The 57,671-nt window shown below is 68.5% G+C and carries 40 protein-coding genes and 2 pseudogenes (2 of these 42 running past the window's edge); 24 read left to right on the top strand and 18 right to left on the bottom strand.

Annotated features, from left to right (window positions below; translation table 11 throughout):
* Positions 1 to 405, bottom strand: partial view of a hypothetical protein gene (locus tag ACFVBH_RS03945; protein ID WP_354989172.1) — the 5' portion only. 222 nt of this gene lie to the left of the window's left edge; the window shows 405 of its 627 coding nt (coding positions 1–405); its start codon is at positions 403 to 405; its stop codon lies off the left edge, out of view.
* 89 nt (positions 406 to 494) lie between these two features.
* Between ACFVBH_RS03945 and lexA the strand changes: the two genes are divergently transcribed.
* Complete coding sequence (lexA, locus tag ACFVBH_RS03940) at positions 495 to 1,157, top strand: transcriptional repressor LexA (RefSeq protein WP_378999581.1); 663 nt, start codon at positions 495 to 497, stop codon at positions 1,155 to 1,157.
* 157 nt (positions 1,158 to 1,314) lie between these two features.
* The gene (locus tag ACFVBH_RS03935; RefSeq protein ID WP_354989170.1) at positions 1,315 to 1,770 is read left to right on the top strand and encodes a DUF4189 domain-containing protein; all 456 of its coding nucleotides are present in this window, start codon (positions 1,315 to 1,317) and stop codon (positions 1,768 to 1,770) included.
* A 105-nt stretch (positions 1,771 to 1,875) separates the two neighbouring features.
* Here ACFVBH_RS03935 and ACFVBH_RS03930 read toward each other — a convergent pair whose 3' ends face one another.
* From ACFVBH_RS03930 to ACFVBH_RS03920, 3 genes are all read right to left on the bottom strand, one after another.
* Positions 1,876 to 2,352 carry a hypothetical protein gene (locus ACFVBH_RS03930; protein WP_354989169.1) on the bottom strand — a complete coding sequence of 159 codons (477 nt, stop codon included), beginning with the start codon at positions 2,350 to 2,352 and terminating at the stop codon, positions 1,876 to 1,878.
* Positions 2,353 to 2,415: 63 nt separating this feature from the next.
* Positions 2,416 to 2,991, bottom strand: coding sequence for a GNAT family N-acetyltransferase (locus ACFVBH_RS03925; protein WP_354989168.1), 576 nt, complete (start codon positions 2,989 to 2,991; stop codon positions 2,416 to 2,418).
* A gap of 47 nt (positions 2,992 to 3,038) precedes the next feature.
* Positions 3,039 to 3,950, bottom strand: a complete 912-nt coding sequence (locus ACFVBH_RS03920) for a Ku protein (RefSeq protein WP_378999578.1) — start codon at positions 3,948 to 3,950, stop codon at positions 3,039 to 3,041.
* 299 nt (positions 3,951 to 4,249) lie between these two features.
* Here ACFVBH_RS03920 and ACFVBH_RS03915 point away from each other — a divergent pair, with 299 nt between their 5' ends.
* The 3 genes from ACFVBH_RS03915 (at position 4,250) to thpD (ending at position 7,142) form a co-directional block, all read left to right on the top strand.
* Positions 4,250 to 5,221, top strand: coding sequence for an NAD(P)H-dependent flavin oxidoreductase (locus ACFVBH_RS03915; protein WP_378999576.1), 972 nt, complete (start codon positions 4,250 to 4,252; stop codon positions 5,219 to 5,221).
* Between the two features lie 205 nt (positions 5,222 to 5,426).
* Positions 5,427 to 6,173 (top strand): TetR/AcrR family transcriptional regulator, encoded by a 747-nt coding sequence (locus ACFVBH_RS03910; protein WP_378999574.1) that lies wholly within the window; start codon positions 5,427 to 5,429, stop codon positions 6,171 to 6,173.
* A gap of 84 nt (positions 6,174 to 6,257) precedes the next feature.
* Entirely contained in the window at positions 6,258 to 7,142 is an 885-nt protein-coding gene (thpD, locus tag ACFVBH_RS03905; protein WP_378999572.1) for an ectoine hydroxylase, read from the top strand.
* A 53-nt stretch (positions 7,143 to 7,195) separates the two neighbouring features.
* Here thpD and ACFVBH_RS03900 read toward each other — a convergent pair whose 3' ends face one another.
* Positions 7,196 to 8,134 (bottom strand): hypothetical protein, encoded by a 939-nt coding sequence (locus ACFVBH_RS03900; protein ID WP_378999570.1) that lies wholly within the window; start codon positions 8,132 to 8,134, stop codon positions 7,196 to 7,198.
* A gap of 235 nt (positions 8,135 to 8,369) precedes the next feature.
* Between ACFVBH_RS03900 and ACFVBH_RS03895 the strand changes: the two genes are divergently transcribed.
* Positions 8,370 to 9,422, top strand: coding sequence for an AraC family transcriptional regulator (locus tag ACFVBH_RS03895; RefSeq protein WP_378999568.1), 1,053 nt, complete (start codon positions 8,370 to 8,372; stop codon positions 9,420 to 9,422).
* Positions 9,423 to 9,542: 120 nt separating this feature from the next.
* On the opposite strand, the gene ACFVBH_RS03890 is transcribed toward ACFVBH_RS03895, so the two are convergent.
* Positions 9,543 to 10,118 (bottom strand): TerD family protein, encoded by a 576-nt coding sequence (locus ACFVBH_RS03890; protein ID WP_354990820.1) that lies wholly within the window; start codon positions 10,116 to 10,118, stop codon positions 9,543 to 9,545.
* A 197-nt stretch (positions 10,119 to 10,315) separates the two neighbouring features.
* Between ACFVBH_RS03890 and ACFVBH_RS03885 the strand changes: the two genes are divergently transcribed.
* Both ACFVBH_RS03885 and ACFVBH_RS03880 read left to right on the top strand, forming a co-directional pair.
* Positions 10,316 to 11,638 (top strand): cryptochrome/photolyase family protein, encoded by a 1,323-nt coding sequence (locus ACFVBH_RS03885; RefSeq protein ID WP_378999565.1) that lies wholly within the window; start codon positions 10,316 to 10,318, stop codon positions 11,636 to 11,638.
* 293 nt (positions 11,639 to 11,931) lie between these two features.
* Positions 11,932 to 12,546 carry a lipocalin family protein gene (locus ACFVBH_RS03880; RefSeq protein ID WP_354989681.1) on the top strand — a complete coding sequence of 205 codons (615 nt, stop codon included), beginning with the start codon at positions 11,932 to 11,934 and terminating at the stop codon, positions 12,544 to 12,546.
* Between the two features lie 17 nt (positions 12,547 to 12,563).
* Here the strand turns inward: ACFVBH_RS03880 and ACFVBH_RS03875 are convergent, their stop codons facing one another.
* A complete protein-coding gene (locus ACFVBH_RS03875; RefSeq protein WP_354989680.1) occupies positions 12,564 to 13,406 on the bottom strand; it encodes a MerR family transcriptional regulator in 843 nt (280 codons plus the stop codon).
* Positions 13,407 to 13,769: 363 nt separating this feature from the next.
* Here ACFVBH_RS03875 and ACFVBH_RS03870 point away from each other — a divergent pair, with 363 nt between their 5' ends.
* The 3 genes from ACFVBH_RS03870 to ACFVBH_RS03860 all read left to right on the top strand — a co-directional run bounded on the left by ACFVBH_RS03870 (position 13,770) and on the right by ACFVBH_RS03860 (position 16,140).
* A complete protein-coding gene (locus tag ACFVBH_RS03870) occupies positions 13,770 to 14,210 on the top strand; it encodes an SRPBCC domain-containing protein (RefSeq protein WP_354989679.1) in 441 nt (146 codons plus the stop codon).
* A gap of 45 nt (positions 14,211 to 14,255) precedes the next feature.
* Positions 14,256 to 15,140: an LLM class flavin-dependent oxidoreductase gene (locus tag ACFVBH_RS03865; protein WP_354989678.1), complete on the top strand. Its 885-nt coding sequence runs from the start codon at positions 14,256 to 14,258 to the stop codon at positions 15,138 to 15,140.
* Positions 15,141 to 15,243: 103 nt separating this feature from the next.
* Positions 15,244 to 16,140: an alpha/beta fold hydrolase gene (locus ACFVBH_RS03860; RefSeq protein ID WP_378999562.1), complete on the top strand. Its 897-nt coding sequence runs from the start codon at positions 15,244 to 15,246 to the stop codon at positions 16,138 to 16,140.
* Positions 16,141 to 16,411: 271 nt separating this feature from the next.
* Here the strand turns inward: ACFVBH_RS03860 and ACFVBH_RS03855 are convergent, their stop codons facing one another.
* From ACFVBH_RS03855 to ACFVBH_RS03845, 3 genes are all read right to left on the bottom strand, one after another.
* Positions 16,412 to 17,341, bottom strand: coding sequence for a hypothetical protein (locus ACFVBH_RS03855; RefSeq protein ID WP_378999560.1), 930 nt, complete (start codon positions 17,339 to 17,341; stop codon positions 16,412 to 16,414).
* Between the two features lie 10 nt (positions 17,342 to 17,351).
* Complete coding sequence (locus tag ACFVBH_RS03850; RefSeq protein ID WP_378999558.1) at positions 17,352 to 19,178, bottom strand: hypothetical protein; 1,827 nt, start codon at positions 19,176 to 19,178, stop codon at positions 17,352 to 17,354.
* A 157-nt stretch (positions 19,179 to 19,335) separates the two neighbouring features.
* A complete protein-coding gene (locus tag ACFVBH_RS03845; RefSeq protein ID WP_378999556.1) occupies positions 19,336 to 20,439 on the bottom strand; it encodes a lycopene cyclase family protein in 1,104 nt (367 codons plus the stop codon).
* Between the two features lie 92 nt (positions 20,440 to 20,531).
* Here ACFVBH_RS03845 and ACFVBH_RS03840 point away from each other — a divergent pair, with 92 nt between their 5' ends.
* Entirely contained in the window at positions 20,532 to 21,542 is a 1,011-nt protein-coding gene (locus ACFVBH_RS03840) for a hypothetical protein (RefSeq protein WP_378999553.1), read from the top strand.
* Between the two features lie 249 nt (positions 21,543 to 21,791).
* Here the strand turns inward: ACFVBH_RS03840 and ACFVBH_RS03835 are convergent, their stop codons facing one another.
* Positions 21,792 to 22,556: an SDR family oxidoreductase gene (locus ACFVBH_RS03835; protein WP_378999551.1), complete on the bottom strand. Its 765-nt coding sequence runs from the start codon at positions 22,554 to 22,556 to the stop codon at positions 21,792 to 21,794.
* A 256-nt stretch (positions 22,557 to 22,812) separates the two neighbouring features.
* Here ACFVBH_RS03835 and ACFVBH_RS03830 point away from each other — a divergent pair, with 256 nt between their 5' ends.
* On the top strand, positions 22,813 to 23,913 hold the full coding sequence (locus ACFVBH_RS03830; RefSeq protein WP_354989671.1) for a helix-turn-helix domain-containing protein: 1,101 nt from the start codon (positions 22,813 to 22,815) through the stop codon (positions 23,911 to 23,913).
* A 24-nt stretch (positions 23,914 to 23,937) separates the two neighbouring features.
* On the opposite strand, the gene clpX is transcribed toward ACFVBH_RS03830, so the two are convergent.
* The 3 genes from clpX to ACFVBH_RS03815 form a co-directional block, all read right to left on the bottom strand.
* A complete protein-coding gene (clpX, locus tag ACFVBH_RS03825; protein WP_378999548.1) occupies positions 23,938 to 25,221 on the bottom strand; it encodes an ATP-dependent Clp protease ATP-binding subunit ClpX in 1,284 nt (427 codons plus the stop codon).
* Between the two features lie 48 nt (positions 25,222 to 25,269).
* The gene (locus tag ACFVBH_RS03820) at positions 25,270 to 26,388 is read right to left on the bottom strand and encodes a TetR/AcrR family transcriptional regulator (RefSeq protein WP_378999546.1); all 1,119 of its coding nucleotides are present in this window, start codon (positions 26,386 to 26,388) and stop codon (positions 25,270 to 25,272) included.
* 584 nt (positions 26,389 to 26,972) lie between these two features.
* Positions 26,973 to 27,245 (bottom strand): MarR family transcriptional regulator, encoded by a 273-nt coding sequence (locus ACFVBH_RS03815; protein ID WP_378999543.1) that lies wholly within the window; start codon positions 27,243 to 27,245, stop codon positions 26,973 to 26,975.
* Between the two features lie 216 nt (positions 27,246 to 27,461).
* Here ACFVBH_RS03815 and ACFVBH_RS03810 point away from each other — a divergent pair, with 216 nt between their 5' ends.
* The 7 genes from ACFVBH_RS03810 to ACFVBH_RS03780 all read left to right on the top strand — a co-directional run bounded on the left by ACFVBH_RS03810 (position 27,462) and on the right by ACFVBH_RS03780 (position 34,673).
* Positions 27,462 to 27,791 (top strand): hypothetical protein, encoded by a 330-nt coding sequence (locus ACFVBH_RS03810; protein ID WP_354989666.1) that lies wholly within the window; start codon positions 27,462 to 27,464, stop codon positions 27,789 to 27,791.
* Complete coding sequence (locus ACFVBH_RS03805; protein ID WP_378999540.1) at positions 27,772 to 28,317, top strand: DUF6879 family protein; 546 nt, start codon at positions 27,772 to 27,774, stop codon at positions 28,315 to 28,317. Before ACFVBH_RS03810 ends, ACFVBH_RS03805 begins: the two co-directional genes overlap by 20 nt.
* On the top strand, positions 28,314 to 29,219 hold the full coding sequence (locus ACFVBH_RS03800; protein ID WP_378999538.1) for a helix-turn-helix domain-containing protein: 906 nt from the start codon (positions 28,314 to 28,316) through the stop codon (positions 29,217 to 29,219). Before ACFVBH_RS03805 ends, ACFVBH_RS03800 begins: the two co-directional genes overlap by 4 nt.
* 435 nt (positions 29,220 to 29,654) lie before the next feature.
* A complete protein-coding gene (locus tag ACFVBH_RS03795) occupies positions 29,655 to 30,308 on the top strand; it encodes a class I SAM-dependent methyltransferase (RefSeq protein ID WP_378999535.1) in 654 nt (217 codons plus the stop codon).
* 249 nt (positions 30,309 to 30,557) lie between these two features.
* Positions 30,558 to 33,062 carry a hypothetical protein gene (locus ACFVBH_RS03790; RefSeq protein ID WP_378999533.1) on the top strand — a complete coding sequence of 835 codons (2,505 nt, stop codon included), beginning with the start codon at positions 30,558 to 30,560 and terminating at the stop codon, positions 33,060 to 33,062.
* Entirely contained in the window at positions 33,055 to 34,113 is a 1,059-nt protein-coding gene (locus ACFVBH_RS03785; RefSeq protein WP_378999531.1) for a tetratricopeptide repeat protein, read from the top strand. Before ACFVBH_RS03790 ends, ACFVBH_RS03785 begins: the two co-directional genes overlap by 8 nt.
* Positions 34,114 to 34,262: 149 nt before the next feature.
* Positions 34,263 to 34,673 carry a DUF4189 domain-containing protein gene (locus tag ACFVBH_RS03780; protein ID WP_378999529.1) on the top strand — a complete coding sequence of 137 codons (411 nt, stop codon included), beginning with the start codon at positions 34,263 to 34,265 and terminating at the stop codon, positions 34,671 to 34,673.
* A 393-nt stretch (positions 34,674 to 35,066) separates the two neighbouring features.
* Here the strand turns inward: ACFVBH_RS03780 and ACFVBH_RS03775 are convergent, their stop codons facing one another.
* Positions 35,067 to 35,666, bottom strand: coding sequence for a TetR/AcrR family transcriptional regulator (locus ACFVBH_RS03775; protein ID WP_378999527.1), 600 nt, complete (start codon positions 35,664 to 35,666; stop codon positions 35,067 to 35,069).
* Between the two features lie 95 nt (positions 35,667 to 35,761).
* Between ACFVBH_RS03775 and ACFVBH_RS03770 the strand changes: the two genes are divergently transcribed.
* Positions 35,762 to 36,937: an SRPBCC family protein gene (locus ACFVBH_RS03770; protein WP_378999525.1), complete on the top strand. Its 1,176-nt coding sequence runs from the start codon at positions 35,762 to 35,764 to the stop codon at positions 36,935 to 36,937.
* A 241-nt stretch (positions 36,938 to 37,178) separates the two neighbouring features.
* Here ACFVBH_RS03770 and ACFVBH_RS03765 read toward each other — a convergent pair whose 3' ends face one another.
* The 3 genes from ACFVBH_RS03765 to ACFVBH_RS03755 are packed head-to-tail and all read right to left on the bottom strand — an operon-like array spanning position 37,179 to position 40,305.
* Positions 37,179 to 38,144, bottom strand: a complete 966-nt coding sequence (locus tag ACFVBH_RS03765; protein ID WP_378999523.1) for a TauD/TfdA dioxygenase family protein — start codon at positions 38,142 to 38,144, stop codon at positions 37,179 to 37,181.
* Positions 38,145 to 38,178: 34 nt separating this feature from the next.
* Positions 38,179 to 39,369, bottom strand: a complete 1,191-nt coding sequence (locus tag ACFVBH_RS03760) for an acyl-CoA dehydrogenase family protein (protein WP_378999521.1) — start codon at positions 39,367 to 39,369, stop codon at positions 38,179 to 38,181.
* Positions 39,370 to 39,423: 54 nt separating this feature from the next.
* Complete coding sequence (locus ACFVBH_RS03755) at positions 39,424 to 40,305, bottom strand: LysR family transcriptional regulator (protein WP_354989654.1); 882 nt, start codon at positions 40,303 to 40,305, stop codon at positions 39,424 to 39,426.
* Positions 40,306 to 40,661: 356 nt separating this feature from the next.
* Between ACFVBH_RS03755 and ACFVBH_RS03750 the strand changes: the two genes are divergently transcribed.
* From ACFVBH_RS03750 to ACFVBH_RS03740, 3 genes and pseudogenes are all read left to right on the top strand, one after another.
* Positions 40,662 to 48,383 (top strand): SDR family NAD(P)-dependent oxidoreductase, encoded by a 7,722-nt coding sequence (locus tag ACFVBH_RS03750; RefSeq protein ID WP_378999518.1) that lies wholly within the window; start codon positions 40,662 to 40,664, stop codon positions 48,381 to 48,383.
* A gap of 11 nt (positions 48,384 to 48,394) precedes the next feature.
* Positions 48,395 to 57,137 (top strand): annotated as a pseudogene (locus tag ACFVBH_RS03745) (SDR family NAD(P)-dependent oxidoreductase); the annotation flags it as partial.
* 209 nt (positions 57,138 to 57,346) lie between these two features.
* Positions 57,347 to 57,671, top strand: a pseudogene (locus ACFVBH_RS03740) (type I polyketide synthase) (its annotated part continues 1,183 nt past the right edge of the window); the annotation flags it as partial.

Below are 57,671 nucleotides of genomic sequence, written 5' to 3'. Positions count from 1 at the left end.
CACGTGCAATTGCGGTATCCAGGAACGCAATTGCCGCGGGGTGAGGGTGCGGAAGTAGCGCGCGCCGCCGAGATTGACCCGCAGCTTGCGCGGTTCGGCCCGCTCCAGGGTGCCGTCCGTCGGATCGTAGAGCGCGAAATCGGTGTCGGCGATGAGTTCTTCGATCCACAGCAGCGCCCGCCAGGCGGCGTGCTCGGGCACCGAGATGCGGATGCAGTCGCCCGCGGGTTCGAGGATGATGCGGCCGTTCCACACCGGAATCTCGGTGTTCCAGCGCCACAGGTCGGCCAGGATCAGACCTAGGCTGACCGCGGCGGGGGTTCCGAGTCGGGATTCCAGGTAGCCGGCGACCTCGTGCGGCGCGGCGACGGAATCGGCCGGTAGGACGATGAATTCGCAACTCACGCGGACCAAACTAGTCCACTCGCCCGACACACGGGGGACCGAACCCGTCGGGATCGGGTAACCGGGCGCCCGCGCCGTAGGATGCGCGGGTGACCGGATACGACGACTTCGATGGATTCGAGCATCTCGACACCTCCACCCTGCACCCGCGCCAGCAGCAGATTCTGGCCGCGATCCGGGATTGGGTGCAGCGGCACGGGTATTCGCCGAGCACCCGTGAGCTCGGCGAGGCGGTGGGATTGCGGTCGGGGTCATCGGTGTCCAGGCATCTGAAGGCGCTGGAGGATCGCGGATTCCTGACCCGCAGCGAATCCGTCACCCGGCCCATGGATGTGCGGTTGTTCCTGAAGTCGTCGCACACCCGGGCCGACTCGGAGAATACGGTGTCGGTTCCGGTCGTCGGCGATATCGCGGCGGGCGCCCCGATCCTCGCCGAACAGCACACCGACGACATTCTCTCGCTGCCCCGGGAATTGGTGGGTCGCGGCACCGTATTCGGTCTGCGGGTGCGTGGTGACTCGATGATCGAGGCCGCAATCTGCGACGGCGACATCGTCGTCATTCGGCAGGAGAGCGAAGCGCATTCCGGTGAGATCGTCGCGGCCATGATCGACGGCGAGGCCACGGTGAAGGTGTATCGCCGCAGCAACGGACACGTCTACCTGGAACCGCGCAACCCCGCCTACAGCGTCATCGACGGTGACAAGGCCACGATACTCGGCAAAGTCGTCTCGGTTATGCGTCGCGTCTGAGACGATCTCCCCGGGTCGATGTGCAGTTCGCCGGGCGGGCAATGCCCATACCGGCAAACTTCCTAATGTTGGAGACTGTCCAGTTCCAATTGGACATTGGTTCGGCGCTCGACAAGAATTCGACCCGTTCTGACAAATTCATGACGGGGAGTATCGAATGTCGTTGCTGCGCAAGGCCGGAATGGGCCTCGCGATCATGTCGATGGCGGCGATGGGTGCCATGGCCGCAGGGCCCGCCTCGGCGGCGGGAGAAGAGCCGGTGTTCACCGCGGCTGCCGGTGATCTCTTCGGGGCGCTCGCGCTCTCGCGGAGCACCGGAAACGTGGCGTACGCGGTCAACTACGGCAGCTACGGTGCCGCGGAGAGCGCCGCTATCGCCAAGTGCGGGCAGAACGACTGCGAGTCGGTCGTTCGTTTCGCCAATGCCTGCGGTGCGGTGTCGCAGGGCGCGGACACCCGCTTCGGCTGGGCGTGGGCGCCGACCAAGGCCGAGGCGGAGAAGGGTGCGACCGACGTGCTGGGCAACAGCGCGCCGCAGTTCCCGGATCTGGGCTCGTCCTCGCCGCGGGCGGCCAAGGTGATCCTGTCCGCGTGCACCGATAACGCGCGCTGATCACGGTCCGAACCTGATGTGCGCCGTACCGGATTCGTCCGGTACGGCGCACATTTGTCTCATCGGGGCACAAGCCTCGCGAAAACCCCTGTGCGCATCATCGTTTCAGTGCGTCGCCAGCCGCTCGGTGGACTGCTCCGCCAGCGCCCGCGCGACATTCTCCACCCCCGCCCGCACGACCGAGCCGTACCCGTCGTCGTCGAGCACGTCCAGGCGGTCGCGGGCGGCCAGCAGGTGCCGCTGAGCGGTCTCGAACGCGCCCAGCCGCCGGTAGTTGTCGGCGAGATTCAGGTGCAACGACGGATAGAACCCGCTGACCTGCAGCGTCGAATGATGTTCGCGCGCCCGGGCGTCGGTGAGCGCGTCCGCGGCGTCCAGCGCGCGCACGTCCCAGGTGAGCGCGTCGGCCGGATGGTCGTGCAGATCGGCCAGGAAATGCCCGATGGTCACCCGATGCAGCGCGTCGCCGTTCGCCCCGACCGAATCCCAGAGCGCGGCAAGCTGTTCCCGCGCCCGCGCGGCGTCGCCCTCCCGGCCCAGGGTGACGGCGGCGTTGATGGCGTCCATGGTGCTGTCGGTCATGGCGGACACCGTAGCGACGGGGTCCGACAGGTTCGGTGTCGCCGGTGCCCGCGCCCGGGTCTTTCAGCGCGGAATCCGCGCCCGCCCGCCCTCGCCGGCGATGCGGCCCTTGCGGATGAGTTCGCGCTTGGTGCCGGGGGTCAAAGTGATCTGCTCACTGTCGCCCTCGACGGGGGAGTCCTCGAAACCCGGTGCGGGATTGGGCTTCACGAACAGCGTCACGGTGGTGCCCTCGGTGAAACCGTTGCGCTTCATGAGCGAGGCCGAGGCGGTGTTGTGGTTCTCGACGTCGGTGACGATGCGCCGCGCGCCGCTGTTGAACAGGGTTTCGCAACAGGCGTTCATCAACCGGCCGGCGATCCCGCGGCCCTGCATGTCGGGCGCGACGGCGATCCATTCCAGATACGCCCAGTCGTCGCGGAGTTCGAACTCCATGGAGCCGAGCACGAATCCCACCACGCGATCGGAGTCCACCGCGACCCAGCAGGAGCGGCTGGGGCTGTCCAGGTGTTCCGCCACCGAGGTGAGCGACCAGGACGTGTAGGGCTTGGTATTGGTGTCGAACACCTCGTAGCCCAGATCCAGGACCTGGCGGAGATGGCCGAGCCCCATGGGCACGATGGCTATGGCGGGTTCCATAGCCGACAGTTTGCCAGTAATCGGGCCCCGGGGATCGCCCGCCGTGCTCACGCGCCTTTGCGAGCCTGTTTGGCGGGCGCTTTCTTCGCGGTCTTCTTGGCGGCGGCTTTCTTGGCGGGCGTCGCGGCCTTCGCGGTGGATTTCGCGGCCTTGGCGGGTGCGGATTTCGCGCCGCCGCGGCCGGAGGCTTCCAGGCTGCGCTGCAATGCGGCCACCAGATCCACGACCTCGGCATCCATTTCGGGTGCGGCGGACTCGGGCGCGCGGGTGACCTTGGTGCTGCCGCTGGCGATCGCCTCGTCCAGGAGCTTCTTCAATTCGATCTGATATTCGTCGACGTACAGGGTCGGATCGAAATCGTCGGACAGCGTATCGACCAGGGTTTCGGCCATTTTCAGTTCCTGCGGCTTGGGCGCGGGCACCCCGTCCAGCTTCTCGAACGCCACCGAGCGCACCTCGTCCGGCCACAGCAGCGTCTGCAGCGTCAGCACCCCGTCCCGCACCCGCAGCGCCCCCAGCCGGGTCTTCTGCCGCAAGGTGAAGTGCACCAGCGCGATCCGGTCGGTTCGCTCGAGCGTCTTCGCCAGCAGCACATAGGCTTTGGGCGTGGTCGAATCGGGTTCGAGGTAGTAGCTCTTGTCGAACAGAATGGGGTCGATCTGTTCGGTCGGTACGAACTGCAATACCGGGATCTCGTGTTTCTCGGCGGCCGGCAGTTTCGCGAAATCCTCGTCGGTCAGGATCACCCGGTCCCCGTCCGGAGATTCGTACGCCTTGTCGATATCGGCGTACTGCACAGGCTGCCCGTCGACGGTGCACAACCGCTCGTAGCGAATACGCCCCCCGTCGGCGGCGTGGACCTGATGAAATTTGATGTCGTGGTCCTCGGTGGCGGTATAAACCTTCACCGGGACGTTGACCAACCCGAACGCGATGGAGCCCTTCCAAATGGACCGCATTGCCCGATCGTAGCCCGGAAGGGCTCGCTCGGCAGTTAACACGCTTCCGACCTGTAGTTTCGTGTAGTTGCCATTGTCGGCAGTTGATGCTGATTGTTGTCTGGTGGCTCGTAGGCGGTCTGAAATACGCCCGAGGCCCTCGCGAACGTGCCGGGCTGGCAACTCCGGTCGGGAACAGGTCCCCGTTCCAATTACGATCGGGTTCGTATCCGCCCCGCCGCGCGCGGGTTGTCGCGACCGGGCATATGTGAACCGTGGCCCGCTCGCGAATGTCGACCTGATGTGAAGGAAATGCACCGATGAGCCTGCCGCCCATCCTGTTCGATCGACTGCGTCTGCCCGCGGTCGCCTCGCCCATGTTCATCGTCTCGGGGGCCGAGCTCGTCATCGCGCAGTGCAAGGCGGGAGTGATCGGGTCGTTTCCCTCGCTCAACGCTCGTCCGCACGCCCAGTTCCGGGAGTGGCTCGTGCGTATCACCGAGGACCTGGCCAAGTACGACGCGGACAACCCGGAGCAGCCGGCCGCGCCGTTCGCGGTGAACCTGATCGTGCACAAGAGCAACGACCGGCTCGAGGAAGACCTCGCCACCGTCGTCGAATTTCAGGTGCCGATCGTCATCACCTCGCTCGGCGCTCGTCCCGATGTGAACGAGGCCGTGCACTCCTACGGCGGGATCGTGCTGCACGACGTGATCAATGATGTGTTCGCGCACAAGGCGGTCGAGCGCGGGGCCGACGGGCTGATCGCGGTCGCGGCCGGCGCGGGCGGGCACGCGGGCGCGCAGTCGCCGTTCGCCCTCGTACAGGAGATCCGGGCCTGGTTCGACGGTCCGCTGCTGCTGTCGGGCGCCATCGGGCACGGCCGCTCGATCCTGGCCGCGCAGGCCGCCGGCGCCGACCTGGCCTACATCGGATCGGCGTTCATCGCCACCGACGAGGCCAACGCGGTGCCCGGCTACAAGCAGATGATCGTGGACTCCGGTGCCGCCGACATCGTCTACTCCAGTCATTTCACCGGCGTGCCCGGAAACTACCTGCGCCCCAGCATCTCCGCCGCGGGCCTCGACCCCGACAGCCTCGGGGATCGCGACCCGTCGGTGATGAATTTCGGCACCGAGGAGCCCGCGGGTCCCGAAGCCAAGCCGTGGCGCGACATCTGGGGTTCGGGCCAGGGCATCGGCACGACCGATGCCGTGCTGCCCGTCGCCGACCTCGTCGAACGGCTCGGCGCCGAGTACGCCGAGGCGAAGGCGCGTCTGCTTCAACTCTGAGGGTCCGTGTCGAAGGTCGCGCTGTCGCACGCAGCGCGGCCACATCCCGGGATCTCCGTCTCGGCGAGGGCTCGCGCCCACCTCGAGCTTTGCGATAACTACGCCACACCGTATTGACGCTATGCCAATAGTGCTGACAATCTGCTTCGTGGGTCGAGCTCGTTCGGCCCCCGGCGGAATGCGGTGAGGTCGAATGGTGTGGACGATGCCTGAGCAGGGCCGCGGAGTCGCCGGTGTGCGGGAATTGCCACGACGGGGCCCGAGCCGGCGCGCGGCCGCCGAGGCGCAACAGCGGCGTGTGCTGACCGCCGCGGGCGAAGTCTTCGCCCGGCGTGGTTTCCACGCGACGCAGATGGAGGAGATCGCGGTTCGCGCCGGAATCAGCAAACCGATTGTGTACAAACACTTCACGAGCAAGTTGGAGCTGTACTCGGAAGTGGTCCAGGCGCACGCGGACAGATTGGTTTCCGAAGTCCGGCGGGCCATGAACATCAGGGCCGACAACCTCGCCCGAGCCCGCGCGGCGGTGGGTGTCTACTTCGATTTCGTCGAATACGACCCCGACAGCTTCCGCATGCTCTTCGACACCACGCTGCCGAGCGAACCATCCGTTCGCCGTTGTACCGATCGCGCGGTGGACGATTGCGTGCACGCGGTCGCCGGGATTCTGGCCCGCGACCTGGACACCGACCTCGACCAAGCCCGTCTCGTCGCGGCGGGCCTGATGGGCATCTGCCGGTTCACCGCCCAGCAATGGTCCGATGGTGGCCGTCAGATTCCGAAAGAGCACGCGATGGCACTGGCGGTGACGTTGTGTGTGCGGGGCTTGTCGGCCGGCGCACGAGGCTCGTATCCAACCTCGTGCCGCGATCTCGACCGCGAACCGACATCCGACCGACACGGAAACTCAAACCGCGCACACGGGTTCCTCAATGTTGATTTGCCAGCCTGAACGGGTCACCGCCCAGTGCGGTGGCGACAGCGGTGCATACCGCCGCCGCCCCTACTAATCGATGACCCCAGGAGTTTTCACCGAATGTCGTTGACCGACAACCGAACCCTCGACCGCTACCCGACCCGGACGCTCGCTCCCGCACCCCATCGCCGACGGGTGGACCCCACGGTGTGGGGCACGATCGAATCCGACGGCCTGGACACCTTCGACACCGACGGCTTCGCGATCATGGACCGCCTGCTGCATCGCGCCGAGGTGACCGATTTCGCCACCGAGGTGACGCGGCTGACCGGCGACCCGGAACTCATGCTCGACGAGCGCCTGGTGATCGAGAAGGGCTCCCGGCGGGTGCGCTCGATCTTCGCGGTGCACGAGCTCAGCTCCATGGTCGCGGATCTGGTGCGCGAGAGCCGGATCGCCGGGCTCGCCCGCCAGATCCTGGGTTCAGAGGTCTACCTGCATCAGAGCCGGATCAACTACATGCCCGGGCTGTCGGGTGCGGGCTTCTCCTGGCATTCGGATTTCGAGACCTGGCACGCCGAGGACGGCATGCCCGCGCCGCGCGCGGTGAGCGTGTCCATCGCGCTGACCGAGAACTTCCCGTTCAACGGCAGCCTGATGCTCATGCCGGGCTCGCATCGCACGTTCGTGCCCTGTCAGGGTGAGACCCCGGCCAACCACTACCGGGAGTCGCTGCGGAGCCAGGAGGTCGGCGTGCCGCGCGGCGCAGACATCGTCGAACTCGCGGCGCAGTGCGGAATCACCCAGTTCACGGGCAAACCGGGTTCGGCCCTGGTGTTCGACTCGAACATCATGCACGGCTCGTCGAACAACATCACCCCGTTCCCGCGCTCGAACATCTTCCTCGTCTTCAACAGCGTGGAGAACGCCCTCGTCGAGCCGTTCGCCGCCGATGAGCCGCGTCCGGACTACATCGCGAATCGGGATTTCACACCGCTGGTCTGAGGTACGACGGTCGCCGGACCCGAATCCTGCCGGGTCCGGCGACCGACCGGAGGTCACCGCGGTGCCGGGACCGGCAGGTTGAACAGGGTGATGGCCTGCTGCACGGTGTTCTGAACGAAGTCGTCGACCGCGGCTGCCGGATCGGGAATCGGAAGCGCGGGCAGCGGAACCGCGGCGGGGGGAGCGGGATCGAAGGCGGGCGCGGGCGGCAGGTCGGGCGCCACCGCATCGACGGGAGAGGGTTCGAGAGCGGGCGCGTCGACCGGAGCCTGCGCGGCCGCGGGATCGGGGATCGGCGCGACCGCGGGAGCCGGGTCCGATACAGCCTCCTCGGCCGGGGCCGGTTCGGGCAGCCCCTGCTGGGCGTCGTTTTCGCGGGCGTACTCCTGAGAGGCGCTGTCGGCGGCGCCTTCGGCCGCCCCACCGGCCGCGCCGAGGGCTCCGCCGATCGCTCCGCCCGCGGCGATACCGACCGGCGCGGTCACCGCCGCGCCCAGGGCCGCACCGGCGGTCGCGCCCGCGGCGGTCCCGACGGCAGCTCCGGCGACACCGCCCACGACCGTGCCGACGGGAGTGCCGATCAGGCATCCGGCGAGCGGGATGATGGCGCCCCCGATGACGCAGCCCACCGTGCCGCCGACGGCGCCGCCCACCACGGTGCCCACGGTTGCCCCCACGGGGGTCAGGATTCCGGTTCCGGCGATCGCGCCGGGTACGGCCGCCGCCACGCCGCCGATGGCCGCGCCGTTCTGCATGCCGTAGGTCAGGCCGTTGCTCGCGCCCTGCGCTGCACCGGCATTCGCGGCGTCACCGATGCGCTGGGGGTCGATCGCGCCGGGCTGGGCGGGCTGCTGATCGGCGGGGACCGTCGCGGCGGGGACCCCGGCCGAAGCGGGATCGGCGGCGGTCGCGGAAGGGGCGGTGGCGGCCAGTACCACCGGAACAACAGCCGCGGCCAGGGTGACCGCGTAGGTGGACTTCCGAATATTCATTGTCTCCCAGTGCTTCCTGTGCGGGTCGGCTCGAATGCGGGCGACAAGACTCGACTGTTCTCGATTGCCGCATGCGCCGACAGTGAATTATCAAGCGCGTCAAATTAATTGGCTCCGATTGGATCGGCGCAGATCTTTCGAATTCGAATGAATTGTGCCGATGCCTATTCACTATGCGCCCGGTGCGGACACCAAAACTTGTCTTCGCGCGACTATTGTTTGACAATTGACGACTATGACCGACTTGATTCGGGGCACTTCGCTGTCGGGTTTTCCCGAGGTCGTTCGCGATCTGGGCGGCGATGCCGGCGAACTATTGCGAGGTCAGGGTGTCGATCCCGCGGTCGTCGGCGACCATGACGCGTTTCTCCCGTTCAGCGCCCTGGCTCGCCTGCTGGGCGCCGCGGCGGCCGACTTCGATTGCCCGGATATCGGCCTGCGCTTGGCCGAGCGGCAAAGCGTCGCGATTCTCGGCCCGGTGGCGGTCATCATTCGCCATGCCGCGCATGTCGTGGACGCCCTCGAAGGCGCGTCACGATATCTGCACACCTACAGTCCCGCTATTCGTGTCGCGGTGCGGCAGGGTTCGGAAACGGCCGCCTTGGACATCGATTTCGAGGTGCGCGGACTGCCGCACCGCGCGCTGGTGGCCGAATTGAGCCTGGGTGTCGCGATGGATGTCTTTCACCTGCTGCTCGGCGCGGACTTTCTCCCGCTGCGGGTGACGATGCGCCACCATCGCGGAGCGCCCGCCGAGAGCTATCGGGCGGTATTCGGGCCACAGGTCACGTTCGACTCCGGCCGCGACGCCATCGAATTCCCGGCGTTGTTGCTGGACAGGGAGATTCGCGATCGTGACGACGCGGCCAGCGCGCTCGCGGAAACGCATCTCGCCCCCATCCGGCACGATCTGGCCTTGGCCGACCATGTCGACCACCTGGTCCGCCGGCTGCTGGAGGTGAATCGCGCCGGTCTCACCGAGGCCGCGCACGCGATGAACATGCATCCGCGGGTGCTACAGCGCCGCCTCGCGGAGCAGGGCCTGACCTTCGAACGAATACTCGACGACGTTCGCCGCGCACAGGCCTGGGACCTCGCCGCGACCGATCTGTCGGGCGGGCAGATCGCCACCCAGCTCGGCTATTCCGAGCAGAGCAGCTACACCCGCGCCAGCCGCCGCTGGTTCGGTCTCTCTCCCAAGCAGCTTGCCGCGCTACGGCATTCGACCGCTCCGGCGGACCCGCCGCCGCCACCGCCGCCGCGCGCGGATCGCCGTGCGCCGGCGTGAACACCGCCCGACAAGCGGGATGCCAGCGCCCGGACGGTTCGAGGACACGGAACGGGCCGCGCACCCTGCGGTGCGCGGCCCGTGCGGTCTACCCCCGTACGGCGCGAAGCCGTGAATCGATCAGAGGTTGACGCCGTAGTCGCGAGCGATGCCCGCGAGGCCCGAGGCGTAGCCCTGGCCGATGGCGCGGAACTTCCACTCGGCGCCGTTGCGGTACAGCTCACCGAAGACCATGGCCGTCTCGGTCGAGGCGTCCTCGGTCAGGTCGTAGCGGGCGAGCTCGGCGCCGGTGGCGCGGTCCACCACGCGGATGTAGGCGTTGCGGACCTGGCCGAAGGACTGCTGCCGGGCCTGCGCGTCGTGGATCGACACCGGGAAGAAGATGTTGGTGATCGTCGGCGGGGTCCCCGCCAGATCGACGTTGATCGTCTCGTCGTCGCCCTCACCCTCACCGGTGAGGTTGTCGCCGGTGTGCTCGATGCTGCCCTCGGGGGACTTGAGGTTGTTGTAGAACACGAAGTGGCTGTCCGACAACACCTTGTGGTTCGGGTCGGTGGCCAGCGCGCTGGCGTCGAGGTCGAAGTCGGCGCCGGTGGTCGAGCGCACGTCCCAGCCCAGACCCACCGATACCGCGGTCAAATTCGGAGCCTGCTTGGACAGTGAGACATTGCCACCCTTGGCCAGACTGACACCCATAGTGGTTCCTTTCCTGTCGCCGCGGACCATCGTTCGCGGCCGGTTCTCTCGTCGGTCGTTGCCGATACCGACGATAGCGAAGTCGGCGGTGTCGGCGCTGGTTGTGTTGGCGGAATGCTCCGGGTCCGGTCCGGGACATGCCCGCGGACGCGCCGGGTTGAATCGTTTTCGCATCATTTCGGCGATAGGCTGGGGTCATGTCCGTCTCCATCGCACTGTTCAGTCGCGATCTGCGCATTCGCGACAACCCCATGCTCACCGCCGCGGCGCGCGACGATGCGGTGGTGCCCCTGTTCGTGCTCGACGAGCCCATCGTCGCGCGGGTGCGCGAGGCTCCGAACCGGGTGCGCTTCCTGCTGGCCGCGCTGACCGAGCTCGACGCGGAACTGCGCGGCCGGGGCGGGCGGCTGGTGGTGCGCCGCGGCCGGGTGGCCGAGGTGGTCGCGCGGGTGGCGGCCGAGACCGGCGCCGAGACGGTGCATCTGGCCGAGGATGTCAGCCGCTACAGCCGCGAGCGCGAAGAGGCCATCCGCGACGAGCTGTCGAGCCTGGACTGTCAGGTGAAGACCCATCCCGCCTCCATCACCGCCGTCGATCCGGCGGAGATGAAACCCGATACCGGCCGCGGCCACTACGCGGTGTTCACCCCGTACTACCGGCGCTGGTCCCAGACGCCGATGCGGCGGCCGCTGCCCGTGCCCGAGCGGGTGACGGTGCCCGATATCGAGAGCGATCCGCTGCCCGATCTCGCCGATCTCTGCTCGGGTCCGGGTTCGCCGGACTTGCAGGTCGGCGGGGAGACCACGGGCCGGAAGTTGCTGTCGCACTGGGTTTCCGGGCCGGTCGACGACTATGAGGACACCAAGGATCAGCTGACGATAGACGGCACCTCGGGGCTTTCGCCCTACCTGCACTTCGGCTGTCTGTCGCCGACCGAGGTGGTCTACCGCACCGACGCCTCCTCCGCCGGCGGGCAGGCGTTCGTCCGGCAGGTGGCATGGCGGGACTTCCATCACCAGGTGCTCGCGGACCGCCCGGAAGTGGCCGTCGATGACTACCGCCCGGACGGGCGGACCTGGCTGAACGATCCCGACGGTTTCGACGTCTGGAAGTCCGGCCACACCGGCTACCCGATGGTCGACGCCGCCATGCGGCAACTGCTGGCCACGGGCCTGCAGCCCGGCCGCGCCCGCATGATCACGGCCAGCTTTCTGAGCAAGACGCTGAAGGTGGACTGGCGGCTGGGCGCGGAGCACTTCGAACGCTGGCTGGTCGACGCCGACATCGCCAACAACCGGCTGAACTGGCAGTGGGTCGCGGGCACCGGGACCGACACCCGGTCGAGCCGTGTCCTGAACCCTCTGCGCCAGGCCGACCGGTTCGACCCCGACGGGGTTTACGTCCGTCGCTGGCTGCCCGAGATCGCGCATCTGCCGGGTGCGGAGATCCAGCGGCCGTGGCGCGCCGGTGTTCCGGCCTCGGTGTATCCGGCGCCGATCGTCGAATTCCGGGGTATGTGAACACTTTCGGAACTGCCGGTGAGCCGGCGGTGGGCCGGGGCCGGTCGGGAGGTTGATCGGCCCCGGCTCTGCCCGCGGTCGGCGAACTCGACGACGACCGCGCTCCCGTCGCCGGCGCCCGAGTCCGTGCCGGGCTCGCGGTACGGCGCGGGTTTGTGTCCGGCGTCCCCGGGTAGTGCGGAGCAGACATCTTCCGGCGAACCGAGCGCATCGGTTTCGCATCGCAAGGGAACCCGTCAGCTGTGCGGGGCCTCGACCGGGGCCGTCCGCCGACGAGAACGATTGTGGGAGCAATGAACACGACACGCAGCCTCTCGGCCTCCAAAGCGGCCTACGCGGTCACCGCGGGCGTCTGCGCCGCGCTGCTGGCCACCTCCGCGCCGGCCTCGGCCGCACCGGCGGCCCCGGTGCCGAACCTCGAACTCGCGCGCTACCTCGGCACCTGGAACCAGCTCGCCGCGATACCGCAGTTCTTCAACCTGGTGTGCGCCCGCGACACCCGGGCGAACTACAGCCTCGACCCGGCCGGGGACGTCACCGTCCGCAATTCCTGCACGACCTGGACCGGCGACCCCAACGAGATCGTCGGCACGGCCAAGGTCACCGACCCGGCGACCAATGCCCAGCTGGCGGTGAACTTCCGCGGTGAGACCAAGACCGAGACCAACTACGTCGTCACCGCCCTGGACCCCGGCTACGGCTGGGCCCTGGTCGTGAATCCCACGCGCACGGCCGGTTTCGTGCTGTCTCGCACGCCGGTGCTGACCGACGGACAGTGGTCCGAGATCCGCACCGCCATCACCGCGGCGGGCGCCAACGACTGCCTGTTCCTCACCTCGCCGACCACCGGCGGCTACGACGCGATCGAGCCGCTGTGCACGAAGTCCATCACCGACACCGTGGCTTAGCCGAACCCGCCGACAGCTCAGCTCAGCCGTTCCACAGCTTCGGCCAAAGTGTCGATGCAAACGGCCGGTTCCGGCAGGGCGAGGGCATCCCAGCCGGGGCCGGCGACGTACACCGTCGCATCCGCCCGATGGCACGCGTGCACCGCCGACACCAGCGCCGTGGCCGGCTGGTGCGACCACAGCAGCACACGCGCCGGGGACGGCAGCCGATGCAGGGTGTCCCGCAGCGCGGCCGCCGGCACATCCGGCCCGAGCATGTACGCGCCGACGCCGCGCTCGGCCAGCGCGGCGCGCAGCACCTCGATCGGCAGCGAATGCGTTTCGCCGCCGGTGCAGGCCAGGACCAGGGGCGCGGGCGGACTGTCGGGCGGGGGAGCGGCGCGGTGCAGGGTCGCGATGACGCACCAGGAGAGCAGATGTTCGACGTCGACGCAGCCCTCGCCGTGGAGCTGGCGCGCCACGATGTCGCCGAAGGCGGGGCGGCACAGCCGATCCCAGGTGTCGATCACCCCGTAGTCGCGGATGTGGGTTTCCAGCATCGCGCACACGCTCCGGCTCTCCAGCGCGAACGCCGCGGTCAGCAGCGCGGCGCGGTCGCCCAGGGTCAGCGCCGGTCCCCGGGCCGCGCTCGCCGCGCCGGCCGGGGTCGCGCCCGCCCTGACCAGTTCGACCATGCGGGCCAGCACCGCGATATCGGCCTCGGTGTACAGGCGGTGCCGTCCGGGCCGGTCCTGCTCCGGCCCGATCCGGTAGCGACGATTCCAGCTGCGCAGCGTGGCGGTCGGGATCCCGAGCCGCTCGGCCACCGTGCGCACCGGGTACCCCGCGTGCTCGGAGCTGGGGTGCGGATCGTCTGGCATGTCCTGATTGTGCCTGGCGGGGCGCGCCGAGCCGATCCATATCCGGTGCGCTGGTCGGCGTGTCCCGTGCCCGCCCCGCCTCCTGCCCGGTCCCGCCGACTTCCGCGGACCGCCCCAACTCTCCGAGGCCGACAAGCGTGCCGCGCCCGGTGCCGTCGGTCACAATGGCTTGAACCTCCACCCCGGTGGAGTTCGTAGCGTAAGGGCACGGCCGCCGGCCGGGATCGCCGTCGCGAGGGTGGCGCGGTGAAGTCGGCAGGCGCGCTGGGGGATACGTGACCGGGCAGAGGAAGGGAGAGTCATGGCTGGCATACGAGAAGCGGTTTTCGCGGGCGGCGCCGACGACACCGAGGCGGTGCGCCGATGACGGGCGATTCCGGTTTGAATCCCGCCGCGGTCGAACTCGGCTGCTTCTTCCCGCAGCCCCGCGAAGTCGTCTGGAACGCACTGATCGATCCCGACCTGCTCGAACGCTGGATGGTGCGCCCGACCGGCTTCGAACCCACCGTCGGCACCCACTTCCTGTTCAACACGCCCGCCATCGCTCCGGGCGAGGTCGCCTGCGAGGTGCTGATCGCCCGGCCCCTCGAACAACTGGCCTACAGCTGGACCTACTCACTGTCCGATCCGCCCGCCACCTGGACCATCGACTGGACGTTGCGGGCGCAGGGCCGCGGCACCCGGCTGCTGCTGACCCAGACCGGCTTCGACATCGAGGACCGCCGCCAGCGCATGCAGCGCAACGCCATGGAACGCAGCTGGCGCAATACCCTCCCGCGTCTCGGTGACTGGATAAACAGCTAGCGGAATGCCCTGCGCCGCAGCGGGACCGATGCGACAGTAGGGCGCATGGATATCGGTATCGCATTGCCCACCATGTGCTCGGGCTATAACAGGAGCTCGACCGTCGATTGGTGCCTGCGCGCCGAACAGGGCCCGTTCTCGAGCATCTCCTGCGGGGAGCGCATGGCCTTCCACAATCCGGAAATGTGGACCACGCTGGCGGCGGCGGCCGCGCTGACCGAACGCATTCGCATCTTCGCCAATCTGACCGTGCTGCCCGCGCATCCGCCGGAGTTGGTCGCCAAGCAGGCAGCCACCCTGGACGTGCTCTCCGAGGGCCGCCTGACCGTCGCGGTGGGCGTGGGCGGGCGGCGCGACGACTATCGCAGTCTCGCTTCCGATTTCGGTCATCGGCACGATCGCCTCGACGAGGGCGTGGCCGCGCTGCGCGCGCTGTGGGCGGGCACCCCGCCCGTGCCCGGCGGCGATCCGCTCGGCCCGCCGTGCGTGCAGCCGGGCGGACCGCCGATCCTGGCCGGGGCCCTGGGCCCGAAGTCCCTGGCCCGGGCTGCCCGCTGGGCGGACGGGGTGGTGGCCTTCAGCGTCGGCGGGGTCCCCGCGGAGATCTCCTGGTCCGCCGAGTCGGCGCGGCGCGCCTGGTCCGAGGCCGGCACGGGCACCGCGCCGCGACTGGTCAGCGGCTGTTTCTACGCCCTGGGCGTCCCCGATCCGGCCACCGCGCTGCGCGACTTCACCGCGCAGTACCTGGACTTCATGGGTTCGGACAACGCCGCCGCCGCGGCCGCGTCCATGAAGACCTTCGACGCGCCCACCCTGCACCGGGCGCTGGACGCCGCCGAAGCGGCGGGCCTGGACGAGTTCATTCTCGTGCCCGCGGCCCCCGGTCTCGAGGTGCTCGAGGCGACGATCGAACTGATCGAATCGCGCTGACCGCGCGGCACGCTCGACACCGCACGCGGTGACCCGCCGCGCTCGAGAGCAACTTCCGAGCATCCCGCACCCGCGAGGCCGTGCGGCCCCCTACCCTGCTCGGGTGACTTCCCCTCGAGCACGGACGATTTCACTGCCCACCGGCCCGCTCGGCCTGGTCGACTACGGCGATCCGGCGGGTGCGCCGGTGGTCTACTGCCACGGCGCTCCCGGATCCCACGTGGAGGCGGTCGCCTTCGACGCTCCGGCCGCCGCGGCCGGCATCCGGCTGATCGCCATCGACCGCCCGGGTATGGGTCTTACCCCGATGGGCGCGCGCCAGCGTGTCGTCGCGGACTGGGCCGAAGCGGTCGCCGCCCTGGCCGACCACCTCGACCTGGACCGATTCGCCGTCGTCGGCGTCTCCGGCGGCGGCCCGCACGCGCTGGCCTGCGCTCACCGTCTCGGCGACCGGGTGTCGGCCGTGGCGGTGGTCAGCGGCCCCGCCCCGCTGGAAACCCTGAGCGCGGCAGCGGAATTGGACGAAGCGGGCCGCAGGCGCAGGCGCCTGCTCGCGCTGCTGCGCACATTCCCGCTGCTGTCCCGCCCGCTGGCCGCCCGCCTGTCGATGTTCGTCCACAAACCGGGCGGCATCGACGCCCTGGTCGGTCAAATGTGCCCGCGCGACCGCGAACTCATCGCAGCCGACCCCGAACTGGCCGACAAGCTCCAGGCCAATATCACCGAGGCGTTCCGCCAGGGCAGTCACGGTGTGGCCGCGGATCTGCAATCGCTCACCAGCCCCTGGGGTTTCCGCCTCGCCGACATCGCCGTGCCCGTGCACGTCTGGCACGGTGAATCCGACAACAACGTCCCGCTACTGGACGGCAGGCACCTGGCCGCCGCCCTGCCCAACAGCCGCCTCACGGTGCTGCCCGGGGTCGGCCACCTGCTGTTCGTGCACCACGCCGCCGAGATCCTGGACGGGCTGCGCCAGTCCGACCCCGCCGAGCGCCGCTGAGCGACCGGCCGGCGCGGGTCCCGCGCGGTGGCGAACGGGCGTCGCCGCGCGGTGCCCCTGGCGTGGATCATCACGTGTTGCCTCAGCGTGGGTCGTCGCGCGGTGCTCAGGTGTCGGTCGACGCGCGGTGCCCAAGCGTGGGTTGTCGGTTGGTGCCCCGCGTTGTCGCCGCGCAGGGGACGCCCTGTTCGCCGTGACGGCCTGTTCGTAGCCTTCGTCACCGTCGGGCACCCGGGCCGGACTGCACGCCCCGTATGGTCGCCGCGGTGCCCTAGCGTGCGTCTCCGCGCAGTGCGATGCCGATCCCGCCGAGCGGGCGGCGATCGATGTCGCACTGCAGGATTTCGTAGGGCGCGACCGTGCCCGGCTCGAGCTGCCCGTCGGCGTGCACGTCGAGCCGGAGTTCGCGCTGCTCACCCGGATCCAGTTCGACCGCGTAGTCGAGAGTGCCCGTGCCGTAGGCGGATTCGCCGGCCACCGGATCGGTGAGCCGCAGGTCCGCCGCTGCGCGGGTGGGGCGCCAGTTCGCGCCCGCGGTGAAGTGCGCCCACAGCTCCGAGTCGGCGGCCCGCACCAGCACCAGGTAGGCGGCGCGCTCCTCGGTCGGATTGGTGATCAGGAAGCTGATCGGGACCGGCGAACTCGCCTGCACGGCAGCGAGATTGTGCTGTGCCCAGTGCCGGTCGGTGATCGGCTGGGCCAGGTTTCCGGTGGGCAGGTCGAGCACGTGCCAGACCTTGGCGAGCAGGCAGATGTGCGGACCCGCGGCGACCGGGATGGGATCGGCGCTGGTCATGGTGAGCGTGGTGGCCCGCCCGCCGTGCGGCGCCACGGCCACGGTGGCGAACCCGATGAACTTGTCCTTGTCCGGAACGAGCGGCCCGCTGGTCGGATGCGACCACCACACCGCCACATTGGCCAGGGTCTCGGCATTGCCGCCCTGCCAGTTGCCGACCGTCACCCGCACCGAGAGGCGCTCACCCGGCACGTACGGGGTGAGGGCTTCGACGCCGGTGCACAGGTACCAGCACACTCCCGGCGGCACCGGCCGCGCGCCGGTGTCCAGCGCCGGGTATCCGCCGCCGATCACCGGCGGCGGATAGCTGTGCACGAAGAGGAACGGCCGGTCGTTCCCGGGCTGCTCACCGTGCTCGTCGTTGCCGGGCGGCCGTTCGTCTTCCGGCCGTTCGTGTTCGGGCATCTCCGCACCCCTACATTTCCTGATAGCCGAGCAGTTGAACGTCCACCGGGTTGTCGTTGATCGAGCCGCCCGTGGCCCAGCAGTCGTGCCGCACACCGCGATCGGCGTCCAGGTCGGGGTTGGCGGTGCCGCGCACGCCCGAGATCATGTCGATCCAGGTTTCGGTCGCCGCGGCCCCCAGTAGCACCCGCAGGCGAGCCGGTCCCGCGCCCGCCGGCAGCAGGTTCGGTTGCGCCACCGGGTATTCCAGCGGGGTCGGCGGGTACCGGTAGAACCGCCGCACCGGATCGGGTTCGGGCCGGTGCGGCCAGCCGGCCGCTTCGGGAACGGTCAGGAACTGCCGGTACAGCGGGAAGCCCAGCTTGCCGTCCGGGTACAGCAATCCGCTGCCGGTCAGATAGGCCTTGGCCTTGCCCAGCGCCTCCCACAGCCCCTTCTGGAATTCGAAGAGCTGCGCCGCCAGTTCGGTCAGCTGCCGCAGCACCACCGCGTTGCCGAGCTGTCCGGCGCTGAGCGGCTGCTGCTGGCTCGCCAGCTCGTCGCGCTCCTCCTGGCTCAATGCCGGTGGGCTGAAGGCGGTTTCGAAGTTCTTGGCCACGTACTTGTCCCAGTAGGTACAGCGTTTGCCGCTGCCCCATTGCTCCCAGCACGGGCCGCCGAGCAGGACGGCGAAGCCCAGGAAGGCGAGCACGCCGAGCCAGAACGCCCCGCAGGCTTCACCGGCGTCGACGGTGTTGTCGGTCTGGGTGGGCTGCCCGGGATTGCCGCCGGTGGGATAGCCGCTGTACGTGGTCGGCGTGATGCCCGGCCCGTGCCCGACCGGCGGGGTGGAGGTGGTGGGCGTGGTGATGGGTGCGGGAGGGTTGGCCGGGTCGCCGTAGATCTCGGCGATGAGGGTGAGCGGCAGCGGCGTCGGGGCGGGCGGCTGTTCGAAGCGGTCGAGCAGTTCGAGATGTCGTACGAGCCTGCGGTATCCGAGGTGCAGATCCGGCCCCGGCGGGCGCAGCGCCGGGTCGTAGACCTCGTCGAGCACGGTTTGCAGCAGATCGGCGAGATGCTGGGGGAGTTCGGGTTCGGGCCCCGCGCCGAAGCGGATGCGATCGGCGATGTCCGCGCAGCGCCGCAGCTCCGGCCGGGACTGGGCGAACCAGCTGCCGAGCGTGGTGGACGCGACCCGGTCCCGGAAGCGGTGCGCGCGCCGCGGCCCGCCCACCACCTGCCCGTGGAACGCCGAGCCGCAGGCGTTGGCGGTCGAGCTGGAGAGCACCCCGAAGGCGAAGGCGAGTTCGTCGGGGGAGTTGGCGTGCGCGAACATGGTGCGCGCGAAGGCGTCGGTGCGCCGGGCCAGGAACAGATCGCCCCACGGCCAGCGGTCGGTGCGCAGATCGGCCTGGCGCGGATGCTCGGGCAGATGGTCCATGGCGCGCACATCCGAGGTGAGCGTGGCGATGTCGGCGTGTTTGTCGTGGAATTCCTCGGCGAGCCCGCGCAGGGTGCGGGTCGCCGCGCAGAAGGCCGCTGCCGCACCGGGATCGGCCGGATCGGCCAGCGCGCCCTGGACGTCGTCGCGGATCCGCTCGACGGCCGCGTACAGCCGCAATCCGTCCGCCCACAGCGCGGCGGCGCGTTCGAGCAGGGCCAGTTCGGCGCCGTCGTTCCCGGCGTGCCGTAACAGGTGATCGACCAGCGCTCCCAACTGTGCTGTTCGAGAAGCGGTCTGGACCGCGCCGACCTGATGATCGCGCTGGGCCGCGAGCACCGGATCGGCGATCGGCCGGGCGGCCAGGTGCGCGGTCTGCAGGGCGAGGGCGGCGAGGTGTGTTCGGTAGTCGATCATGGCGGACACCTCGTGAAGCGGAGGAATGGGACGACTCCATTCGAACCCCGCCCCGAGCCGGGGTCGCGAGTAGCCGATACTCGATTTTGTCCGCTCGGGCCGGGTCGCTACCCGCGATAGCGCGTCTCGGTACCCGATCGTGCCCTGCCGACCGGGCCTAGCCCGGACCCGTGACCGACCGGGCGAGCCGGGCGCGCAGGCGCCACGGCAGCGCCGCGAACAAGGCGGACATGGCGTGCACCGTTCCGGGCAGGTCGTCCCGGCCCGAGAGATACGCGCGCTGCAGCGGGATCGGCAGCTCGAAGAACCGATCGAAGAACACCGGCAGATCCGCCGGCTCGAGCGCGAGCAGCGCCCGCAGGCCCGCCAACCGCAGCACCCGCACCCCGCGCGCCCCCGGGGTCCAGGGCGATTCGCCCAGCAGGACCTGATCGGCGGTGCGCAACGCGGTGGCGACGCTGTACCCGGTGGCCGGATGCGTGAAAGCGCCCGCCGCGCCGAACATCCCGGGTCGCGGGCGGCCACCCTGGACCGGGAACCGCACGCGCTCCACCGGTTCCGCGCCGGTGAGTTCGAGTCCGCGTGCCCGCAGTCGCCGGGTGAGCCGCTCGCGCAGGTCCTTCGGCTCCAGGGCCGGACGCCCCGCCAGGCAGGTTTCCTCGAGCAGCACGGTGTCCGGACCCAGCGGGACCGTGTACAGGAACGAGCGCGGTTCGCCGGGCGCGGCGCCGTTGTCGTCGCGCCAGTCCATGAACAGCGTGTCGTCCTCGGGCCAGCGCTCGCGTGCCACGACTACGCCGAACGCGGTCTGCTCGGCCCGCGCGGGGGAGCGGGCCACCCCGCGCGCGTCGATGATCCGCCCGGCAGGCAGAACCTGCCCCGATTCGAGCCGCACCGAAGGCAGATCGTTGCCGTTTCCGCCCGAGCGGCTCGCGCGCACGATTTCCGCGACGCGCCCCGGGATCAGGCGCGCGCCGGTGAGATCGAGCGAATCCTGCAGCGCCGTGGTATCGAATACCACGTAGCGACGGTCGATTTCGACGCGCCGGGTGGTCCAGGCCACCGGACGGTCGATCGCGGCGGCGATGGTGTGCGCCGCCGTCCAGTCCGGTAGTTCGTCGGCCCACGCCGCGTAGGTGGCGGGCCAGCGCCGCTGTGGTTGCGGATCGATCACCGTGACCGATAGTCCCTTGGCGAGTGCGCGATGAGCCAGGGCCCGTCCGGCCGGGCCCGATCCGCACACGAGAAGGTCAGAGGTCACCCGGAGATTGGATCATGCCGGGCGGCCGTCATACGCTTCGGTGACGATGGCCGGGCCGGGGAGGGCCCGGCGCGGTGCGAAAGGTTGAGCAGATGACGTATCCACCCGGACCGCCGTCCGGCAGCGGCGGCGATCCCAATGCCCAGGGGCAGCAGCCGGACCCGGCGTGGTGGGATCGGCCGGCCGCACCGCCGCCCGCCGACCCGACCCAGGTGAACTGGGCGGCGCAGCAGCAGCCGCCGAATCCCAATTCCGGGTGGCAGCAGCCGCAGCAGCCCGATCCGAACTCGGGGTGGCAGCAGCCGCAGCAGCCGGACCCGAACTCGGGGTGGCAGCAGCCGCAGCAGCCGGACCCGAACTCGGGCTGGCAGCAGCCGCAGCAGCAGTGGGGCGGGCAGCCCGCATACGGCCAGCAGCCCGGCTACGGTCAGCCGCCGACGCCGCCGCGCTCGAACACCGGCCTGATCATCGGCGTGGTGCTCGGCGTGGTCGCGGTGCTCGCGGTGGCCATCGGCGCGGTCGTCGTGTTCACCAAGGACGACGGTGAGCAGAACCAGGCGGTCACCACCTCGACCACCACCGAGGAGTCGACCACCTCCGAGGCCCCCACGACCACCAAGAGCACCACGACCACCAAGGCCGCGCCGTCGGGTGGCAAATTCAGCTACACCGAGTACGGCCAGGACTGGAACTTCCGGCTCGGCGACGTGGCGCTGCAGGCTTCCTGGGTGGAGGGCAAGGACTACAACTCCTGCGGCCCGATCGAGGAGGGCGGCAAGCTGACCGGCCTGGGCTGCCAGTACGCCGCGGAGCTGGTGTGGAAGTCCGAGAACGGCGGGCTGATGCTCACCCAGTTCGTCCTCGGGATGGGCGATGCGACCGCGGCGTCCGGTGCGGAGGGCCAGTTCGACGACAACGATCTGAACCTGCGCTCGGGCAGCTATATCGCGAATTGGCACACCGGCAAGTGGCGGGACGGGAGCGAGGGGCAGTTCCTGGTGATCACGTTCGCTACGGCCGACGCGTCGGTGGCCGTCGACACGGTGGAGAAGTACCTGCGGTACCGGCACAGCGACACGCTGGGGGCGCTGCTCTGGCGTTGAGCCGGGGGTGTGCGCTCGCCGTGGGATTGCCCGTGGCGATCCGCTCGCAGTGACGAAACAGCCCGTCTCGCAACGACTATCGTTGCGAGACGGGCTGTTTCGTGCTCGGGATGTCGCTGCGGCTGATACAGGCCGTTTCCGCTGCGGTGGCGGACGCGTCGGCCACCGCAGGCACCCACTGCCGCGAGGGTGTGCATCGCGGCAGTGGGTCTGCGAGCCGTGGTCGGCAGCCGGCTCGGCCGTGGGCTGTCAGATGCCGCCGGTGGCGAGCAGCCCGCCGTCCACGCGAATGGTGGTGCCGGTGATCCACGACGATTCGTCCGAGGCGAGGAATCCGATCAGCCCGGCGACGTCCTCGGGCGACCCGAGCCGCTTCATCGGGTACACGGCGGCCGCGGCCTCCTCGTCGGCCGAGTAGAGCGCGTCCGCGAACTTGGTCTTGATGACGCCCGGCGCGACGGCGTTGACCCGGATCTTGGGCCCGAGCTGCCAGGCGAGCTCCTCGGTGAGCCGGATAAGCGCGGCCTTGGAAGCCCCGTACGCGGCGATGACCCCGGTGGACCGCAACCCCGCCACACTGGCGACGTTGACGACGGCCCCGCCGTGCTCACCCATCCACGCCTTGTACGCCTCCTGCACATACCCCAGCGCCGCAACGACATTGACGTCGAAGATCTTCCGCACGGCGTCCAGGTCGGCCTCCATGAGCGACCCGTACACGGGGTTGATCCCGGTGTTGTTGATCAGCACGTCCAACGACCCGAACTGCGCGACCGCGGCCGCAACCTGCTCGGCCCGCGCGTCGGCTTCCCCGGAGTTCCCCGCGACAGCGACAACCTTGCCGGGGTACCCCAGCCCCCGCAACTGCTCGGCGGCCTCCTCCAAAGGCCCGATCTTCCGCGCGGTAACGACGACGTTGGCCCCCCGCCGCAACAGCTCCGCCGCGACCCCGAACCCGATCCCCCGGCTAGCCCCGGTAACCAGCGCACTCTTCCCAACCAGACTTTCGCTCATGTGCGGGCACGTTACTTCAGTCGCTTGATCTGCGCGAGAGTGCCCCGATTGGGGGTCGCGCCGCCACATAGGACCGGTCCTGGCGGTCGCACCGAATAGCGACCTCGGTGCAGTCACGGCCTTCACCATTCGGAAAGGCTTCCTCGTGATCCGCAGGACCGGTGGCCGGAGCACCCGCGGTCCCGGAGGTGGCGGTAGGCTCCGCGATGGAATTTCACGTGAGCACGGTGAAGGGACGATGGCTCGACTTACCAGGGTGCAGCGGCAGGACTTGAACCGCCGTGCGGTCTTGGCCGCAGCGAAATCGGAGTTCGCCGAGCGAGGGTATCGGCAAGCCACAGTCGACGGAATCGCCGAGCGCGCGGAGTTGACGCGCGGAGCAGTGTATTCGAACTTTCCTGGCAAACGCGCTCTCTACTTCGCGGTGTTGGCACAGGAAGCCGAGCAATCCCCGCCTCCCGCTGGCGGTGGCCCCGGTGAAACGCCCGCAGCAGCCTTGGCCGCCTTCGCCGGCACGTGGCTGGAACGTCTTCCAACGGCGTCGCTGGACAGGGTCGATGGGATCGAGCAGTTTCAATCACCGATGCTGAGTCTCGACCTCATTCCAGAGGTGCTGTCCGAAGAAACCGTTCGACGACCATTCGCTCAGTTGATCAAGCTGGATGCCGTGCTGCTCGGCGCGGCGCTGTCAGCATTGGCTCGGTATCCGGATGTGCCGCTTGCTTCGTACGTAGGCATGGCCGAGTCCACGTTGACAATCCTCTATGGCGCAACCCAACTGTCGTTCGTCGCACCGGAAATCATCGATCCTCCGCGGCTGATAGAACTCTGCGAAGAAGTCGGCCGGCTCGAGCCCGGACAACCTCCAGAGCGACTCGGCGCGAACGAGTTCCAGCCGCCGACGCGTGTCGATGAAGCGTGGTCATTACCTCCGTCAGTCGATCGTCTGCGTGGAAGCGCCGTCCGCTCGATCAATGACGGCTTCGTACTGGTGCTGGGTATGAATAGAATCGCCGCGATCGAGCAGCTGATGGCGGCGGCCTCGCATGAGGACCAGGTGGTCGTGGTCCTTGTCAGCGCTGCCTCGGCGGAGGTACTGCCGCTCGCGCGACTCGCGATCGCTGATTTCAGCCGCTCGCTACGGTATGCGTTTCCAGCTCGTGCCCTGCCCGCAGTACAGATCGTTGTCGACGAGGACGCTATATCCGCTGGCCTCGTGGAGGCCGGCACCCCGTTGGACGATAACGTCGAGGCCGCCATGATAATTCGGCACGGACGGATCATCGCCCGCGCCGCGGGAGACAGAGCCTGCGGCCGTATCGCTGCGTCCATCAGGAAAGACGCACCCGATCGGTAATCCACTGTGAAGCAAGGCAGGCTCTTACGCCGACTTCTCCGGCCGGCGAGAGCCTGATGGCCTCGAACGCCGCCCGGCGATCGAGGGATTCACGTTCCGCGTGACCGTCTTTGCATCGATCACCACCGAGCTGATGTCATCGCGACTCGGAGTCTCGAACATAGCCGGTTGAAGCACCTCCTCCATGATCGCCCGCAAGCCCCTGGCGCCGGTCTTGCGCACCATCGCCTGATCAGCGATGGCGGCCAGCGCGTCCTCGGTGAACTGCAACTCGACGCCATCAATCTTGAACAGCATTTCGTACTGTTTTACCAGGGCGTTTCGAGGTTCGGACATAATCTTGACGAGTGCCGCCCGGTCGAGTTGGGTGACTGAGGTGACGATCGGCAGCCTGCCGATGAACTCAGGAATCAAGCCGAACTTCGTGAGGTCCTCGGGAAGCACTTTCGCCAGCAGCTGCTCATCTTCGTGCTCGGAATTCGTCCGTACGTCGGACCCGAAACCGATGCCCCGCTTGCCGACCCGAGCGAAAACGATCTTCTCCAGTCCATCGAACGCACCTGAGGCGATGAACAAGATCCCGCTGGTGTCGATTTGAATGAACTCCTGGTGGGGATGTTTCCGCCCGCCCTGCGGTGGGACGCTGGCCATCGTGCCCTCGATAATCTTCAGTAGCGCCTGCTGCACGCCTTCGCCGGAGACGTCCCGAGTGATGGAGGGGTTCTCGGACTTACGGGCGATCTTGTCGATCTCATCGATGAAGATGATGCCGGTTTCGGCTCGCTTGACGTCGTAGTCAGCAGCCTGAACCAACCTCAGCAGGATGTTCTCGACATCTTCGCCGACGTAGCCGGCCTCGGTGAGAGCAGTTGCATCAGCGATTGCGAAAGGGACGTTGAGCATCCGAGCCAGGGTTTGAGCGAGGTACGTCTTTCCGCATCCGGTGGGACCGAGCAACAGAACGTTGGATTTGGAGAGCTCGACCGGCTCACGGCCATCGGGCGTCGTGGTTTGCGAACGCAATCGCTTGTAGTGGTTGTACACCGCGACCGACAGTGAACGTTTAGCGTTGTCTTGCCCGATCACATACTCGTCCAGGAACTTTCGTACATCGGCCGGTCGAGGTAACTCGTCCGAGTCGGTGAGGCGGACCTCGGCGAGCTCTTCCTCGATGATCTCGTTGCACAGGTCGATGCACTCATCGCAGATGTAGACCCCGGGGCCGGCGATGAGTTTCTTCACCTGCTTCTGGCCTTTGCCGCAGAACGAGCATTTCAGTAGTTCGCCGCCATCCCCGATTCGGGCCATCGCGGTCGCTCCTCTCAGTAGTGGGTTTGGTGACTGTGGCCGCGCGTTTTACCGAAAGGGGCTCGGTACTGCAATCGAGGTGAGGCTGTGGCCGGCGAGCGGCCCCAGCACACGAGAAGTGATACGCCCGCGGCTGATGCGTACGGCCGCTTCGGTGTCGTTGTCCATGGTGCCGATTCCACATGCGGTAGCTACGGTCCGTGTTTCGTCTACGACGACGTCGAATCTCGGCCAGGTTGTCTCCGGGAACGCTGACCGCAGCGACCGGGTGAGATCGGCAATCGTCAGCCGCGCCAACGCGCTCAGTTCCGCCGTATCTCCGACCACGATGACGACGGTGAGGTGACCCGCCGGTGGTTGTACACGGACGAGGGCTTCCACGGCCGTGAGTCTGTCCACCCCGAATATTGCGACCACACCGTCGACTTCGAGCCGCGCAGAGGTGCCACGCACGATATCGAGAGCCTGTGGCGGGTCCCAGCTCTCATCCACCTCTGCTACATCGAGGGTGCTCATCCCCTCCGGCGGCGCCCATTCCCGCTCCTCGAGACCTGCTGTGGGCATGTGCGAACAGACAGTCAGTATGTTGGCGATGCTGGTGAATCCCGGTGCTACGAAGGACAATTGGGTCGAGCCGTACAGCATGGTCAGTACGCATTCCGCCGTGTTGATCCAACGCCGTGGGACCGAGCCATTCGCAGTGGCGAGAGCCTCGAGCGCCATTCCGAGCAGAATCGCGTCGAACTTGATCAGTTGTGCGAAGGGACCGCGCAGGCTCTCGTCCGACATCAGTTCCGGGATGAGATCGATGCCGAGCATCGGTGAACGGAGCTGGAGCATCCCCTGGTACACGTAGTCCGACGAGCGCGGCAACGGATCGATCGAGATCGCGGCGAATAGCTCCAGAGCACCTTCGACGGTTATGCCCGGAGGCTTCTGCGTAGCGCTCGGCGCGCGTTCGGCCTCGTCGGCCAACACCGCGAAGTACACCGCTCGTTTACTGGGGAAGTTGGAGTAGACCGCACCGCGTGTCAGCTCCGCCCGAACGGCGATGCCATCCACGGTCGTGCCGTGAAATCCGTGCTCGGCAAATTCCTCACGCGCTGCGGTGAGGACCTTGCGACGGTTGAGTTCCTGCTGCTCAGCCCGGCTCAGGCGAACCATCATCACAACACTCTCACTTCCAGTCGGAAATTTTTCGAGATGCGGACATCATTCCGATGTTTTCAACATCCGAATGGTACACAGGTTGGGGTCACACACGGGGCTGACGCCGGAATCGACTGGCGCAGTGGGGGACCCGGCCTGGCAGCGAAGGGTGAGCAGGTGCGTTCCACAATGATCGATCCCACACATCCACCAAGGACTGCGTCCGCAGTACGGAACGTGGGAGAAGTCGGTTGCCGTCACTGCGTGACTGGTGTGCGATCCCATGGACCCGCTGCGCCCGCGCTTGTGCAACAGCATCTTTGGCCTGGTCGAGAGTGAAGGCGACTGCGAAGCTGTCGAGCCCTGGTTTGGCGAGTTCGGCTACGGATTCGTGTCCGTTCGTTGCGTCAGTCCGGAACGGGAGTCCAGATCGGTCCCGTTCCCGCGGACCGCGCACGCCGGGTTGAAAGCCATGTCGGGATCGCCGACCGACCCATCGGCCCACACCGGCTCCCACGTCCCGTCGGAGTACTGGAGCCAACACCGCGGGCGTTCAAACTCGAACTGATCGAGCGTGGTGCAGTCGTCCTCGTCGTCGGACTTCACGCCGCATCGCCTCCGGGGCTGCCGCTGCGGTAGTCGCCGTACTGGGCCGCGTTGATCAGCATGGATCCCCGATGCGTGATCTGCCAGCCCGCGGGGGCGCGCCGGTTACACCGCGCCAGGCCCGACGCCGCCAAACCGTTGACTATCTTCCGGGCGCCCGAGCTCGTGAAACCCGTTCTCTCGCAGAGCTGTCGGACGGTGAGCGATTGCGTCGGCTCCAAGGCGGCCAGCGTGGCAAGCACCGTGGCCTGTGACTCGGTGAGCGGCATGGGCGAACCCCCTGTCGGGGTTGATGAGGCAGACCGGAGCCGAGACTCCAGCAGCCCCGGACGCCCGAGATCGACGCTAAGTGCCGGAAATCCATCCGCGCCACGAACTTGCACGAGCTTGCTTGATACGGGCCGAAGGTCCACAACAACAGAATTCGAGGAGGATCATCGACCTCGCGGGCAAGCACATGCACACCACTGGATGGAGGCAAGGTCATGCGCTTACGTTTCCTCGGCAAGAACGGATCGAAGGTCGGTGACTGCCCGAGTCTGTTCGTCACGGACCGGGACACCTACCTGGTTCAGGGATGGAAGACCGGCACACCCGAAACTGTCGAAATCCCCCATGTACTTCTGAGTTACGTTGAACCGGACACGTTCATCGGCGCGACCATGACCGACAGCGGCCGGGGCACCTTCACGCTTGCGGGGCGGCCGATCACCGAGCCGGAAACGCTCGATCAACTCACGATGGAGACCTACGAGTCCGCCATCGAGGTTCCGAAGAATCGGAGGGCTTTCTACGGTGGAGCTGCGGCAGAGTAACCCGTGGCCGGACCTGTTCCGCGACACCCAGAGGTCGGCCTTCCACATGGAAGTGCGTGATTCCTACGGCGTTCCGGGCGAGTCCGAGCCGTTGCGCCGATTCCTCAGTGGCGAAGCACGTTCGGAAGAACCGGACGAGTCGTGGCAGGCGTGGGCTTCGCTGGTGCGTGGGTGTACCGCGCGAGGCGTCACGGTGTCTCGAATCAGGGTGGTCACGGTCCCGCACAGCGACTATCAGCGCTGGCTGCTTACCGAGACACGCGACAACATCGACGCCGGCGAGGATATCCGGTACCTACCCCGGCATCTGGCCGGTGCCGATCAGGTGCCCGTCGACGACTTCTGGTTGTTCGATGACACGAAGGTCGCGTTCAACCTGGTCGACGCGGAGGGCAAGCCCGCCGGTGCTGGTATCACCACCGATCCGAGTATTGCTGCCTACTGTCGGCGATCGAAGGAACGGCTGTGGTCGCTGGCCACACCGTTCGACAAGTACGACGACCCTGCGGAGACCTACCCGCGGTGACCAGTTCTGTTCAACAACAACGGGAAGCTCTCGGCCAACGGCTTCGGGAGATCCGGCGTACGGCCGGACTCACGGGCCGGGAGCTCGCCCGCCGTGAGGGTTGGCATGAATCGAAGGTCTCGAAGATCGAATACGGCAAGATCAAGCCTTCGGATCTTGACCTGAGGGCCTATTGCCTCCACACCGGCACTGATGACCAACTACCCGATCTGATTGCCACACTTCGCCATCTGGACGCCGCCTACCTGGAGTGGCGGCGGATACTTGCGACCGGAACCCGGCATCGGCAGCACCAGTCGGTGAAGCTGGAGGCGGGCGCGAGACAGCTTCGCAACTGGCAGCCGCAGGTCATCCCGGGGTTGCTTCAAACGGCCGACTACGCCGAAGCCATCCTCCGATACGGCGTCGCCTTCTACCGCATCCCCGACGACGTCGACGCGGGTGTGTCCAAAAGGATGGAGCGGCAACGAGTTCTCTACCGCAGAGACCACCGCTTCCACTTCTTGATCGCGGAACAGGCGCTCTATACGACGGTGGGTGACCGCGATGTCATGGTGGGGCAACTCGATCGCCTGTACTCGATCCTCGGGATGGCGCGCGTCACGCTCGGAATCGTCCCTTTGATGACAGAAGCCCTTGCCGCCGTCGAGAACTTCGTCATGTTCGACAACCGGATCGTGAAAGTCGAAGGTGCGACGGCGGAGCTGACGATCACCCAGCCCAGAGAGATCGCGATTTACGGGCAAGCGTTCGACATCCTGGCCGGGCAGTCCGTGACGGGCAATGCTGCGCGCGCATTGATCCGACGTGCGATCGCTGCCCGAGACTCGCGCCTTGACGCCGATCCCACTGTGGCAGAGAGCTGTTCACCTGCCAGGCTTCCACGCTTGGACAACCTCTAGCCCTGGGTGGGTCGCAATCGCCGGTGAGTTCGCGCTTGATCGCGATGATGTGCGAACGGAGGCGCACCCGGTCGGACTGTTGCGGGGGACCTCACTCCGCTGTTGCATTCGCCCAGCGGCAGGAGCTGCTGCGTGCCCACGGTCACTTTGCCGGATCGGCAAAAAACTTTGCCGAACTCACCTATTCGCACCCATGGTTGACGACGTGAGCATTTACGGCGTACCGAAGAACATCGGCGGCGAACCTCAGGGCCCGGGAGCGGCTGCCGAGGCGAGCCGTCCACGACGCAGCCTGCCGGTCCCCGCCGACGACGTACCCCGCGCCGCCGCGCGGCCGTTCTCATCCGAACAGGAAAGGCAGGTCGCCGCGTCCGTTGGGATCGGGCGGCACCACCGATACCTGTAGCCCACCACACCGAAGGAGACGACAGCTCGATGTCCGAACAGCAACGACGCCAGGGCGAGGGCGACACCGCCGCCATGTTCGAACCGCACGGCTGGGACGCGAGATACGCCGGGACGGAGAAGTTCTGGAGTGGCGAACCCAATCCGCAACTCGTCGCTGAAACCTCCGGGTTCACTCCCGGTCACGCACTCGATGTCGGCTGCGGAGAAGGTGGCGACGTGGTCTGGCTGGCTCGCCGAGGCTGGACCGTCACCGGTGCGGACTTCTCCGCGAACGCGCTCGGACGCGCGGCCCGGCATGCCGAAGAGGCCGGGGTGGCCGATCGGGTCGAGTGGTGGCAGATCGACGCTCGCGAGTTCGAGGCGGGCCGGCGCTCGTACGAGCTGGTGACCAGCCACTATCTGCACGTGCCCGACGGAGGAATGGTGAAGGCGGTCCGTGCGATGGCCGCGGCCGTGGCCCCCGGAGGTCATCTGCTGGTGGTCGGTCACGCGGCGGGGGCGGCGTTCACGGACCTGACGCCGAGCCAGCGCACGGCAATGTTCGACGCGGACGATCTGCTCCCGTCGCTGCCCGAGGACTTCCACGCGCTGGTGGTCGAGCAGCGGCCGCGGCAGCTGGTACGTGGCGGAGAGCCGGTGCTCGCCTACGATTCCACGCTCCTGGCGCAGCGCAAGCGATGACTTCGGTCGCATCTTTACGACTGACCGGTCCACCGGTGATCCAGATGCAATCGCACCGAATAGATTTCGGAACCGTGGCGGTCAATCGGTCGGCGCTCTGGTCGAGGCTGGGTGAGCGCCCTGAACACTTCACGCTTCCCCGCTATGTAGCCGAGTAGTTGCGTTAGGCTTCTGGCGCGCAAGTCTTCTCACAGTCGGATTTGCGCCGGACAGTGGCCTGGTACGGCCGCCTGGTGACCCGGAAGCTACATGACGATGGACTTGTACGACGGGCTCGAACCCGATGTAGCAGACTGCCTGCGTCAATGGGCCGATCTGCACAAGCGGGACTACGAACTCGGGCGCTGGCTGGTCAACGGCCGCAGTAGGCAACCGGTTGCCATCGTGTGCGAGAGCGATCAGCGTACTCGGCGAGCGCGGATACTCGTTTTGAAAGTGCTGTCGGCACATGATGATTCGGTCGTCAACCTGGAGTATGCCCGTCATTTCGAGGCAATTGATCAATCGCCGGATTTCGCGGCGAAACATCTGAGTACCTTCGTATACGACGCGATTCCGGCCCCCCGAGGGCAATGGATAACATTTCAAACGGTGGTGGGCGGTGACTGGCGCAATACCCACGTCCTGACGGTCCTGCTGCGGCGCATGCTGGCCATACATGACGAGTACGAACCCAGCGGCATCGACCGGATCGATTGTTCGGCGGAGGTTTTCGTTGCCGCATGCCGTGCGGTCGTCGGTGCGGTACTCAAAGAATGGGCTGGTCCGCCCTTCCTGCCTCCCGCGAAGGTCAAGTGGACCGTGGCCGAGTTCTTCCATCGGCATCTGTTCGAACAACTCACCCCGGGTGACCGCTTGGGCGACTGGTCGGCGCGGTATCCCGATGAGCATCTCGTCGACGATCAAGGCGAACGCCTGTGCAACCCTTTCGCGGTCGCGAGAGGGGAGTGGCTCGGGGATGTGACGCTGCGCCCGCTGATCGGGTGCACGCACGGTGACTTGCACGCCGACAACGCACTGCTGACCGTCCATCCGGTCATCGATTACGAACGGTTCTATCTGATCGATACGGCGTTGTACGAGAAGGAGGCCCCGGTCACCCGGGATCCGGTGCACTTCGTTCTCTACATCCTGGCGCGATCCTTGGAAACGATCCCGGGCACTATCGAACGAGAGGCTCTGATCGAGCTGCTGCTCGACCCATCCGGCGCCCCCATCCACCTGCTGCCCGGCTGGCTTTCCGCCTTGATTCGGCAGATCGACGAGGAGGTGCGCGCCTGGCTCGGGGACACCGGCTTGAACTCGATCTGGGACGATCAGTACGAACTGTCGCTCGCGGCCTGCGCGATGCTGTTCCTCGGCCGGACCTCCACACGTCACGAGGACAAGCCGTGGTTTCTGCGGCTGGCAGCGGTGGCTGTCACCCGGTTCTCCGACCGAGTTCGGCCGCAGACGAGCGAGGTGGTTCGGCCACCCGTCGTCACACCCGCGACTACCCGTGCTGATGTACCGCCACCGGAGTCGTCGGCAGCGTACTTCGTCGGCCGACAGAGCGAACTGCGGGAGTTCTCGGACTTTCACGCGGGCAACACCCCATACCGCGTGGACCAACTTTTCGGACCCGGTGGGATCGGCAAAACAGCGATGTTCCGCGAGTTCGTCAGGTCCGGCGTCCGGAAGGGCATGGTGGTCGGCTATGCCGATGTCGCCGAGATCCGTTACAGCGGAATCGTTCCGTCCTTCCGGCCCGCGGATATTCTGCGTGGACTTGCAGGCACCATCTCCCGTCCCGAACTCGATGCCTTTCGCAATGATCTGCTGGACTACGACCTCATCACCGACCTGGAACGCACCGAAGGAGGAGCCGGAGCGCTTTTCGGCCCGAATGGACGCCCTCGTCCAGAAACTCGGCTGGTCGAGGTAATCGACAACGGATCGCCACGGCTGCGCGAGATTCTGCGCAGCCGCTTCGCTTTCGACCGGTATCTCCGCGCCGCGCAGACCGGGCTGACACAGGCTTTTTGCGACTGCCTCGGCGCGATTACCGAGGCAGGCACCGCGGCGTTGTTACTGGACACCTACGAGGAGATCGGCGGGCTGGACGACTGGGTCTGCCGAGAGGTGATGCTACGACTGCCCGAACGGACCCGGCTGGTCATCCTCGGCCGGCACAAGCTGACCACCAATATCGATTGGATGAATCACGAGCATGGCCTGCGGATGCGCGAGGTGCTGGAACTGAGTGAGTCCGAAGCGAAGTCGTATTTGCGGCACTACGGCCTCTCCGATTCCGCCGGGCTCGACGCCATCTACAAGGTCACCGGTGGCTACCCGCTGTTGCTGGTGCTGGTGCGCGCCCTGTCTGTCGAGGCGGGCGGCTGGGAGCACATCGGCGAACTCCAGCACGGCCGGGACAAGGATGCCATCGCGCGAGGACTACTCGACCGAATCCTCCGCGAGGAGCGAGTGCGCAACATTCACGAGGTCATCGAAAAGTGTTGTATCGCACCGTGGATAGACCCGGGCGTTATCGGAGCGGTGCTCGATGTGTCGGCCGCTGACGCCCACGGGCTCTATGCCGAGCTTGCGGCCCACTCGTTCGTGACCCGGCATCCACGTGGCGTCACGATGCACGACAAGATCAAAGAGTTGTTGCGGGCAAGTTTGGCGTTCGCCGATCCCGACGGGTATCAGGAGCTTACGGCTCGGCTTACCCGATACCTCGGTGAACGGGCGGGGATCAGCGATGCCTGACAGCGTGGATCACGACCACCTGGAGTACTTCATCGAGCACGTTCGTTTGCTCCTCGAAGGCAAGACGATGGAGGGCCTCGACGTCTGGGCGCGCCGGTTCAGCGATCTTCGGCAGGAGAGCGAGTTCGAGCTGTGCCAATGGCTCGTCAATGCGATCCGGACCTGTGAACTGCCCGGGTACGGGCTCGGGGTGGTGCGCTATGCCGAGGGGTGGCTGTTCGACCGGATGGGTGAGTGGCAGCGCGCCATCCTCGCCTACGAGGCCAGCGATGAGGAGTTCGAGAAGTCCGGCGTGCCGCTGAAGGCAACCCTGCAGACCCAGATCGGATCGATCTACCAGGACCAAGGTAGGTGGGATCGCGCGCAGAGCTCGTACGAGCACGCACTGGAGTCGGCGCCGGACGAGCACACCAAAGGCCTGGTTTTGAACAATCTGGGCAATCTTGCGCTTGCCCGCGATCAATTCACCACCGCCGAAGCGTATTTCGGGCAGGCTCGCGAACTGCTTCGAGAGATCGATGAACGCAACTTCGCCGCAGCCTCTCATGGTCTGGCAACGGTCGCGATGTCACTCGGGAACTATCAGCGGGCGCAGGACATGCACGTCGAATGCCTGAAAGCGTTTCAGTCGCTCGGAGACGCATTCGGGATGGGCTCGGCCATAGGCGGTATCGCGACAGTCCATCTGTACGCCGAGAAGTACCCCGCCGCTATCCACAACTACGAAGTGGCGCTGCAGATCTTCGTCGAGATCGACCCCGCGGCCACCGCTAAGACGTTGGGCAATCTCGCACTGGCACATCAAGAGCTCGCGCGCACCGAAGACGGCGACTACGGCACAGCGCTCGACTACCTCGACGAGGCATTGGCAGGCTATCGCGAGGTGGGAGACCGTCACGGTGAAGCCGCGGGACTCGTGAACCAGGCACGCCTGCACAATCTCCGCGGTGACTCGGCGGCAGCCGAGGAAAGCGCCGAGGCCGCGAAGAACTACTGCACGACTTACGGTTTCGAGTCCGAGTTGCAGCGCCTTCCACCGGATCTTCGATAGCTCCAACCTTCGTCGTACAGCTCCGTGTTGTGCAGGGAGAGAGGGACTCTGCTGTGCCGCCGAAACTGGGGGCAATCTCGAATCCATACTCTGCGGTATCTTCCAGGCGATCGCCGCACCCCTGGTCGGCGCGCAGAGGAAGCATCCCGATGTCCAACAAATCCATTGCGGCGGCCGCGCTCTCGGTGAGCGCCGCCGCCCTGCTCGCGGCGCCGCCCGCGTCCGCCGACCCGGTCAACTGGGGTGCTGTTTCCCTCAGCGCGTGGGGCAACGTCTACGCGATGTCGGTCAACCACCCGACGGAAGCCGACGCCATTCGTGCCGCCGACCGTGCGTGCAAGGGGCAGGGCATCATCGACTGCCGGACGATGGTGACGTTCTCCAACGGCTGCGGTGCGGTCGTGACGAGTCCGCTCGCGATAGTCGCGGGGTTCCCGATCGTGGGCTTCGGCAAGGGAGCGTCTCCGGGTGAGGCGTACGCGGACGCCACCCGCAATCTCCCCACCGGCACCGGAAGCGCCGGCTCGTTCAATCGCGAACACGCCTGTAACCAGCCCTGATCCAGTTCGGGCACGTCAAGGGCATCGCACGGGACGACGGGAGGTCCCACCCGCTGCCGGAGATGGCATCTTGCGAGCGGGCGGGACCTGCTGTTCGGAAGCGGTTCCCGCCAACTACTCCCGGCGAGGTGGGCCACAGGACGGCGTGCGGGCTCAAAGCACGCCGGCCTGCGGTCTACCATCCCTTGACCGGAGCCCCAGCGGCTTGCAGCGACCGTGAGGCTCCATCAGAGGCTTCGCCCTGCCTCACCCGATCGACTGGTCCCGGCCCGAATATGCCGGTCGGACTAGGGATTCCCGGGGTGTGAGCGGGTTACGAGCCCGAACGGGCCTTTGAATTCCGCACGTGGTCCCCGCATAGGTCAGACGGTCCGACCGTTGGGGCACTACACGTCAACGCCGCCCGGCTTCCAGCGCCGGCCCCACCCAGTGGCGGAGATAACGCCGTAGCTCCGCGCCATCGCGCGGCGGGTCGCCGGGGTCGATGATGAACGACTGCAGCGTTCGCAGCATCATCTCGATCAATTCCTCGCGCGCTTCATCGTCGAATCCCGCTGCGGCCCAATCCACGTCGAAGCGGTCCAGGATCGAGCGGCCGAAGTCGCGGGCGACGGACGAGGTCACGCCGGCGGCGAGGCCGACGCGCCTGCTGGGGGTCATCAGCAGCGCGACCTGGGGCTCGTGCGGCAGGCGTTCGAGGGTTCGGGCGATGCCTTCGATGACCGCGGTGGCGGGGTCGGTGATCCCCGCGAGGTCGTGCGCGAGTGTGTCGACGAAGTCGCCCGCGGCGCGTTCGGCCGCGGCCGCGAGGAGCGCGTCGGTGCCGGGGAAGTAGCGGTACACGGTTTGCCGGGAGACCCCGAGTGCGCGCGCGATATCGGCGATTCCCGGTTCGAGACCGCGGTCGATCGCCGCTCGGGCCGCGTCGAGAATCCGGTCAACCGCTTCAGCGTCGCTGGTCGGCCGCGTTCCGGCCCAGCCATGGGTGCGCATCGGGCCACCCTATCCCGGCAAAACGGAGCATGGACAAACTAGACCATACGACTTGACACTATATGTATGGTCGTCTCGTACAGAAGGAGAGTTCCATGCCCACTCATCCGATCCTGGATCCCGCGCCCCTGGACGAGAACCTCACCCGCCGCGCTCTGAACTTCGCGTTGAACCGCACTACGCAGATGGCCGACGACGTGCTGCGCGTGCCATTGGCGTACTACCGCGACGAGAAGCTGACCGATCTCGAACTCGGCACCCTGCTGCGGCACACGCCGCTGGCGATCGTGCCCAGCGCACAGGTCGCCGCACCGCACGACTACACGGTGCGGTCGGTGCTGGGCGATTCGCTGCTGGTCACCAGGGACCGTGACGGCGAAAGCCATGTCTTCCTGAACTATTGCCGCCATCGCGGTGCCATGCCCGCGTGTGGTTCCGGGAACGCCAAGCGGTTCGCCTGTCCGTACCACGCCTGGACCTACGACACCGCGGGCAAACTGGTGGGTGTGCCCGGCAAAGAGGGCTTCACCGGGATGAACCGCGCCGACTACGGCCTGGTCGAACTGCCCAGCGAAGAACGCCACGGGTTCGTCTGGGCGGTGCTGACCGCGGACGCGAGCATCGACCTCGACGCCCATCTGGGACCGCTGAACGACGAACTCGCGCAATGGAATTACGCGGCCTACGGCTACCACGACGATCGCGAATTCCGGTCCGAGGTCAGCTGGAAGGGAGCGCTCGAGGCTTTCGCCGAGGGCTACCACTTCCCGTTCGTGCACGGGGAGAGCGTCATCGGGCAGAACACGCTGCCCAACACGATGGTGTTCGACAAGTTCGGCAAACACCACCGCATGGGTTTCCCGTTCACCTGGATCACCGGTCTTGACGCCGATCCCACCGGATCCTGGAATCCTTCGGACCAGATGGGGGTCATCTACTGGGTCTATCCCAACCTCATCCTGGCCAACAGCCCGGTCGGGGTGGAGATCATCGACATGCTTCCGGTGGCCTCGCCCACCGAGTGCACCGTCCGGCACAGCTGGATGGGCCGGATCCCGGCCACGACCGATGAACAGCGCGCCCTCTACGACGAGGTCTACAGGCAGGTCCACGCCGCGGTCCGCGACGAGGACTTCGCCATGCTGCCGCAGTGCGGTGAGGGCGTACGCCAGGGCCAGCACGACCATATGATCATCGGCCGCAACGAGATCGGCGTGCAGAACATGATCCGGGTGTTCGCCGAGGAACTCGGCATACCGCTGCGCGATTGAGCCCGCGGCCACACGGGCCTCGTCTGCCGCGACGATTACGCGGGCTGCACGTATACGTGCAGCCCGCGACCGCGGATTGTCCCGGCCGCCCCGCACCCATCCCCGGGCACCCGATTCGGGGCGGCCAACGGCACTGCTCGCCCTTGGAGGATCGAGGCCGACGCGTGAATGCCGCTGTGAATCAACACTTCTGAGCTGTTCGGCTAGTCCTGTGGCGGTGCCTTTCCGTGCGAGCTGTAGGTCAGTCGGCGAAGAACTCTAGTCTCGGCGACGGGACGATCTCGCTGTAATGCGAAGCATCTCCCTCGAGCACCTCGCTGTGGGCACCGTCGACGGAGACCGGGAGGTCACCGGCGAGGGTAATGCGGTGGAGCTTGCGCGGCTGGTCGCCGAAGTCGGCTATTCCGTAGTGCTGGGTGGCGCGGTTGTCCCAGATCGCGACATCCCCGAGGGTCCAGTTCCAGCGGAACGTGTTCTCCAGTTTGGTGATTCGGTCCTGCAGTAGTTGGTAGAGGGTGCGGAACTCCGGGGTGGTCAGGCCCCGGAAGCTCTTCGCGAAATGGCCCAGGAGAAGCGAGCGTTCGCCTGTTTCCGGGTGGACGCGCACCACGGGGTGTGCGGTCTGGAATTCGGTGCTGGTGAATTGGTCGTACTGTTTGCCGATGTTGGAGCCGCCGGACTGGCCCGCGTAGTCGTACAGGTTGCTGTGGGTGGCCCACAGCTGTTCGGTCAGCGCCCGCAAGGGTGCGGGTAGTTGCTCATAGGCGGCGACCGTTGATGCCCAGGTGGTGGCTCCGCCGTAAGTGGGCAGGGTGACCGCGCGCAGGATCGAGGCCTTGGGGACGCGGTCGACGAAGGTGACGTCGGTGTGCCAGGTGTTGGCCGCGCCGTCGATCGGCAGCACTCGGGTGTCCGGTGCGGCGAGGGTCGGATGCGGTTCGGTCGGCGTGCCGAGCAGCTGCGCGAACTCGTAGTGCGATTCGTCATCGAGGTGCTGCTGATCGGTGAAGACGACAACCTTGTTGATCGCCAGGGCGAGCCGGATCGCTTCGACCTGCTCGGCGGGAACGTCGCCGCCGAGTCGCACGCCGCCGATCCGCGCGCCGATGTGCTCGCCGAGCTTCTCGACTGTGATGCCGGCATCGCGGAATATCCCGGCGGCCGAGGTCGCGCGATCCGCCCGGGTATCCAGATGTGCCAATGTCATTGTCTGTACTCCGTTTTCGTGACCGGTGGCGGGATCATTCGCCGAGCAGGAAGTTGCCGATGTACTCGCGGACGCTGTCGCTGCTGGGCGGATGGAAACTCCCCGCCCGGACGTCGCGGTACAGCCGCTCCAACTCGTTGCGGCGGTGGATCGAACCGCCGCCGCCGATCTCCAGCGCGAGATCCACCACGGTGCGCGCGGTCCTGGTGCCGTTCTCCTTCACGGCGAACAACGCCAGCAGCAGCCGGTCGCCGAGGTCGTCTCCGCGAGCGAGCACCTCGGTGATGTGATCGAGGTGTGCGGTCGCCGCTTCCAGGGCCAGCTCGGCTTCGGCCGCGTGGTACTGCACGAACGGCTTCCCGGCCACGGGCTTGCCGCCCAGGCTCAGCACGTTGCGGGTCCGCGCCGATTCGAGCGCGACATCGACTGCGCGGCGGCCGATTCCGAGGTACACGTTCACCAGCGCCGGGATCGCCCAGGGCAGGATCGAGGAGATGAACGGGCCCGGGTTCTCGCCGCGCTCGTAGCTCTCGACCACGTGCTCCTGCGCCACGAACACATCGGTGAGCACGGTGTCGTGGCTTGCGGTCGCCCGTACCCCGAGTGTGTCCCAGGTTTCCACGGTGCGCACGCCCGGGCTGGTGCGCGGTACGAACGCGTGCAGAATGCGCGGGTGCTCGGGATCGCTGTCGTCGCGGGCGTGGATGCCCAGCCAGTCCCAGGCCGGCGACAGCGAGGTGAAGATCTTGTGCCCATTGATGAGGTAGCCGCCCTCGACCGGCACCGCGCCGGTGGTGGAATCGTCGATGGCCAGGTCGTTTCCGCGCTCACCGTGTCCGGCCGCGATGACCTTGCCCGCCGCGACCTCGCGCGCGAGCCAGTCCAGGGAGGTGTCGCCGGCGGCGATCCGGTCGGCCAGCGGGCCGGTCCAGTACAGGTGCATGTTCACACCGAGTGCGGTGGCCGGCGCCCAGTACGCGAGTGCGCGCTGGGCGCGATTGAATTCGGGGAGGGTCCACCCGAGACCGCCGTGGCTGACCGGGATCGCCGCCCGCAGGTATCCGATGTCGCGCAGTTCGTCGAGATCCTCGGTGAAGAAACGATTGTCGCGATCGTATTCGGGGGCACGCTGGTGAAACCGGTGCAGCAGCGCTTCGGGCAGGACTCCGGGCGTCAGCACCTCGGTGGCCGGCGCGTCGGTGGGTTCGACGGCGAGATCTGTCATGGGACAACTACTTTCGGAGTGAGGAGATGGGGATTGGCTAGCGGTGGATCCGGCTCACGCGACCCCGCGCAGCCCGGTGCCGGAGATCGCGCGGTAATGCGCGGTGATGGCCTGGACCGCGATGTTCTCGATGTGGTCCTCCAGTCCGCGCCGGGTGACCAGGCGGACATCGATCGCACCGACCTCGGGCAGGTCGCCGACCGGCAGGAGATCGCACGGCCCGGAAGCCAGACAGGGCAGCAGGGCCACGCCCAGGCCAGCCTTCGCCGCGGCGAGCAGACCGTCGAGGTTGCCCGATTCGGCGGTGACCGAGACCTCGTAGCCGCGTTCGCCGAGTGCCTGCACGGCGCGACGGCGCAGGCCGCACGGTTCGGCGAAGGCGACCAGCGAGATCGGCCCCGGCGCCGGCGGCAATCGCCAGTTCGGTGCGGCGAACCATCTCAGGTCCAGTACGCCCACCTCGGTGCCGACCGGCTCGGCGGTGTTGCCGCCCAGCACGACCACCAGATCCAGTACGCCCTTGACGACCGCGTCGGTCAACGCGGTGGACCGGTCGATCCGAAAGTGCAGGCCCGCTTCCGGATACGTGGTGCGCAGCACGCCGAGCAGATCGGGTAGCAGCCCGTCGGCCGCGTGCTCGGTGGATCCGATGTTGATCTGCGGGCGTGGCGCTTCGGCGAATCTGGCCAGCACCTGGTCCTGCGCGGCGAGCAGTCGCCGGGCCTCCATCACGAGCCGCTCGCCCTCGGGAGTGAAACGTGAAGTGCGGCCGTTCTTTTCGACGAGCACGCACTTCAGCCTCCGCTCCAGCATCCGGATGTGCTGGCTGACGGTGGGCTGGCTCAGGTGTAACGCGTCCGCCGCGCGCCGGAAGCCGCCGGTGTCGGCGATGGTCACGAGTGTGCGCAAATGCAGCAAATCCAGCGGATCAGGCATACCGTACAGTCACCTTCGGGTTGGTCGACGCTGAATCACCATCTAACCGGAGAGTGAATCGCATTACCGCCCTTTGAATCTCCGAGATTGCAAATGAATTGCGGGGATGAATTCGCGAATCTCCGAACGCCGCGAGAGCAATTGATCGGATTCGTTGATGACCTCATATCGGATATACCGATCAAGCTCTGAAACATATTGGTGCACAGTAGGTTCCAGTGCCCAGCAGGTGATGTGACCTCTGCCACCTCCGGTTGTTGGTTCCCTGATCGGACTCGCACAATAACTTCCACACGGAGCTTTCGGGCGGGGGTAGTAACCGAATTCTTCTCCGGATCAAAAGGAGATCTGATCTAGTGAACGATTTTCGGCGCGAGGGAATCGCGAGTGCGGTCGCGATCGTAGGCGTTTCCTGCCGGCTTCCCGGAGCGAACAATCCCGGTGAATTCTGGAATCTCCTGAGAACGGCGGGAAATTCTCTCGCGGAGCCCGCGGCATCGCGTGTGGCCGCCGGAAGCGAGGTGGCGGGCCTGGTCGGAGGCTTCCTCCCACAGGTGGACCGCTTCGACGCCGCCTTCTTCGGCCTCTCCCCGGCCGAGGCCCGGCTGATGGATCCGCAGCAGCGGCTGCTGCTCGAATTGGCTTGGGAGGCATCCGAAGACGCGAATATTCCGATCACCCGGCTACAGGGCTCCGCCACCGGGGTTTTCGCCGCCGCGATGGCCGCAGACTATGCCGCACTGGTGCACGCGAACGGGGCCGAAGCCATTTCACGGCACACCCTCACCGGCCAGAGCCGCGGGGCGCTCGCCAACCGGATCTCCTATACCTTCGGCCTGCGCGGGGCCAGTTTCACCGTCGACTCCGGCCAGTCCTCCGGCCTGGCCGCCGTTCATCTGGCTTGCGCGAGTCTGCTTGCGGGCGAAACGGATTCGGCGTTCGTCGCGGCGGTGAACCTGAATCTGACCCGAGACGGCGCGCTGATCGCCGAGAGCTTCGGCGGTGTCTCACCGACCGGTCGCGCCTCGGTGTTCGATGCCGATCGCGACGGTTACGTGCGCGGCGAGGGCGCGGTGGTGCTGCTGCTCGAGCCGCTGGATCGCGCCGTCGCGGAAGGGCATCGGATCCACGCGGTGATTCGAGGCACCGCCGTGGCCAATGACGGCGGCGGGCAATCGTTCACCGTCCCCACCGTCGCCGGGCAGTCCGCGGTCATCGGCCGAGCCCTCGAACGAGCCGGAATCGCCCCCGCGGACGTGCAGTACGTGGAACTGCACGGCACCGGAACGCGCGCCGGGGATCCGATCGAGGCCGCGGCGCTGGCCGAGACCATCGGCCGCACCCGCACGGCTGCCGACCCGCTGCTGGTCGGATCGGTCAAGTCCAGCATCGGGCACCTCGAGGGCGCGGCGGGGCTCGCCGGGCTGTTGAAGACGGTGCTGAGCCTGCGGCATCGCGAACTGCCCGCGACGCTCGGGCACGACAGGCCCGATCCCGCACTGCGGCTCGACGAGTCGAACCTGCGGGTGGTGACCGGCGGACGCGCCTGGCCGCATCCGGAGCGCAGTCTGGTGGCGGGGGTCAGCTCGTTCGGTATGGGTGGAACCAACGCGCACGTGATCGTCGAGCAGGCGCCCGCCGGGGCTGATGGCCGGCGGGAGCAGGGCGTCGCCGAGCGAACAGCCGACGATGCCGACGAACCTGTGAAAGCGGTTGTGCCGGTGGTGGTCTCGGCCCGCTCTGACGCGGCGTTGCGCGCGCAGGGCCAAAGCCTGGCCGACTTTGTCGCCGCCCACGCGCCCGGAATCGCGTCGCTGGCCTCGGGCCTGCTCCGTGATCGGGTCGAATTCGACACTCGCGCGGTCATCCTGGCCGCCGACAATGCCGGTCTGCTGGCCGGTCTGCGCGCCCTGTCGCAGGGGCGCACGGCCGCCGGGCTGGTCACGGGATCCGGTGCGCGCGGCCCCGTGGGTGTGGTGTTCGGCGGCCAGGGCAGCCAGCGTGCGGGAGCCGGGCAGCAACTGTACGAGCTCTTCCCGGTGTTCCGCGCCTCCTTCGACGAGTCCGTGGCACTGCTCGATCGGTATCTGGGTGCGGCGGTCGACTTCTCGGTGCGCGAGGTGGCCTTCGGCGCGCCGGGCACCGACGGGCTGATCGACCGGACGATCTATACGCAGCCGGTGATCTTCGCGGTGGAAGTCGCCCTGTACCGGTTGCTCGAATCGTGGGGGATCGAAGTCGCGGCCGTGGCGGGGCATTCGATCGGCGGTGTGGTGGCCGCGCACGTGGCCGGTGCGGTCTCCCTCGCGGACGCGGCGCGACTGGTCGCGGTGCGCGGCACCCTGATGGGTGCGCTGCCCGACGGGGGCGCGATGGTGGCGGTCGAGGCGGATGAGCCGGAGGTCCGGGCCGCGATCGAGACCGCCGGTCTGGCGCGAACCGTGGCGGTCGCGGCGGTGAACGGCCCGCTGGCGGTCGTGATCTCGGGCTCGGACGCGGAGGTTTCGACCGTGGCCGCCGCGCTGTCCGAGTCCGGTAGGCGGGTCAAGCGGCTGACGGTGTCGCACGCCTTCCATTCCGAAGCCATGGATCCCGTGCTCGCCGAGTTCGAGGCGGTGATCGAGGAATTGACGTGGACCGCGCCGGAACTCACACTCATCTCCGACGCGACCGGCGGGCGGATCGAGGCAGCCGAGGAACTCGGCCCGGCCTATTGGTCCCGGCACCTGCGCGGCACCGTCCGCTTCGCGGACGCGGTGCGCACCCTGCGGTCCCTGGGCATCGGCACCTTTCTGGAGCTCGGTGCGAATGCCGTGCTGACCCCGATGGTGACGGCCACCCTGACCGATGCCGCCGAGACCGTCGCCACCGCGTCCCTGCGCTCGGGTCGCGACGAGGTGACCGGCCTGCTGACCGCCGCGGCCGTCGTTCACGCCAACGGCAACCGGGTCGATTGGACCTCGCTGGTGCCACAAGCCACCCGAATCGACCTACCCACCTACGCCTTTCAGCGTGAACGGTTCTGGCTGGACGCGCCGGCGAACCGTGCCCCGCTGGCGGCGGACCTGTCATCGGGCGGTGCTCTGCGGGATCTGCCGCTCGATCGAGAGCCGATCACATCCGCCTCGAAGTCGGCGCCCATCGCCGTCACCGTGCGCGAAGCGACCGCTGCCGTGCTGGGTTACTCCGATCCGCAGCGGCTCGACACCACGAGCACCTACCGGGACCTGGGCCTGGACTCGCTCGGCGCGCAGGAATTGGCGACCTTGCTGACGCGTGAGCTCGATTTCACGGTGACGCCGATCGCGGTATACGACTACCCGACCCCCGGTGCGCTCGCAGCACACCTCGCGGACCAGCTGCGCGAGCGATCGGCACCGAACTCGAGCACCGGCGATGCCGCGAATCCGGCAGACGCCGTCATTGTTTCGGACATCCCGGGCGATACCGCCGAGCCCATCGCCATCGTCGCGGTGAACGGGCGATTCCCCGGCGGTCACGCCTCCCCCGAAGCGCTCTGGGACCTGCTGGTGACCGGTGGCGAGGCCATCGGAGACCTGCCCGGCGATCGCGGCTGGGATCTCGGCGCGCTGTCCGGCATTCTCGGCGGGGAGGGCTCTCGCGGCGGATTCCTGGGCGAGGCAGCCGATTTCGACGCGGAGTTCTTCGGCATCTCACCGCGCGAAGCCGTCGCGATGGACCCGCAACAGCGGCTGGTCCTGGAGTCGGTCTGGGAGCTGTTCGAGCGCGCGGGCATCGTCGCGGACTCGCTGCGCGGCACCCGCACCGCCGTGTATCTGGGCGCGAGTCCATCGGAATACGGTCCGCGCCTGCACGAGATGAGTGGCGCGGCAACCGGATTCGGCCTGACCGGTACCTCACCGAGCGTGCTCTCGGGTCGCGTCGCGTACACGTTCGGCCTGGCCGGACCCGCACTGACCGTGGACACGGCGTGCTCCTCGTCGCTGGTGGCCTTGCATCTGGCCGTGCGCGCCCTGCGGGCGGGGGAGATCGATCTCGCGGTCGCCGGTGGCGTGACGGTGATGGCCGGTCCGGGCATGTTCACCGAATTCGCGCGGCAGGGCGGTCTGGCCGCGGACGGCCGGTGCAAGGCGTTCGGGGCCGCCGCCGACGGGACCGGCTGGTCCGAAGCGGTGAGTGTGCTACTGGTGGAACGACTGTCGGACGCACGCAGACTCGGTCATGAGGTGCTGGCCGTGGTGCGCGGCAGCGCCGTGAACCAGGACGGGGCGTCCAACGGACTGACCGCGCCCAACGGGCCGGCGCAGCGGCAGGTGATCCGGGCGGCGCTGGCCGATGCGCGTCTGGCTCCCGCCGACGTCGACCTGATCGAGGCGCACGGTACCGGTACAGCGCTCGGTGACCCGATCGAGGCGCAGGCGCTCCAGGAGACCTACGGACGGCGCCGAGCCGACCCGGTCTGGCTCGGCTCGCTGAAGTCCAATATCGGTCACACCCAGGCCGCCGCGGGAACCGCCGGTGTCGCCAAGATCGTGCTGGCGCTGCGCAACGAGCTGATTCCCGCGACACTGCATGCCGAGCCGGCCTCCCCGTTCATCGACTGGCAGGCCGGAACGCTGCGGCCCGTGCTCGACACGCAACCGTGGCCCCGTGCCGCGCGGCCCCGGCGGGCGGCCGTGTCGTCGTTCGGTATCAGCGGCACCAACGCACACGTGATCATCGAAGAGGCACCCGCTCCGCAGGCTGTCGCGACGAACGAGCAGCCGAATCCATCGTCGGCCGATGCTTTTCCCGAGGGCGGGGCTCCGGCCGGGCCACTGCCGTTCGTCCTGTCGGGGCGGACTCCGGCTGCCCTGCGGGCCCAGGCGGATCGGCTCGCGGTGCATCTGGCGGGACCGAATCAGCTCGAGACCGCCGCGGTGGCGTCCGCGCTGATCCGGCAGCGCGCCGGGTTCGCGGCGCGCGCGGTGGTGATCGCCCAGGATGACGCGGTGCTGCGATCGGGTGTTCGGGCACTGGCGGACGACCTTGGCGCGGCGCACGTCGTCACCGGACCGGGGACCTCGCCCGGTGCGGTGGGAGTGGTGTTCGGCGGACAGGGTAGTCAGCGGGCCGGTGCGGGACGGCAACTGGCCGAGCGGTTCCCGGTATTCCGCCGGGCGTTCGAGGACTCGGTGGAGCTGCTTGATCGGTATCTCGGTGCGGCGGTGGCGTTCTCGGTGCGTGAGGTGGCGTTCGGCGCACCCGGCACCGACGGGCTCATCGATCGGACCGTCTACACCCAATCGGTGGTGTTCGCGGTGGAGGTCGCGCTCTACCGGCTGTGGGAGTCCTGGGGCGTGCCCGTGGCGATGGTGGCCGGACATTCGATCGGCAGTGTGGTCGCCGCGCACGTGGCAGGGGTGCTGTCTCTCGACGACGCGGCCCGGCTGGTCGCCGCCCGTGCCCGGCTGATGGACGGATTGCCCGCCGGTGGTGCGATGGTGGCGGTCGAGGCCGCCGAGTCGGAGGTGCTCGCCGCGATCAGCGCCGCTGGCGCGACGGAAACGGTGGCGGTTGCCGCGGTGAACGGTGAACGCGCGGTGGTCATTTCGGGTCCCGAGGAGCCGGTCTCGATGGTGGCGGGCGAGTTGACCGCGAGCGGTCGACGGGTGAAGCGGCTGGCCGTGTCCCACGCGTTCCACTCCGCCGCGATGGATTCCGTCCTCGACGAGTTTCGCGACGTGGTGTCCGGGCTGACCTTCGCCGAGGTCACCGGCCCGCGCATCGTGTCCGACCACACCGGCCGCGAAGTGACCGGCGCCGAGCTCGCCGACCCCTCGTACTGGGTCCGGCATCTGCGCGGCACGGTGCGTTTCGCCGATGCCGCACGTACATTGGCTGCCGAAGGCATCGGGCTCGTGGTCGAGTTGGGTGCCGACTCCGTACTGGCGGCGGCGCTGTCGAGCGTGCTCGGCGATGTCACCGTGGTCTCGGCCCTGCGCCGCGACCGGGACGAGATCACCGGCGTGCTGACCGCCGCGGCCACCGTGTTCACCCACGGCCACCACGTGGACTGGTCCGCCATCGTGCCCGACCACGGCCGGGCCGCCCTGCCCACCTACGCCTTTCAGCGCGAGCGCTATTGGGCGGATACACCGGGCGCGGCGGCCGACCACGTGCCCGGCGAATGGATCCACCGCACCGGGTGGTCGCGATTCACCTCCGGCGGCGCGACACCCGAGCATGAGCAGCACTGGGTCCTGGTGGGTCCCGACAACGGCAGCGCTGACGACTGGGCGCGAGCACTACGCGCGGCGCTCGGCACCGCACACCTCACCGAACTGCGCGTGAACCCCTCGACCACAACGAGATCCGTGCTGGATACGGCATTGGCCGACGTGCCGGGCGAGGCCCTGAACGTGGTGTCGCTGCTGCCGCTGGCCACCCGCGCCACCGGGCCGTCGTTCGATCTCGATCTCGCCGCCGCTACCGCCGCCCTGGCTCAATCCGTGGCCGCCACAGCGCGAGTCACCGCATTCGCGACGCTGACCGGCGCGGCGGTCACCTCCGATGAGTTCGATGAGCTCCCGTCCCGCGATGCGGCCGGATTCGATCCCGAGCCGTCCGGAGCCTGGCACGCCGGGTTCGTCACCGCCGCCGCGACAGAAGGCGGCCTCGGTGCGGGCACGGTCATCGACGTACCGGGAGAACCGAGCACCGACGCCGCCGCGCAGATTGCCCGGGCGCTGCTGAACCCCGGTGGTGAGCGCGAATTCGTCGTACGCGGCGACAGAACATGGGTGAAGCGGGTGCAACCGGGCGCGCTGCGGGCCACGGGACGCTGGCGTCCGGCCGGAACCGTCCTGATCACCGGCGGCACCGGCGCACTGGGTGCGCACGTCGCGCGACGCCTCGCCCGCAACGGGGCCACCGATCTACTGCTGGTCAGCCGCCGCGGACCACAGGCCCCCGGCGCGGCCGAGTTGATCGCCGAATTGTCTGCCGCCGGAGCCCATCCGGTGGTCGTCGCCTGCGATGTCGGCGACCGTGCCGCGGTGGCCGCCCTGCTCGCGAGCATTCCGGCCGACCGCCCGCTTACCGATGTCGTGCACACCGCCGCCGTACTCGACGACGCGCTGGTCGACGGCCTGGACCGGGAACGCCTCGAACGCGTACACCGGGCCAAAGTGGGTGCGGCGCTGCATCTGCACGAGTTGACCCGAGACATCGAACTGTCCTCCTTCGTGCTGTTCTCCTCGGTCACCGGTACCGTTCCGGCCGCGGGACAGGCGAACTATGCCCCGGGCAACGCGGTGCTCGGCGCGCTGGCGGCACATCGACGCCGGGCCGGGCTGCCCGCCACCGCCATCGGGTGGGGGCATTGGGCGGGCGCGGGGATCGCCGGTTCGGCGGCAGGACAGCTGCGCCGGAGCGGACTGCGGCCGATGAATCCCGCGCAGGCCCTCACCGCACTCGAGCACGCGGTCACCGGTGGCGAGCAGGAGGTGATCGTCGCCGATATCGATTGGGCGGCAGCGGATCCGATTCACGCTCGGCTACTCGCCGACGTGCTGTCGTCGGCCGAACCCGCGATCACCGCCGAGCCCGCGCACGAGTTCGCGGCCCTCGATAACACCGAGCGCCACCGTCGCGTCCACGCGCTGGTCCTGGAGGAGGCATCCGCCGCGCTGGGGCACGCCGATCCGCACGCGGTCGACGACGATCGAGGACTGCGCGATCAGGGCTTCACCTCGCTGTCCTCGGTGGATCTGCGCAACCGGCTGCGCCGGCGCACCGGTCTGGATCTGCCCGCCACCGTGGTCTTCGACCATCCGACGGTCACCGCCCTGACCGCGTTCATCGCGGGCGAATTCGTCCCGGTGCGGCCGCCGCGAGTGGACATCCTGCTCGGCGACCTCGAGCGCGTGGCAGCGGGATTGGCGGCCACCGATCTCTCCACCGCCGATCGGGCCGTCGCGCTCGAGCGACTCCGGCGCCTGCTCGGTGAATCCGATGCGGGCGCAACCGAATCCGATACCACCCCTGCCCTGCCGGATTCCGCGACGGACGCCGATCTCATCGATTTCATCGGCTCCGCCCTCGGCATCTCCTGACCTGCCCGCGAATAGTGAAAGGCACCGCTGTGAACGCTGTTGACGACGCCACCGGCGACGACAAGATCCGGCACCTGCTGCGCCGGGTGAGCGAGGAACTGTACAAGACCCGGCAGCAATTGCAGGAGGTCACCGCCGCCCAGCAGGAACCGATCGCCATCGTCGCGCTCGGCTGCCGATTCCCGGGCGGGGCCGACACCCCGGAGCGGTTCTGGGACCTGCTCAGCGCCGGCCGTGACGCACTGTCCGAGTTCCCGGACGATCGCGGCTGGGACCTGGCCAACCTCTACCACGCGGACCCCGATCACCCCGGCACGGCCTACACCCGGCACGGTGGATTCCTCGACGGCGCAGCGGATTTCGATCCCGACTTCTTCGGGATCTCCCGGCGCGAGGCGCTGGCGATGGATCCGCAGCAGCGGTTGTTGCTGCACACGACATGGGAGGCGTTCGAACGCGCGGGCATCGATCCGCGATCGCTGCGCGGAAGTCGCACCGGGGTCTACGTCGGCACCAACGGTCAGGACTACGTGACCGGCAGCGGCAGCGTGCCGGCCAATGTGGAGGGCTACCTGGTCACCGGCACCGCGGCCAGCGTGCTGTCCGGTCGCATCGCCTACACCCTGGGTTTCGAGGGCCCCGCGCTCACCGTCGACACCGCGTGCTCGTCCTCCCTGGTCGCCCTGCACCTGGCGGTGCGGGCGTTGCGGGCGGGCGAGGTGGATTTCGCCGTCGCGGGCGGCGCGACGATCATGTCCACCCCGGCGATCTTCGTCGAGTTCTCCCGGCAGCGCGGACTGTCCGTCGACGGCCGCTGCAAGGCGTTCGCCGACGGCGCGGACGGCACCGGCTGGGGCGAGGGCGCGGGCGTGCTACTGGTGGAACGCCTTTCGGACGCCCGGCGGCTGGGACACGACGTGCTGGCGGTGATCCGGGGCAGCGCGGTGAACCAGGACGGCGCGTCCAACGGGTTGACCGCGCCCAACGGCCCCGCGCAGCAGCAGGTGATCCGGGAGGCGCTGGCCGATGCCGGGGTGAGCGCCGCCGAAGTGGACGCGGTCGAAGCGCACGGCACCGGCACCGAACTCGGCGACCCGATCGAGGCGCAGGCCCTGCTGGCAACCTACGGCCGCCACCGTGCGGAACCGCTGCTGCTGGGCGCGGTGAAGTCCAACATCGGGCATACCCAGGCCGCGGCGGGCGTGGCCGGTGTGATCAAGATGGTGCTGGCGCTGCGCCACGGGACGCTGCCGGCGACCCTGCACGCGGACAAGCCCTCCACCCTTGTCGATTGGACCGCGGGACAGGTCGAACTCGTGACCCGGTCGCGGCCGTGGACTTCCGGCGCCAGGCCGCTGCGCGCGGGCGTCTCGGCCTTCGGCGTGTCCGGCACGAACGCCCACGTGATCCTCGAACAGGCCACCGACCCCGAGCCGGCTCCCGAGTCGCCGGGTGCTCGACTCGCTGATTCGCCGGCGTCGCAGCCGGCGTCGCCGAGTGATCGGCTCGCTGAGTCCGGGGTATCGCAGGGGGTGTCGCCGAGTGGCCGGCCCGCTGAGTCCGAAGTACCGCAACCGGCATCGCAGGGCGTTCACTCCGGCGATTCGGCGTTGTCGCGACCGGACTCGTCAGGCGGCCGGCCGGCCGATTCGCCTGCGGCGCAGCCGGAGTCATCGGTCGCGCCACTCGTCGATTCCGCGGCGGGGGAGCAGGAGTCGTCGGGGCAGGTGCTGCCGTTCCTGGTCTCGGGGGCCTCGGACGCCGCCCTGTACGCGCAGGCCGACGCGCTCGTGCGCCACCTCGCCGGCGTCGGTGACGCGGACCTGGAGTCCCTGTCGTCAGCCTTGATTCGTGATCGCGTCACCTTCGGGGCGCGGGCTGTGGTCACGGTCGCTGATCGCGACCACCTGATCGCGGCATTGTCGGGTCTGGCAAAGGGGACACCCGGGGCCGGAGTGACGGTGGGCGCGGCCGCCAAGGGCGCGGTGGGCGTGGTCTTCGGTGGGCAGGGCAGTCAGCGCGCGGGCGTGGGAAAGCTTCTCCACCAGAGGTTCGCAGCCTTTCGGGAGTCTTTCGACGCGACGGTGGCGCTACTGGACGAGCACCTCGGCGCGGCGGTGCGATTCCCGATTCGGGAGGTGGCCTTCGGCGCGCCCGGCACGGCCGGGCTGATCGACGACACCACCTACACCCAGCCGGTGATCTTCGCCGTCGAGGTGGCGTTGTTCCGGTTGCTCGAATCGTGGGGCATCGAGATCGACACGGTCGCAGGGCATTCCATCGGCGGGGTGGTGGCCGCGCATGTGGCGGGCGCACTGTCGCTGGAAGATGCGACCCGCCTGGTCGCCGCGCGTGGCCGGTTGATGGGCGCGCTGCCCCGAGGCGGCGCGATGGTCGCCGTCGAAGCCGGGGAGGACGAGATCCGGGCTGCGATCGAGCAGGCGGGTGCGGATGAGACGGTGTCGGTAGCGGCCGTGAACGGCCCGCGCGCGGTGGTGATCTCCGGCGCGGAGCAGGCGGTGCTCGAGGTGTCGGCGGAACTGTCGGGCCGGGGCCGGCGGGTCAAACGGCTGGTGGTGTCACATGCCTTCCATTCCGCGGCAATGGATCCCGTGCTGGCGGAGTTCGCCGAGGTGGTGTCGGCGCTGACCGTCACCGAGTCCCTGGACCGCACGCTCGTCTCGGACCTCACCGGTGCGGCGATCACCGCCGCCGAACTGTCCGACCCGGCGTACTGGGTGCGCCATCTGCGCGGCACCGTGCGTTTCGCCGACGTGGTCGCCGCGCTGCGGGCCGGCGGTGTCGGGGTGATCCTCGAGCTCGGCGCGGACGCGGTGCTCACGCCGATGGTGTCGGCCGTCCTGGCCGAGAGCCCCGACCCCGTGGTCGCGGTCGCGGCCGTCAGGAACGGGCGCGACGAGATCGCCACGGTGCTGTCCGCGGCCGCGGCCGTGCACGCCAACGGTCACTCGGTCGATTGGACCGCGATCGTGCCGCCGCAGCGACGAATCACGCTGCCGACCTACGCATTCCGGTACGAGCGATTCTGGGCGACCACCACCGCGGCCGCCGAGCCGGGCCGTGGCGAGCATCCCCTGCTCGCCACCACCGTCCGTCTCGCGTCCGGCGAGGGTGTTGTCGCGACCGGGCGGCTGTCCGTCGCGGATCAGCCCTGGCTGGCCGAGCACGTCGTCTCCGGGCGGATCTATGTGCCGGGCACCGCGCTCGCGGAGCTGGCATTGCACGTTGCGGACGCGGTGGGCGTCGACGCGGTCGACGAACTCGTGATCGAGACGCCGCTGGTGCTGAACCCCGAGTCCGGTACCGAGGTTCAGGTCAGCGCGCACCGGGTCGACGAGCACCACATCGTGGAGATCCACTCGCGCCCGCCTGCGGATCCGACCGCACCGTGGATTCGGCACGCGGTCGGCAGGCTCGATCGCTCCCGGGTGAGGCCCGTTGCGGCGGTGCCGGATTCGTGGCCGCCCGCGGACGCCGAACCCGTCGATATCACCGACGCCTACTCCCGGTTACTGGCCACAGGCCTGGACTACGGTCCCAGCTTCCAGGGCGTGCGCGCCGTCTGGCGGCGCGGGCAGACCCGCTACGCGGAGATCGCCCTGCCGGAATCCGGCCTCCCGGACCCGGCGGGCTACGTGGTGCACCCCGCGCTGTTCGACGCCGCCCTGCATCCGGTCGCGCTCACCGACCGGGAACCCACCGCACCGCGCATTCCGTTCGTGTGGAACGGATTCCGGGCGCACTCGGCCGGAGCCACGGCGTTGCGGGTGAGCTTCACCGTCACCGCCGACGGGCTGAGCGACCTGCTCGCCACCGATCCGGCCGGTGCACCGGTCTTCTCGGTCGACAACCTCGTGCTGCGCGCTGCCCGGACCGAGCACGCACCGGCACAGGAGGGTCTCTACGAGCCGGCATGGGTGGAATACGCGCTGCCGGAGACGACATCGACCGGCGAACACCAGGTCTGGGATTCGCTCGGCCTCGACGCCCCCGCACACGCGGCGCTGGCGCTGCTGCGCGAGCCGACGGAGCGCGCGCGGATCCTGCTCACCCACAACGCCATTGCCGTCACCGCCGATGACCGCCCGGATTCCGATGCCGCCCCGATCTGGGGCCTGGCCCGGGTGGCCGCCACCGAGCGCGCCGGAACGATCACGGTGATCGACACCGACGACGCGGACGAGTCCCGGCACATCCTGCCCCGCGCGCTTGCCGCCGCCCGCGAGGAACCGCAACTCGCGTTACGCGCGGGCCGCGCCTACGTACCCCGTTTGGTTCACGCGGGCACCGCCACCGAGACCCGGTCGGTAGGAGAGGGGGTCGCCGCACGGCCTCGGCCGGCGAGCGAGAACCTCGCCGCCGAGCCTCGAACGTGGGACCCGGAGGGCACCGTGTTGATCACCGGCGGCACGGGTGGTCTGGGTGCGCTGCTGGCCCGGCATCTGGTGCGGCGCCACGGTGTTCGGCACCTGATTCTGGCCAGCCGGCGGGGAGCCGGTGCGCCGGGAGCTTCGGAACTGGCAGCCGAGCTGCGCGGTCTGGGTGCGCAGGTGCTGGTGGTCTCGGCCGACCTCAGCGATCGTGAGACCGTCGCCCGTGTGCTGGCGGCGGCGACCCCGGCGCATCCGCTCACCGCCGTGGTGCACGCGGCCGGAATCGTCGACGACGGTGTCCTCGAGACCGTGTCCGATGAGCGATTCGACGCGGTACTCGCACCGAAACTGGTGGCGGCGCAGATCCTCGACGAGCTGACCCGCGACCTCGCGCTGTCCGCTTTCGTGCTGTATTCCTCGGTTGCCGGGCTGCTGGGCACCGCCGGGCAGGCCGCCTACGCGGCCGCCAACACCGGACTGGACGCGCTCGCTGCCCGGAGGTACGCCGACGGGCTGCCCGCCGTCTCGCTGGCCTGGGGTCTGTGGTCCGAATCCAGCGGCGTGACAGCGCATCTCACCGACGCGGACCGTGCTCGACTGGCCCGTCAGGGCGTGCGTGCGCTATCGGCCGAGCACGGACTCGACCTGTTCGACGCCGCCGTCTTCCACCGCGATGCACCGCTGCTGGCCCCTGCGCCCCTGGACCTGTCAGCGTTCGAGCGGCCCGGTGCCACCGTGCCCCCGCTACTGCGCGGATTGGTGCGGACCCGGCGCCGTCGGGTGGAATCGCCTGTCCGCGAGCCGGAGTCGGGCTTGGCCGCCCAGCTGCGGGGGCGGTCGGCCGAGGAACAGCGGGCGCTGCTGGTGGATGTGGTGCGGCGCGAAGCCGCCGTGGCGCTCGATCATCCGGACCCCGTCGGTATCCGTGGCGACCGCGCCCTGACCGAACTCGGCCTGGACTCGCTCACCGCGGTGGAACTGCGCAACCGCCTCGCGACCGCGACCGGATTGCGGCTGCCCGCCACCCTCACATTCGATCACCCGACCCCGCAGGCCATTGCCGAACTCCTGCACACGCGGCTGATCGGCACGGTCGAGAGCGGCTCCACCGCCCGCACGGTGGACGCCACCGACACCGATCCGATCGTGATCGTAGGCATGGCCCTGCGCCTGCCCGGCGGTATCGAGACTCCCGACGCGCTGTGGCGACTGCTCGACACCGGCGGGGACGCCATCTCCGAATTCCCGTCCGATCGTGGCTGGGATCTGGAATCGCTCTACGACGCCGATCCCGAGCGCACCGGCACCTCGTACACCCGGCACGGCGGGTTCCTGGTGGACGCCGCCGATTTCGACGCCGGACTGTTCGGCATCTCGCCGCGCGAAGCCCTGGCCACCGACCCGCAGCAGCGCCTGCTGCTCGAAACCAGCTGGGAGGCCCTGGAACGCGCCGGCATCGATCCGACCTCGTTGCGCGGCAGCCGAACCGGGGTGTTCGCGGGCACCATGTACCACGACTACGCCCCGCACATCCAGGACGCACCGGCCGATCTGGAGGGCTACCTCGTCAACGGCAGCGCGGGCAGCATCGCCAGCGGCCGCATCGCGTACACCTTCGGCTTCGAAGGTCCCGCGCTCAGCGTCGACACGGCCTGCTCGTCCTCGCTGGTAGCGCTGCATCTGGCGGCGCAGTCGCTGCGGTCGGGGGAGAGCGACCTGGCCCTGGCGGGCGGGGTGGCGATCATGGCCAGCCCGGCCACCTTCGTGGAATTCTCCCGCCAGCGCGCACTGGCCGCCGACGGGCGCTGCAAGGCGTTCGCGGCCGCCGCGGACGGGACCGGCTGGGCCGAGGGTGTCAGCATGCTCGTGCTCGAAAGATTGTCCGACGCGCAGCGATCCGGCCACCCGGTGCTCGCGGTCGTGCGTGGGTCGGCGGTCAACCAGGACGGTGCGTCGAGCGGTCTCACCGCGCCCAACGGTCCCGCGCAGCAGCGCGTGATCCGCCGGGCGCTGGCCAACGCGGGTTTGACCGCGAGCGAGGTCGACGTGGTGGAAGCGCACGGGACCGGCACAAAGTTGGGTGATCCGATCGAAGCCGAGGCGATCATCGCGACCTACGGCGCCGAACACGCCCCGGACCGGCCGCTGTGGCTGGGATCGCTGAAGTCGAACGTCGGCCACACCCAAGCCGCCGCCGGTGGCGCGGGGATCATCAAAATGATTCTGGCACTGCGTAATCGACGGCTGCCGCGGACCCTGCACATCGACGAGCCCACACCGCACGTGGACTGGGCGGCCGGCACGGTACGGCTGCTGACCGAGGCCCGGCCGTGGGAGCCGCAGACCGCGCCACGCCGGGCGGGCATCTCCTCGTTCGGCGTGAGCGGAACCAACGCCCACGTCATCATCGAAGAGCCGACAGCGCTCGAACTCGGCACCGCTCCCGGGGATGTCACGAAGGTGGAGGCGCTCGAACCCGGCACCGGTCCGGGAGACAACTCGAAGCCCGTCACGGTCGTAACGAGTTCTGCGGCCGGCGAATCAGAGCTGACCGGTGCGCCGGAGTCAGGCGCCGTGCAGGCCGGTGCCACGGAACCCACGGTGCTCGGCCCCGCTACGGCACCGGCGGATATCGCCGATGCCATCGTGGTCGCGAGCGGCACGTCGACCGGCGATTCCGCGAAAACTGACGCCCCGCCGTCCGAATCCGGGACGGAGGGTTCGGCGGCCCCGACCGTGTGGGCGCTGTCCGGGCACGATGCCGCCGCGCTGCGCGGACAAGCCGTTGCGCTGGCGACCTATCTGCGGGCCCGGCCCGAACTCGCCGACGCGGATGTCGCACGCACCCTGTGGGATTCGCGGGCAGCGCTCGCCGAGCGGGCCCTGATCGTGGGGGATGCGGCAGAGCTGCGTGCCGGTCTCGAGGCGCTGGCCTCCGGCGCGGCGCTGCCCGCCCACGTGGTCACCGGTGCCGCCGATGTGACCGGGCGGACCGTGTTCGTGTTCCCGGGCCAGGGCGGCCAGTGGCCGGGTATGGCCGCCGAGTTGTACCGCACCGCTCCGCTTTTCGCGCACCGGCTGGAGGAGTGTGCGCGAGCGCTGACGCCGTTCGTCGACTGGCCGGTGCTCGAGGTCCTGCTCGGCCGGGCCGAAATCGACACCGACCGGGTCGACGTGGTGCAGCCGGCGCTGTGGGCGATCATGGTCGCACTCGCGGAGCTGTGGACCGCCCACGGCGTCCGCCCGGACGCGGTGGTCGGCCATTCGCAGGGTGAGATCGCCGCGGCGGTGGTGGCCGGTGCGTTGTCGCTCGAGGACGGTGCGCGAGTGGTCGCGTTGCGCAGCAAAGCGATTGCCGCTCACGCCGGACACGGTGCGATGGCGGCGGTCTCGTTGTCCGCGGCGGCCGCCGCGGAACTGGTGGCCGACTATGACGGCCGCATTTCGCTGGCCGTGGTGAACTCACCGACCTCGGTGGTGCTCTCCGGAGCGGTGGAGGCGATCGAGGAGGTTCTGGTCCGGCTGGACGCGCGGGGCGTGCGCAACCGGCGAGTGGCGGTCGACTACGCCTCGCACTCCGCGCAGATGTACGACCTGCGTGCGACCCTGCACGCCGAACTCGCCCCGGTGCGCCCGGCGGCCGCGACCATTCCCGTGCTGTCGACAGTATCGGCGGACTGGCTCGACGGCCCGGAGCTAACGGGGGAGTACTGGTTCGAGAACCTCAGCGGCACGGTGCGATTCGAGGAGGCCACCAGGGTGCTGCTGGCGGGCGGGTACCGCGCCTTCGTCGAGATCGGCCCGCACCCGGTGCTGTCCTCGGTGCTCGAGGAAACCATTGCCGAGGTGGGTACCGCCGCCACGGTCGTGGTGGGCACCCTGCGTCGCGACGAGGGCGGCCCGCAGCGCATCGCGCTCTCGGTGGCCACGGCGGTCAGCCGGGGCCTGACCGTCGACGCCGAGGCGCTGCTGCACGGCGCCGGACGCCGAATCGAGCTGCCCACCTACGCTTTCCAGCGCAGCAGGTACTGGATCGACGCGGACCGCTCGGCCTCGCGCCGGGGTGACCGGCTCGAGCGAGCCTCGAGCGAGATCGTCGAGACACCGAGTCCCGTCGTCCTGGATCGGTTCTCCGGCCTGGACGAGACCGAGCGGCGCGGCGCGGTGCTGGAACTGGTTCGGGCGGAGACCGCGGCCGTGCTCAAACACGGCAGTGCCGACGATGTTCCGGCCACTCGTGCTTTCCGTGAACTGGGCCTGGACTCGCTGACCGCGGTGGACCTGCGCAACCGGTTGCGAACCGCGACCGGACTGGCGCTGCCCGCCACGCTCATCTTCGATCATCCGGCCCCCGAGGCGGTCGCGGAGTACATCGCCACCGCCCTGCCCCGCGCGGGCAGCGCCGAGCGCGGCCCGATCGACGCCGATGACGCGCTGCGCGCGCTCGAGGAACTACTGACCGGCGGCGGCGCGGCCGACACCGAGTCGGTCGCCGAGCGACTGCGTTCGCTCGCCGATCGCCTCGCCGCACCCGGAGCCGAGGTCGACCTCGACTCCGCCTCCGACGACGAACTATTCGACCTGGTAGACAGGAACTGACCGCGATGGCCACCGAAGCCAAACTCCGTGATTACCTCAAGCGTTCCATCGCCAAGGAACAGCGCCTGCAGCAGCGCCTCGACGAGATCGAGGCCCGCACCCGCGAACCGATCGCCATCGTGAGCACGGCCTGCCTGCTGCCCGGCGGGATCTCCTCGCCCGAACAGCTGTGGGAGCTGGTGGCGGCCGGCGGCGACGCGGTCGGCCCCTTCCCCGCCGATCGTGGCTGGGATCTGGAGGCGCTCTACGATCCGGACCCGGACGTGCCCGGCACCTCCTATGCGCGGCACGGCGG

The sequence above is a fragment of the Nocardia sp. NPDC057668 genome (genome assembly GCF_042799795.1).
Classification (GTDB): domain Bacteria; phylum Actinomycetota; class Actinomycetes; order Mycobacteriales; family Mycobacteriaceae; genus Nocardia.
This window is presented reverse-complemented; position numbering and strand designations above follow the sequence as displayed.

What these genes read in the sequence shown, in the direction of transcription:
- ACFVBH_RS03935 (WP_354989170.1), top strand. Translation starts at nt 1,315, where the DNA reads ATGTCGTTGCTGCGCAAGGCCGGAATGGGCCTCGCGATCATGTCGATG.
- ACFVBH_RS03930 (WP_354989169.1), bottom strand. Translation starts at nt 2,352, where the DNA reads ATGACCGACAGCACCATGGACGCCATCAACGCCGCCGTCACCCTGGGC.
- ACFVBH_RS03925 (WP_354989168.1), bottom strand. Translation starts at nt 2,991, where the DNA reads ATGGAACCCGCCATAGCCATCGTGCCCATGGGGCTCGGCCATCTCCGC.
- ACFVBH_RS03920 (WP_378999578.1), bottom strand. Translation starts at nt 3,950, where the DNA reads ATGCGGTCCATTTGGAAGGGCTCCATCGCGTTCGGGTTGGTCAACGTC.
- ACFVBH_RS03915 (WP_378999576.1), top strand. Translation starts at nt 4,250, where the DNA reads ATGAGCCTGCCGCCCATCCTGTTCGATCGACTGCGTCTGCCCGCGGTC.
- ACFVBH_RS03910 (WP_378999574.1), top strand. Translation starts at nt 5,427, where the DNA reads ATGCCTGAGCAGGGCCGCGGAGTCGCCGGTGTGCGGGAATTGCCACGA.
- thpD (WP_378999572.1), top strand. Translation starts at nt 6,258, where the DNA reads ATGTCGTTGACCGACAACCGAACCCTCGACCGCTACCCGACCCGGACG.
- ACFVBH_RS03900 (WP_378999570.1), bottom strand. Translation starts at nt 8,134, where the DNA reads ATGAATATTCGGAAGTCCACCTACGCGGTCACCCTGGCCGCGGCTGTT.
- ACFVBH_RS03895 (WP_378999568.1), top strand. Translation starts at nt 8,370, where the DNA reads ATGACCGACTTGATTCGGGGCACTTCGCTGTCGGGTTTTCCCGAGGTC.
- ACFVBH_RS03890 (WP_354990820.1), bottom strand. Translation starts at nt 10,118, where the DNA reads ATGGGTGTCAGTCTGGCCAAGGGTGGCAATGTCTCACTGTCCAAGCAG.
- ACFVBH_RS03885 (WP_378999565.1), top strand. Translation starts at nt 10,316, where the DNA reads ATGTCCGTCTCCATCGCACTGTTCAGTCGCGATCTGCGCATTCGCGAC.
- ACFVBH_RS03880 (WP_354989681.1), top strand. Translation starts at nt 11,932, where the DNA reads ATGAACACGACACGCAGCCTCTCGGCCTCCAAAGCGGCCTACGCGGTC.
- ACFVBH_RS03875 (WP_354989680.1), bottom strand. Translation starts at nt 13,406, where the DNA reads ATGCCAGACGATCCGCACCCCAGCTCCGAGCACGCGGGGTACCCGGTG.
- ACFVBH_RS03870 (WP_354989679.1), top strand. Translation starts at nt 13,770, where the DNA reads ATGACGGGCGATTCCGGTTTGAATCCCGCCGCGGTCGAACTCGGCTGC.
- ACFVBH_RS03865 (WP_354989678.1), top strand. Translation starts at nt 14,256, where the DNA reads ATGGATATCGGTATCGCATTGCCCACCATGTGCTCGGGCTATAACAGG.
- ACFVBH_RS03855 (WP_378999560.1), bottom strand. Translation starts at nt 17,341, where the DNA reads ATGCCCGAACACGAACGGCCGGAAGACGAACGGCCGCCCGGCAACGAC.
- ACFVBH_RS03850 (WP_378999558.1), bottom strand. Translation starts at nt 19,178, where the DNA reads ATGATCGACTACCGAACACACCTCGCCGCCCTCGCCCTGCAGACCGCG.
- ACFVBH_RS03840 (WP_378999553.1), top strand. Translation starts at nt 20,532, where the DNA reads ATGACGTATCCACCCGGACCGCCGTCCGGCAGCGGCGGCGATCCCAAT.
- ACFVBH_RS03835 (WP_378999551.1), bottom strand. Translation starts at nt 22,556, where the DNA reads ATGAGCGAAAGTCTGGTTGGGAAGAGTGCGCTGGTTACCGGGGCTAGC.
- clpX (WP_378999548.1), bottom strand. Translation starts at nt 25,221, where the DNA reads ATGGCCCGAATCGGGGATGGCGGCGAACTACTGAAATGCTCGTTCTGC.
- ACFVBH_RS03820 (WP_378999546.1), bottom strand. Translation starts at nt 26,388, where the DNA reads ATGATGGTTCGCCTGAGCCGGGCTGAGCAGCAGGAACTCAACCGTCGC.
- ACFVBH_RS03815 (WP_378999543.1), bottom strand. Translation starts at nt 27,245, where the DNA reads ATGCCGCTCACCGAGTCACAGGCCACGGTGCTTGCCACGCTGGCCGCC.
- ACFVBH_RS03810 (WP_354989666.1), top strand. Translation starts at nt 27,462, where the DNA reads ATGCGCTTACGTTTCCTCGGCAAGAACGGATCGAAGGTCGGTGACTGC.
- ACFVBH_RS03795 (WP_378999535.1), top strand. Translation starts at nt 29,655, where the DNA reads ATGTCCGAACAGCAACGACGCCAGGGCGAGGGCGACACCGCCGCCATG.
- ACFVBH_RS03790 (WP_378999533.1), top strand. Translation starts at nt 30,558, where the DNA reads ATGACGATGGACTTGTACGACGGGCTCGAACCCGATGTAGCAGACTGC.
- ACFVBH_RS03785 (WP_378999531.1), top strand. Translation starts at nt 33,055, where the DNA reads ATGCCTGACAGCGTGGATCACGACCACCTGGAGTACTTCATCGAGCAC.
- ACFVBH_RS03780 (WP_378999529.1), top strand. Translation starts at nt 34,263, where the DNA reads ATGTCCAACAAATCCATTGCGGCGGCCGCGCTCTCGGTGAGCGCCGCC.
- ACFVBH_RS03775 (WP_378999527.1), bottom strand. Translation starts at nt 35,666, where the DNA reads ATGCGCACCCATGGCTGGGCCGGAACGCGGCCGACCAGCGACGCTGAA.
- ACFVBH_RS03770 (WP_378999525.1), top strand. Translation starts at nt 35,762, where the DNA reads ATGCCCACTCATCCGATCCTGGATCCCGCGCCCCTGGACGAGAACCTC.
- ACFVBH_RS03765 (WP_378999523.1), bottom strand. Translation starts at nt 38,144, where the DNA reads ATGACATTGGCACATCTGGATACCCGGGCGGATCGCGCGACCTCGGCC.
- ACFVBH_RS03760 (WP_378999521.1), bottom strand. Translation starts at nt 39,369, where the DNA reads ATGACAGATCTCGCCGTCGAACCCACCGACGCGCCGGCCACCGAGGTG.
- ACFVBH_RS03755 (WP_354989654.1), bottom strand. Translation starts at nt 40,305, where the DNA reads ATGCCTGATCCGCTGGATTTGCTGCATTTGCGCACACTCGTGACCATC.